This is a genomic window from Methylophaga sp. UBA2513, from assembly GCF_002341285.1.
In the GTDB taxonomy this organism is placed as follows: Bacteria; Pseudomonadota; Gammaproteobacteria; order Nitrosococcales; family Methylophagaceae; genus Methylophaga; species Methylophaga marina.
This window is the reverse complement of the sequence record NZ_DDNT01000006.1, coordinates 160,262-217,932: the sequence shown is the minus strand read 5'-3', so window position 1 is coordinate 217,932 and position 57,671 is coordinate 160,262. Positions and strand designations below refer to the sequence as shown.

The 57,671-nt window shown below is 43.3% G+C and carries 57 protein-coding genes (2 of these 57 running past the window's edge); 36 read left to right on the top strand and 21 right to left on the bottom strand.

Annotated features, from left to right (window positions below):
- Window positions 1-1,077 carry the 3' portion of a methyl-accepting chemotaxis protein gene (locus tag B3V56_RS02870; RefSeq protein WP_289282610.1) on the top strand. It extends 240 nt beyond the left edge of the window, so only the last 1,077 of its 1,317 coding nucleotides appear in the window; its start codon lies off the left edge, out of view; its stop codon occupies window positions 1,075-1,077.
- A gap of 69 nt (window positions 1,078-1,146) precedes the next feature.
- Here B3V56_RS02870 and B3V56_RS02865 read toward each other — a convergent pair whose 3' ends face one another.
- Entirely contained in the window at window positions 1,147-1,701 is a 555-nt protein-coding gene (locus tag B3V56_RS02865; protein WP_289244418.1) for a TMEM165/GDT1 family protein, read from the bottom strand.
- Window positions 1,702-2,018: 317 nt separating this feature from the next.
- Here B3V56_RS02865 and alkB point away from each other — a divergent pair, with 317 nt between their 5' ends.
- The 3 genes from alkB (at window position 2,019) to B3V56_RS02850 (ending at window position 6,500) form a co-directional block, all read left to right on the top strand.
- Window positions 2,019-2,639, top strand: coding sequence for a DNA oxidative demethylase AlkB (gene alkB / locus B3V56_RS02860; protein WP_289244419.1), 621 nt, complete (start codon window positions 2,019-2,021; stop codon window positions 2,637-2,639).
- A gap of 251 nt (window positions 2,640-2,890) precedes the next feature.
- Window positions 2,891-3,940, top strand: coding sequence for an HD domain-containing phosphohydrolase (locus tag B3V56_RS02855; protein ID WP_286303765.1), 1,050 nt, complete (start codon window positions 2,891-2,893; stop codon window positions 3,938-3,940).
- Window positions 3,924-6,500 (top strand): ATP-binding protein, encoded by a 2,577-nt coding sequence (locus tag B3V56_RS02850; protein ID WP_289282611.1) that lies wholly within the window; start codon window positions 3,924-3,926, stop codon window positions 6,498-6,500. The genes B3V56_RS02855 and B3V56_RS02850 overlap by 17 nt, the downstream gene beginning before the upstream one ends.
- Here B3V56_RS02850 and B3V56_RS02845 read toward each other — a convergent pair.
- From B3V56_RS02845 to B3V56_RS02835, 3 genes are all read right to left on the bottom strand, one after another.
- Complete coding sequence (locus B3V56_RS02845; protein ID WP_289282612.1) at window positions 6,490-7,380, bottom strand: crotonase/enoyl-CoA hydratase family protein; 891 nt, start codon at window positions 7,378-7,380, stop codon at window positions 6,490-6,492. The two genes, B3V56_RS02850 and B3V56_RS02845, sit on opposite strands and share 11 nt — an antisense overlap.
- 213 nt (window positions 7,381-7,593) lie before the next feature.
- Window positions 7,594-9,990, bottom strand: a complete 2,397-nt coding sequence (locus B3V56_RS02840) for an EAL domain-containing protein (RefSeq protein ID WP_289283947.1) — start codon at window positions 9,988-9,990, stop codon at window positions 7,594-7,596.
- Window positions 9,991-10,128: 138 nt separating this feature from the next.
- Window positions 10,129-11,073, bottom strand: a complete 945-nt coding sequence (locus B3V56_RS02835; protein ID WP_289244424.1) for a YbgA family protein — start codon at window positions 11,071-11,073, stop codon at window positions 10,129-10,131.
- 92 nt (window positions 11,074-11,165) lie between these two features.
- Here B3V56_RS02835 and B3V56_RS02830 point away from each other — a divergent pair, with 92 nt between their 5' ends.
- Together B3V56_RS02830 and hemH are read left to right on the top strand one after the other, a co-directional pair.
- Window positions 11,166-12,065: a TIGR01777 family oxidoreductase gene (locus tag B3V56_RS02830; protein WP_289283946.1), complete on the top strand. Its 900-nt coding sequence runs from the start codon at window positions 11,166-11,168 to the stop codon at window positions 12,063-12,065.
- A 5-nt stretch (window positions 12,066-12,070) separates the two neighbouring features.
- Window positions 12,071-13,081, top strand: coding sequence for a ferrochelatase (gene hemH, locus B3V56_RS02825; RefSeq protein ID WP_289282617.1), 1,011 nt, complete (start codon window positions 12,071-12,073; stop codon window positions 13,079-13,081).
- On the opposite strand, the gene B3V56_RS02820 is transcribed toward hemH, so the two are convergent.
- The 3 genes from B3V56_RS02820 to flgA form a co-directional block, all read right to left on the bottom strand.
- Complete coding sequence (locus B3V56_RS02820; RefSeq protein ID WP_286303758.1) at window positions 13,078-13,566, bottom strand: flagella synthesis protein FlgN; 489 nt, start codon at window positions 13,564-13,566, stop codon at window positions 13,078-13,080. The two genes, hemH and B3V56_RS02820, sit on opposite strands and share 4 nt — an antisense overlap.
- Before the next feature lie 14 nt (window positions 13,567-13,580).
- The gene (gene flgM / locus B3V56_RS02815) at window positions 13,581-13,883 is read right to left on the bottom strand and encodes a flagellar biosynthesis anti-sigma factor FlgM (protein WP_286303757.1); all 303 of its coding nucleotides are present in this window, start codon (window positions 13,881-13,883) and stop codon (window positions 13,581-13,583) included.
- A 65-nt stretch (window positions 13,884-13,948) separates the two neighbouring features.
- Window positions 13,949-14,647, bottom strand: coding sequence for a flagellar basal body P-ring formation chaperone FlgA (gene flgA, locus B3V56_RS02810; protein WP_289282619.1), 699 nt, complete (start codon window positions 14,645-14,647; stop codon window positions 13,949-13,951).
- 134 nt (window positions 14,648-14,781) lie between these two features.
- Here flgA and B3V56_RS02805 point away from each other — a divergent pair, with 134 nt between their 5' ends.
- Window positions 14,782-15,702 (top strand): chemotaxis protein CheV, encoded by a 921-nt coding sequence (locus B3V56_RS02805; protein WP_286303755.1) that lies wholly within the window; start codon window positions 14,782-14,784, stop codon window positions 15,700-15,702.
- 29 nt (window positions 15,703-15,731) lie between these two features.
- On the opposite strand, the gene B3V56_RS02800 is transcribed toward B3V56_RS02805, so the two are convergent.
- The 4 genes from B3V56_RS02800 to B3V56_RS02785 are packed head-to-tail and all read right to left on the bottom strand — an operon-like array spanning window position 15,732 to window position 20,520.
- Window positions 15,732-16,865: a DUF4340 domain-containing protein gene (locus B3V56_RS02800; RefSeq protein WP_289282620.1), complete on the bottom strand. Its 1,134-nt coding sequence runs from the start codon at window positions 16,863-16,865 to the stop codon at window positions 15,732-15,734.
- 38 nt (window positions 16,866-16,903) lie between these two features.
- On the bottom strand, window positions 16,904-18,817 hold the full coding sequence (locus B3V56_RS02795) for a Gldg family protein (RefSeq protein ID WP_289283945.1): 1,914 nt from the start codon (window positions 18,815-18,817) through the stop codon (window positions 16,904-16,906).
- Window positions 18,818-18,832: 15 nt separating this feature from the next.
- Entirely contained in the window at window positions 18,833-19,573 is a 741-nt protein-coding gene (locus B3V56_RS02790) for an ABC transporter permease subunit (RefSeq protein WP_286303752.1), read from the bottom strand.
- Entirely contained in the window at window positions 19,573-20,520 is a 948-nt protein-coding gene (locus B3V56_RS02785) for an ABC transporter ATP-binding protein (RefSeq protein WP_289282622.1), read from the bottom strand. Before B3V56_RS02785 ends, B3V56_RS02790 begins: the two co-directional genes overlap by 1 nt.
- A gap of 168 nt (window positions 20,521-20,688) precedes the next feature.
- On the opposite strand from B3V56_RS02785, the gene B3V56_RS02780 reads away from it, so the two are divergent.
- Both B3V56_RS02780 and B3V56_RS02775 read left to right on the top strand, forming a co-directional pair.
- On the top strand, window positions 20,689-21,744 hold the full coding sequence (locus tag B3V56_RS02780; protein ID WP_289282623.1) for a DUF2333 family protein: 1,056 nt from the start codon (window positions 20,689-20,691) through the stop codon (window positions 21,742-21,744).
- A 134-nt stretch (window positions 21,745-21,878) separates the two neighbouring features.
- The gene (locus tag B3V56_RS02775) at window positions 21,879-22,286 is read left to right on the top strand and encodes a c-type cytochrome (protein ID WP_286303749.1); all 408 of its coding nucleotides are present in this window, start codon (window positions 21,879-21,881) and stop codon (window positions 22,284-22,286) included.
- A 71-nt stretch (window positions 22,287-22,357) separates the two neighbouring features.
- Here B3V56_RS02775 and B3V56_RS02770 read toward each other — a convergent pair whose 3' ends face one another.
- On the bottom strand, window positions 22,358-23,698 hold the full coding sequence (locus B3V56_RS02770; protein WP_289282624.1) for an OprO/OprP family phosphate-selective porin: 1,341 nt from the start codon (window positions 23,696-23,698) through the stop codon (window positions 22,358-22,360).
- 120 nt (window positions 23,699-23,818) lie between these two features.
- Here B3V56_RS02770 and B3V56_RS02765 point away from each other — a divergent pair, with 120 nt between their 5' ends.
- Window positions 23,819-24,889, top strand: coding sequence for a substrate-binding domain-containing protein (locus tag B3V56_RS02765; protein WP_289283944.1), 1,071 nt, complete (start codon window positions 23,819-23,821; stop codon window positions 24,887-24,889).
- Here B3V56_RS02765 and moaC read toward each other — a convergent pair.
- A complete protein-coding gene (gene moaC, locus B3V56_RS02760; protein ID WP_286303745.1) occupies window positions 24,886-25,362 on the bottom strand; it encodes a cyclic pyranopterin monophosphate synthase MoaC in 477 nt (158 codons plus the stop codon). The two genes, B3V56_RS02765 and moaC, sit on opposite strands and share 4 nt — an antisense overlap.
- Before the next feature lie 48 nt (window positions 25,363-25,410).
- Here moaC and moaD point away from each other — a divergent pair, with 48 nt between their 5' ends.
- From moaD to B3V56_RS02745, 3 genes are read left to right on the top strand one after another with little or no spacing between them, the layout of a single operon-like run.
- The gene (gene moaD / locus B3V56_RS02755) at window positions 25,411-25,638 is read left to right on the top strand and encodes a molybdopterin converting factor subunit 1 (RefSeq protein ID WP_286303744.1); all 228 of its coding nucleotides are present in this window, start codon (window positions 25,411-25,413) and stop codon (window positions 25,636-25,638) included.
- 1 nt (window position 25,639) lies between these two features.
- Window positions 25,640-26,077, top strand: a complete 438-nt coding sequence (locus B3V56_RS02750; RefSeq protein ID WP_289283943.1) for a molybdenum cofactor biosynthesis protein MoaE — start codon at window positions 25,640-25,642, stop codon at window positions 26,075-26,077.
- Window positions 26,078-26,092: 15 nt separating this feature from the next.
- Window positions 26,093-26,488, top strand: a complete 396-nt coding sequence (locus tag B3V56_RS02745) for an MAPEG family protein (RefSeq protein WP_286303742.1) — start codon at window positions 26,093-26,095, stop codon at window positions 26,486-26,488.
- Here the strand turns inward: B3V56_RS02745 and ubiD are convergent.
- Entirely contained in the window at window positions 26,481-27,962 is a 1,482-nt protein-coding gene (gene ubiD / locus B3V56_RS02740) for a 4-hydroxy-3-polyprenylbenzoate decarboxylase (RefSeq protein ID WP_289283942.1), read from the bottom strand. The genes B3V56_RS02745 and ubiD overlap by 8 nt on opposite strands.
- 190 nt (window positions 27,963-28,152) lie before the next feature.
- Here ubiD and B3V56_RS02735 point away from each other — a divergent pair, with 190 nt between their 5' ends.
- The 4 genes from B3V56_RS02735 (at window position 28,153) to B3V56_RS02720 (ending at window position 30,895) form a co-directional block, all read left to right on the top strand.
- Window positions 28,153-29,316, top strand: a complete 1,164-nt coding sequence (locus B3V56_RS02735; RefSeq protein WP_289283941.1) for a sterol desaturase family protein — start codon at window positions 28,153-28,155, stop codon at window positions 29,314-29,316.
- A 74-nt stretch (window positions 29,317-29,390) separates the two neighbouring features.
- Window positions 29,391-29,657 (top strand): DksA/TraR family C4-type zinc finger protein, encoded by a 267-nt coding sequence (locus tag B3V56_RS02730; protein ID WP_286303739.1) that lies wholly within the window; start codon window positions 29,391-29,393, stop codon window positions 29,655-29,657.
- A gap of 176 nt (window positions 29,658-29,833) precedes the next feature.
- Entirely contained in the window at window positions 29,834-30,271 is a 438-nt protein-coding gene (locus tag B3V56_RS02725; protein ID WP_289282547.1) for a helix-turn-helix domain-containing protein, read from the top strand.
- Window positions 30,272-30,478: 207 nt separating this feature from the next.
- Window positions 30,479-30,895, top strand: coding sequence for a hypothetical protein (locus tag B3V56_RS02720; RefSeq protein WP_289282546.1), 417 nt, complete (start codon window positions 30,479-30,481; stop codon window positions 30,893-30,895).
- 47 nt (window positions 30,896-30,942) lie between these two features.
- Here B3V56_RS02720 and prlC read toward each other — a convergent pair whose 3' ends face one another.
- A complete protein-coding gene (gene prlC / locus B3V56_RS02715) occupies window positions 30,943-32,982 on the bottom strand; it encodes an oligopeptidase A (protein WP_289282545.1) in 2,040 nt (679 codons plus the stop codon).
- A 141-nt stretch (window positions 32,983-33,123) separates the two neighbouring features.
- Between prlC and B3V56_RS02710 the strand changes: the two genes are divergently transcribed.
- The 10 genes from B3V56_RS02710 (at window position 33,124) to B3V56_RS02665 (ending at window position 43,301) form a co-directional block, all read left to right on the top strand.
- On the top strand, window positions 33,124-33,918 hold the full coding sequence (locus B3V56_RS02710; RefSeq protein WP_286303736.1) for a UDP-2,3-diacylglucosamine diphosphatase: 795 nt from the start codon (window positions 33,124-33,126) through the stop codon (window positions 33,916-33,918).
- Window positions 33,918-34,970 carry a glycosyltransferase family 4 protein gene (locus tag B3V56_RS02705; protein WP_289283940.1) on the top strand — a complete coding sequence of 351 codons (1,053 nt, stop codon included), beginning with the start codon at window positions 33,918-33,920 and terminating at the stop codon, window positions 34,968-34,970. Before B3V56_RS02710 ends, B3V56_RS02705 begins: the two co-directional genes overlap by 1 nt.
- Before the next feature lie 137 nt (window positions 34,971-35,107).
- Entirely contained in the window at window positions 35,108-35,830 is a 723-nt protein-coding gene (locus tag B3V56_RS02700; protein WP_289244441.1) for an MlaA family lipoprotein, read from the top strand.
- A 91-nt stretch (window positions 35,831-35,921) separates the two neighbouring features.
- Complete coding sequence (locus tag B3V56_RS02695; protein WP_289244442.1) at window positions 35,922-36,908, top strand: calcium/sodium antiporter; 987 nt, start codon at window positions 35,922-35,924, stop codon at window positions 36,906-36,908.
- 2 nt (window positions 36,909-36,910) lie between these two features.
- Complete coding sequence (locus tag B3V56_RS02690) at window positions 36,911-37,885, top strand: KpsF/GutQ family sugar-phosphate isomerase (protein WP_414673350.1); 975 nt, start codon at window positions 36,911-36,913, stop codon at window positions 37,883-37,885.
- Window positions 37,886-37,894: 9 nt separating this feature from the next.
- Entirely contained in the window at window positions 37,895-38,416 is a 522-nt protein-coding gene (kdsC, locus tag B3V56_RS02685) for a 3-deoxy-manno-octulosonate-8-phosphatase KdsC (protein WP_286303732.1), read from the top strand.
- 61 nt (window positions 38,417-38,477) lie between these two features.
- On the top strand, window positions 38,478-38,972 hold the full coding sequence (lptC, locus tag B3V56_RS02680; RefSeq protein WP_320165600.1) for an LPS export ABC transporter periplasmic protein LptC: 495 nt from the start codon (window positions 38,478-38,480) through the stop codon (window positions 38,970-38,972).
- The gene (gene lptA, locus B3V56_RS02675; protein WP_286303730.1) at window positions 38,956-39,822 is read left to right on the top strand and encodes a lipopolysaccharide transport periplasmic protein LptA; all 867 of its coding nucleotides are present in this window, start codon (window positions 38,956-38,958) and stop codon (window positions 39,820-39,822) included. Before lptC ends, lptA begins: the two co-directional genes overlap by 17 nt.
- Window positions 39,822-40,547 carry an LPS export ABC transporter ATP-binding protein gene (gene lptB / locus B3V56_RS02670; protein ID WP_286303729.1) on the top strand — a complete coding sequence of 242 codons (726 nt, stop codon included), beginning with the start codon at window positions 39,822-39,824 and terminating at the stop codon, window positions 40,545-40,547. Before lptA ends, lptB begins: the two co-directional genes overlap by 1 nt.
- Window positions 40,548-40,604: 57 nt before the next feature.
- Window positions 40,605-43,301: an ABC transporter substrate-binding protein gene (locus B3V56_RS02665; RefSeq protein ID WP_289283939.1), complete on the top strand. Its 2,697-nt coding sequence runs from the start codon at window positions 40,605-40,607 to the stop codon at window positions 43,299-43,301.
- A gap of 1 nt (window position 43,302) precedes the next feature.
- Here B3V56_RS02665 and B3V56_RS02660 read toward each other — a convergent pair whose 3' ends face one another.
- Window positions 43,303-44,136 carry a peptidoglycan DD-metalloendopeptidase family protein gene (locus B3V56_RS02660; RefSeq protein WP_289244540.1) on the bottom strand — a complete coding sequence of 278 codons (834 nt, stop codon included), beginning with the start codon at window positions 44,134-44,136 and terminating at the stop codon, window positions 43,303-43,305.
- The gene (gene xseA / locus B3V56_RS02655; RefSeq protein ID WP_289282003.1) at window positions 44,126-45,634 is read right to left on the bottom strand and encodes an exodeoxyribonuclease VII large subunit; all 1,509 of its coding nucleotides are present in this window, start codon (window positions 45,632-45,634) and stop codon (window positions 44,126-44,128) included. Before xseA ends, B3V56_RS02660 begins: the two co-directional genes overlap by 11 nt.
- A 63-nt stretch (window positions 45,635-45,697) precedes the next feature.
- Here xseA and guaB point away from each other — a divergent pair, with 63 nt between their 5' ends.
- The 9 genes from guaB (at window position 45,698) to B3V56_RS02610 (ending at window position 53,830) form a co-directional block, all read left to right on the top strand.
- The gene (gene guaB / locus B3V56_RS02650) at window positions 45,698-47,161 is read left to right on the top strand and encodes an IMP dehydrogenase (RefSeq protein ID WP_286303724.1); all 1,464 of its coding nucleotides are present in this window, start codon (window positions 45,698-45,700) and stop codon (window positions 47,159-47,161) included.
- A 60-nt stretch (window positions 47,162-47,221) separates the two neighbouring features.
- Window positions 47,222-48,799 (top strand): glutamine-hydrolyzing GMP synthase, encoded by a 1,578-nt coding sequence (gene guaA / locus B3V56_RS02645; protein ID WP_286303723.1) that lies wholly within the window; start codon window positions 47,222-47,224, stop codon window positions 48,797-48,799.
- Window positions 48,790-49,065 (top strand): acylphosphatase, encoded by a 276-nt coding sequence (locus tag B3V56_RS02640; RefSeq protein ID WP_289283938.1) that lies wholly within the window; start codon window positions 48,790-48,792, stop codon window positions 49,063-49,065. Before guaA ends, B3V56_RS02640 begins: the two co-directional genes overlap by 10 nt.
- Window positions 49,066-49,169: 104 nt before the next feature.
- Window positions 49,170-49,601, top strand: a complete 432-nt coding sequence (locus B3V56_RS02635) for a DUF6524 family protein (RefSeq protein ID WP_286303721.1) — start codon at window positions 49,170-49,172, stop codon at window positions 49,599-49,601.
- 32 nt (window positions 49,602-49,633) lie between these two features.
- Window positions 49,634-50,950, top strand: a complete 1,317-nt coding sequence (locus tag B3V56_RS02630; protein WP_289283937.1) for an MFS transporter — start codon at window positions 49,634-49,636, stop codon at window positions 50,948-50,950.
- 121 nt (window positions 50,951-51,071) lie between these two features.
- Window positions 51,072-51,389 (top strand): DUF3144 domain-containing protein, encoded by a 318-nt coding sequence (locus tag B3V56_RS02625; RefSeq protein WP_289282006.1) that lies wholly within the window; start codon window positions 51,072-51,074, stop codon window positions 51,387-51,389.
- Window positions 51,390-51,894: 505 nt separating this feature from the next.
- Complete coding sequence (locus B3V56_RS02620; protein WP_289282007.1) at window positions 51,895-52,119, top strand: hypothetical protein; 225 nt, start codon at window positions 51,895-51,897, stop codon at window positions 52,117-52,119.
- Between the two features lie 256 nt (window positions 52,120-52,375).
- The gene (locus tag B3V56_RS02615; protein WP_289282008.1) at window positions 52,376-52,771 is read left to right on the top strand and encodes a phosphate-starvation-inducible protein PsiE; all 396 of its coding nucleotides are present in this window, start codon (window positions 52,376-52,378) and stop codon (window positions 52,769-52,771) included.
- Between the two features lie 171 nt (window positions 52,772-52,942).
- Window positions 52,943-53,830 (top strand): SdiA-regulated domain-containing protein, encoded by an 888-nt coding sequence (locus tag B3V56_RS02610; protein WP_289282009.1) that lies wholly within the window; start codon window positions 52,943-52,945, stop codon window positions 53,828-53,830.
- A gap of 46 nt (window positions 53,831-53,876) precedes the next feature.
- Here B3V56_RS02610 and gnd read toward each other — a convergent pair whose 3' ends face one another.
- The 4 genes from gnd to B3V56_RS02590 all read right to left on the bottom strand — a co-directional run.
- Window positions 53,877-55,343 carry a decarboxylating NADP(+)-dependent phosphogluconate dehydrogenase gene (gene gnd, locus B3V56_RS02605; protein ID WP_286303715.1) on the bottom strand — a complete coding sequence of 489 codons (1,467 nt, stop codon included), beginning with the start codon at window positions 55,341-55,343 and terminating at the stop codon, window positions 53,877-53,879.
- The gene (locus tag B3V56_RS02600; RefSeq protein WP_289283936.1) at window positions 55,340-56,299 is read right to left on the bottom strand and encodes a nucleotidyltransferase domain-containing protein; all 960 of its coding nucleotides are present in this window, start codon (window positions 56,297-56,299) and stop codon (window positions 55,340-55,342) included. The genes gnd and B3V56_RS02600 overlap by 4 nt, the downstream gene beginning before the upstream one ends.
- Before the next feature lie 41 nt (window positions 56,300-56,340).
- The gene (locus B3V56_RS02595; protein ID WP_289282010.1) at window positions 56,341-57,060 is read right to left on the bottom strand and encodes a PepSY domain-containing protein; all 720 of its coding nucleotides are present in this window, start codon (window positions 57,058-57,060) and stop codon (window positions 56,341-56,343) included.
- Between the two features lie 125 nt (window positions 57,061-57,185).
- Window positions 57,186-57,671 carry the end of a TonB-dependent receptor family protein gene (locus B3V56_RS02590; protein WP_289283935.1) on the bottom strand. The gene runs 1,674 nt beyond the window's last position, so only the last 486 of its 2,160 coding nucleotides appear in the window; its start codon lies beyond the right edge, outside the window — the gene reads right to left on this strand; it ends in the stop codon at window positions 57,186-57,188.

Here is a 57,671-nt window from a genome sequence, read left to right as displayed (position 1 = left end):
TATAGAGACTTTTGGAAACATCTCAACAATGGTGAATCTTTTTCTGGAGAAGTATTACGCAAGCATAAAAATGGTCATGATATTTGGCTGGAAGCGAATTATTTCCCAATAAAAGACAGTGAGGATCGCGTCGTTAAAATTTTTAAGATAGCGAATGATGTCACCGCGCGTGTAGAGCATGCTCGTAGTAATGATAGTTTGCTGTCCGCAATCGATCGGTCAATGGCTATCATTGAGTTTGACATGAAAGGTCGCATCACCCATGCGAATCAGAATTTTCTTAATCTTATGGGATATACACTTGATGAAGTGAAAGGACAACACCATAAGATTTTTTGCGAATCAGACTATGTCAAAAGCGCCGAATACACGAAATTCTGGGAAAGCTTAAATGAGGGTCGTTTTGTTGCTGATAACTTTAAACGGATAACCAAATACCAATCAGAGGTGTGGCTTGAAGCGACCTACAACTCCATCTTTGACAGTAATGGCAAGCCGTACCGTGTCATAAAGTTTGCAACTGACATTACGGAAAAAGTTCGGCGTTCTGAGCAAGAAAAAGCTGCAGCTAACACGGCTTATACGGTTTCGCAGGAAACAGAGAAACTGTCATCCACAGGTGAAGAAATTATTTTCAAAACCATAGATAAGCTTGAGCAACTGAAACAACAGTTCAGTCACTCCTCAACAGAATTGGAGCAATTAGGTGTTGAAACAGCTCAAATATCATTTATCGTCAAAACGATCAGTGATATCACTGAACAAACAAATTTACTTGCTCTGAATGCCGCCATTGAAGCAGCCAGAGCTGGTGACAGTGGACGTGGATTTGCTGTTGTTGCAGATGAAGTTCGTTCACTGGCTACAAGAACATCTCAGTCGACAGCTGAAATCGCAACAATGATTAATAAAATTCAATCCAAGAGTGATTCAGTGATTAAAAGCATGTCAGGTAATATGTCCGGCGTAGAGTCTGGTGTAGAGCTAGCTAACAATGCTGGGAATACGATAAGTCAGATTAGAAGTGGCGCTCAGAGAGTGGTTGAAGTGGTAGAAAACTTCTCAAATCTTCGCTAATTACAGCTCCATGCTCAGAGCCACATTCATTAATGTGGCTCTCTATTTCGCTGATACGATTTCAGGCTTTTACCACGGCATGATACTTAAGCCGATAATCATAAACACCAAACTGGCTACCCACCTTGCCACTTTGAGAGGGATAATCTTCAACATCGCTTCGCCAGCATAAACGACGGGTATATTTGCCAGTAGCATCCCGATGGTGGTTCCCAGCGTTACCATGACAATATCTTGATAATTTGCCGCTAAAGCAATGGTTGCCACCTGTGTTTTGTCACCAATCTCAGCAATAAAAAATAAACCAGTCGTAACAAGAAAAGCGCCATATTTCTGATATTTGATGGCATCATCATCTTCTTTGTCTGGAATCAGTAACCAACCAGCCATCACAATAAAACTTAAGCCTAGTATCCACTGCCCTGTAGGACCAAGAATATACTGTCCCAGCCATGTGCCAAGCCAGGCTGATGCAGCATGGTTCAATAATGTAGCTACTAGAATACCAGCAACGATCGCTGATTTATGACTAAATCGTGCTGCTAACATTAAGGATAAAAGCTGGGTTTTATCGCCTATTTCAGCAAGTGAAACAGTCAAAGTAGAGGTAAGAAAAGCATCCATGATATAACTCCGGCGGGATAACAATACCAAGACAAACAACGACCTCCCGCCTGAGCGATCATTATTTGTCTTAGGTCTTGTCAATACCAGCAAGCTGGTACGAAACTGCCATGAACCTTGAGGGTTCAATTATGTTGACAGCTTCAAACACCGGTAGGTGAGTAGACTACTCCCCCAAGACGATTGCCATATTCTATCTTTTATAGAATGATTTAACTAGGTTTCTTACCGATTCATTAAGTAAAATAAACGCATCCGTTTGATTATTGGTGTGAAATTCCCGCGGCTGACAGCTCGACACAATCCTTTACCTCTCTATGATTAAAATTTCTGATCAAAGCTACCTTGTGAAAGGAGCAATCAAAACACAAGCCGACGAGCTATTAACAGAAATCGATCGCATCATCAGCTCATCTCCGTTAAGACAAATGCAGACAAAACGAGGTCACTATGTCGGCGCCAAAATGACCAACTGTGGTGAATGGGGCTGGGTAAGTGATAAGAAAGGTTATCGATACAGCCGTCTTGATCCATTAACCAATCAAGCTTGGCCAGCAATGCCGACGATGTTTAAAGCTCTGGCAATGGAGCTGGCTTCATCCGTTGGGTTTGATCATTTTCAACCAGATGTGTGTCTGATTAACCAATACATACCCAAAGTCGGAATGGGCTTACATCAAGACAAGGATGAACACGACTTGTCACAACCTATCGTTTCATTATCACTGGGCGTGCCTGCAATTTTCCAGTTTGGTGGTTTTAAACGCAGTGACCAAGTGAACTATCATCTACTCGAACATGGCGATGTGGTTATCTGGGGTGGCGTTGACCGCTTACGATTTCATGGTATACAACCCCTGAAACTTGGTCATCATCCACAAACTGGACAAACGCGATATAACCTGACGTTTCGTGATACAGGTAACATTATCGACTAGACTAACAATAGGCTTATACGCATAATGGGCTAGGCTATGTATCAAACTGACGTTTTCAATGAGCCATAGCTATCCAACTGTCAGCTTACAGGTTCCGTGAGCTATTTTTTTAGTGGCTTTACTGCAGGATGCACTATAAAAAAGCAAAGACAATCAGGTCCGTTACCTTGATTCAGCAAGATAAATCCATCATTCAAAGTTCATATGCAAACGCAAGGAGGCAAAGCATTCTGAAAAAATCAAAGCAGATATTGATCATTGATGATCAATCAACCGGTCGTACCATTCTAGAGCGCGTTATTCAGCAGGTGGCAGAAAATATCGATATCACGTCATTGAGTAGCCCAGAAGAGGGGCTGCGCTGGCTTAACGAGCATGAACCAGATCTGATTATTACTGATTACCGCATGCCAAACATGAATGGTGTGGAGTTTATCAAAAAGGTTCGTGCTTTAGCTCACTGCCAGACCGTTCCCATTGTCATGATTACAGTCGTGAGTGAGAAGTCGGTGCGTTATGAGGCGCTTGAAGCCGGTACAACCGCATTTCTCACCAGACCCATTGACCAAATCGAGTGTCGAACAACCTGCCGTAACCTGTTACAAATGCAAGAACAGCATCTGATCATTCAGGATCGTGCTGATTGGTTGGCCAGACAGGTAGAAATCGCTACGAAGAAAGTCGTCGACCGTGAAAAAGAAACATTATTAAGATTAGCCCGTGCCGGTGAATACCGCGATGAAGGAACAGGCAACCATGTCATTCGTATGGCAAAGTACGCACGTGAAATTGCGGCAGCATTGAATGTGTTTACACAACAAGAGTGTGAGGAATTAGAATACACGGCTCCGATGCATGATATTGGCAAAATTGGGATTCCAGACGGTATCTTACTCAAAGCAGGGCCACTGAATGAGTTTGAATGGGAGATCATGCAAACTCACACAACTATTGGTCATGCCATCCTTTCTGACAGTCAATCCCGGTATATGCAAACAGGTGCCGTTATCGCCTTGAATCACCATGAACGTTTTGATGGAAAAGGCTACCCAAATGGTCTGAAAGGACAGGATATCCCCCTCATTGCACGCGTGGTAGCCGTAGCTGATGTATTCGATGCATTAGTTTCTGCCCGGCCGTATAAGGCTCCATGGAGTACTGAAGAGGCTATTGATTACATACAAAACCAAGCTGGCAGTCATTTTGACCCCGACTGCGTTGATGCATTTATCAAAAGCCTTGATAAGATAAAAACGATTCAGGCTGAATATGCAGATGACCCCTATGAACGAATCACCTAAGGCAACACTGCAAAATAAAACGTTCTTTTCAGCCACCCTAGAACGCTTGCGCATACTATTGAGCAAAACAGGTGATAGTGAGCCTGAACAAGCTATTAAAGTTCGCTTAACAATCGGCTTGGGTATCCTTTTTTATTTTGCCTTGCCATGGAGTGATGGTGAGCGCCTTCAAGACACCTTACTGTCTCATCCAACACTGGTAACGCTTGCCTATTATGCTGGTGCCATGGCCATTGCCATAGCACTCATACGTAACCCACGCCCCTCTCCTATCAGACGCTTTGCCGGCATCTTGTTGGATTTAGGCTCATTGTCGATACTCATGTTCTATTCAGGGGATGAGAGTGTATTTCTTTTTATTCTCTATTTGTGGGTGATTCTCGGAAATGGGTTTCGCTACGGCACACAATATCTTTATCTCTCGTTATCCGTCGGTCTGATTGGTTTTAGCGTTGCCGTTGTTTATGGCCCTTATTGGCAACTACCTCAACATCAACTTATCGGTTACAGCTTATTACTCTTACTGATCGTTATCCCCTTATACTCTGCATTTTTAATCAACAAACTGCACGTTGCTATCAAAACAGCAAAGTTGGCGAATGAGGCAAAAAGCCGTTTTTTGGCAAATATGTCTCATGAACTCCGTACACCACTAAATGGTGTTATCGGCATTGCTGATCTACTTGGAGAAACCAAACTCAGTCCACAGCAATATGAGTTCGTCAACATCATGAGAAACTCAGCACAAACTTTGTCTGGTCTGATTGAAAATGTGCTGGATATTTCAAAAATTGAAGCGGGTAAGATTCATATCGCCAGAGAGAGCTTTGATTTACATTCGCTGATAAACAATGTCATTGAACTGCAGGCTATTATGGGGGAGTCAAAAGCGCTTCGAGTGAGTTATCACATAGATTCACGTATCGACTATCACCTAATTGGCGATCCTCAGCATTTGCAACAAGTCCTGATTAATCTGTTGGGTAATGCCATTAAATTTACTGATTCCGGTTCTGTAAAATTACTGTTAGAACAAAAAACCACTGATACAATAAGCAAAAAAACAAGAATTCGTTTTGAAGTTCGTGACACAGGCATAGGCATCGCAGAAGAGTATCTCGATAAGATCTTTGAAAACTTCACTCAGGCCAATATGTCGAACACCTCGAAGTATCAGGGCACAGGGCTTGGAACAACCATATCAAAACAACTCGTAGAACTCATGGGAGGAGAGATAGGTGTAAGAAGTGAATTAGGCAGAGGAACAACATTCTGGTTTGAATTGCCTTTTGACACCCACTCTGAATATGACTTGGAATTAAACCAACATAAAGTACTCATTCTGGCCACGGAGGCCACGACATCATCGTTACGTCAAAGCCTTGACACATGGAAACTTGATTATCACTTCGTCCAATCATCTGCACAAGCAATGTCAGTCTTGATGAACGCAGCCGAGCAAGAAACCCCTTATTCAACATTAATCATTGATAATGAATGCCTGGCCGGAATCAGTCCTGTCCAATATGCAAAATTGTTAGGCCAGGAGGAACGCCTTCAACACCTGTCTCTTGTGCTCATCAATCATCAAGCCAATGTATTACAAGATGATGACTTGAATCAGTTTTATCGCTCTGCGGTCAGTGATATCAATGATAAACGCACCTTATTTAACGCTATCCACTCTGCTGAGTCAGTCGTTTATAACGCTGATAAAGTCGTCAAGCTTAATGATTTTTATCAGGCTGAAGCCAGTGGCCAGACAAAACTGACCATTTTGATAGCGGAAGATAATAATGTTAATCAGCGTGTATTAGCCGGTCTGCTTGGACAGTTAGGACATAAACTCATTATTGCCAACACAGGCGAAGAGGCGATGAGTATGATTAGTGCTCGCTTTGATGACATAGACTTAATGGTGTTGGATATGAACATGCCTGGCTACTCTGGCATTGAAATCATTAAAGCAGCGCAATTTATCGATACATCAAGAAAAATACCGTCAATGATTCTCACTGCAGATGCCACTCCAGAAACTCGACAAAACTGTATTGATGCTGGGGCCGATGTTTTTCTGACTAAACCCATCGATTCAAAAATGCTGCTGTCCGAGGTAGCTAAAATTGAGAAATACTCTTCAGATAGTGCATCAACCAATTTACAACAATCAGTTTCTCAGGCCGAGACTAACGAGGACCCAATACTTGATCGCCACCTCATCCATGAACTAGAACAGTTAGGGGGCGGAGAAGACTTCATCAAAAGTCTGGTCAGTGGCTTTGAATATGATGGTCGTAAACATGTTGACATCATCAACAATGCCGTTTTTGATGACTATTATCAATTTCGTGAAAGCCTCCACGCATTAAAAGGTTCTTCAACAGAAATCGGTGCTATCAAATTAGCTGAATTAGCTCGTCAGGCAGAACAACTCAAACCAGAGCACGTCAACAGTCCTGAAATCAAGCAAGTCGCGCGCGATATCAAACAGGCATTTGATGAGGCATTAACGGCACTCAAACAAACCCTATCAGATCATCATTATGAGACTAAGCATTAACTGAGGCGCCAAGATCCACTTTACTTGTTTGACGCTGCACCAGACGCTGCATCATTCGTAAATCGCGAGGCTCTAATTTCAACGCGGCGTCTACCCAGATTTTAGTGATCGTCAATAATTCGTCATAGCTCACCGCATTACAGGCATCCTTAACTTGCCTCATGGCTCGGCGACTATTGACATTTTTGTTGGCTTTATCAATATAGCGATAGACCTCCAACTCACCTTGACCTTTTTCAGCAAGAATATCGACAACGCCTATCTCATAAAGCTCTTCAGCAGAATAGAGTTTTCCTTCCAGAATCATCTTTTCTGCTTTTGACGCGCCAATTTTTCTGGATAACAATGAAAAAGCGCCCATACCTGGAAACAAATTAAACAACACTTCTGGAAGGCCAAGTTTCGCGCCCTTTTCAGCAATTAACACGTTGCTTGATAAAGCAGATTCAAACCCGCCACCTAATGCATCACCTTTCACTAAAGCAATGGTCGTCAAATCACTATCAAGATGTGACATATTGGCATGCAGAACATTGATGCAACTGACAGCATATTCCAATAAACCATCAGCATCTTGTCGCTCGATAAGCTGTGAAAATAGACCTAGGTCTCCACCTAAATTGAAGATACCCTCCACATCAGATGCTAAGACAAGGTAGTCATATTTTTGTCCTTGAGTCAGTCGCATGTCTTGTTTCACACTTGAAAAATAACTCGCAATCTCACTTAACAATGTTGGAGTGAAACAGGGTCTCGGTTCACCATGCATACGAAACCAGCCTGTACGGTATTTTCTGTCGTAGTGGGTTGATAGTTGTGAAAATTGCTTTTGCTCGTGTTGTAAACGAGCGGCATCATCCATTTTTGCCAGGGCATTCATAAATCATCTCCTATACAGACTTAATCATCAAAAAAGTAAACTAACCTTGATATCTAAGTCTTTGCAGGAAATATGCCCAAATACGGAAAAACAAGAAAAACTTTTATTTGTTTTAAATCAACAGGATGAGTGAATTCAGTCTCTATCAGCAATCAAAATATGATGTCAATTATCTGACTCTGTTGACTCGATTAAACCACTGAAAATCGCTTTTTACTCTGCGTTGGCTGCTCTATTCTCTGAATACTGCAGGATTTGATCTATAGGCGCCGGTTTACCTAGGTGATATCCCTGTCCATAGTTCACACCTATCGCTTTGAGTTTTTGCCATATCTCTTCACTCTCGACAAACTCAGCGATGGTCTCCAACCCCATGACATGCCCAATATCGTTAATCGATTTAACCATTTCATAATCAAGTGGATCGACGTGCATATCTTTCACGAACATGCCATCAATTTTGATACTTTGAACAGGCAAGTTTTTGAGATAGGCAAATGAAGACAGACCACTACCAAAATCATCCAGAGAAAACTGACAACCCAGAGCTAACACACTATTGATGAAATGATGTGCTTGCTTCAGATTAGCAATCGCTGCTGTTTCGGTGATTTCAAACTTGATCACTTCCTGATTAAAGGAAGCTGCAGATAATTTTGTTCTGATATAAGCCAGCATGCCTTCATCCCCTATACTTGCTCCAGAGAGGTTGATAGCTAAATAGTTTAAATGAGGTAAAGAATGATAGTGCTGCTCCAGCCATTCAAAGACATGGCTGACAACCCATTTATCAATCCTGTCTGATAAATTGTAGCGCTCTGCAGAGGATAAAAATGCGCCTGGTGGAAATAACTGCCCTGCTTTGCTTCTAAGTCTGACTAAAACTTCATACATTGCCAGATGTTCAGTCTCTGTACTGACAATAGGCTGTGCGTATAGCTCAAAGCGGTCTTCAATCAGCGCCTCTTTAATTTCATTAACCCATTTAAATTCACCTTTCTGAGCTGTCAATTGCTGATCTTGTTCCTGGTAGACATAAACTCGATTTCGACCAGAATTTTTGGCGGCATAACAAGCGCTGTCGGCTTGTTTAAGTGCCTCAGTTCGATTTCTGGTGGCAGAAGTAATGGTTGTCACCCCAATACTGACACCCACTGTAAAGACCTGCGTCTCCCAGATAAATTGGAACTGGGAAACTAACTCTTTTATCTCGTTAGCAATAAACTCCGCTTTTTCCAGCTCACAGTCTTCGACTAATATGGCAAACTCATCTCCTCCTAGTCGGGCCAGTGTGTCGCTCTTGCGTGTCGAACCTCCAAGCAAACTACCTAACTGTCTAAGCAACTCATCACCAGCAATATGGCCGCAGGTATCGTTGATTACCTTAAACTGATCTAAATCGAGGAAGCATAAGGCATGCTCAGTCCCTATTCGCTGTGCATCATTCACCAACATAGATAAGCGTCGCTCGAACTCAGTACGGTTAATTAATCCCGTCAAATCATCATGCGTTGCCTGAAATGAGAGTTTCTTAGCGAGTTTTCTCGACTCGGTAATATCTTCATAGATAGCCACATAGTGATTAATATTTTTTTGATCATCATATACCGCAGCAAGATAAAGCTTGACCCAATAGTGACTGCCATCCTTACGGCAATTCTCAATTTCACCAGACCATTGTCCTTCAGAAGCTGTCTGATGCCATATTTCATCAAAAAATGCCGATGGCATCTTATTAGATTTGTAGGTTTCCAGCCTTTGGCCGTGCATTTCCACAGCGGTGTAGCCAGAGAGTTTTTCACAACGTTTATTGACGTACTCAATTGTTCCATTTGCATCCGTTATCAGAATAGGATTGGGACTGGACTCCACTGCACGTGATAATTTGAGCATGTGTTCCTGACTGGCTTTTAGCTTGTCGTTACTCAAGCTTAGCTCTTTTGTTCGCTCTTTTATCAGCTCTTCACGCTGCAACATTTCATTATTCAGCTTTGTCAGCAGATATTGATTACTCTCTTGTAACTTCAAACTCTTAATCAGGTTTTGGTTCGCTCGTCTGGCCATTGAGAACATTAATAAATAATAAGCAATAAAGCCCACGGTGAGTATGTAAGCTAATTTATCCACATTTACCGTCTGAATTTGATACAAAGACATACTTGTTAATAACACTAACTGTGGAATGGTATAAGCCAGAAACGTCGGAAACCATGCACTTAATACAGGTACCGCCGCAGCAACAACGGTACTGATCAATATATAGAAAAGCGTGTTGATTTGAATATCATCAATCACGATGTAGAAAATGCTCGCAAGCCCCCAAACAGTGCCTACACAACCAGTCAAAAAGGTATAAAGCGTCATCCAGCCCTTAGCGCTCAGACCAAAAAGAGCATTGTGTTTTTTATAAAGGAATAAAACGGCTAAACGAGAGATTGATAATAAACAGATGGCTGAACTCCATCCGACCAACAGAAGCGATTGTGATTGCAGGTAATCAAATAGAACTGTCACGATTAATATCGAAACACCGATGACCGTCAGGTTTGAAAACAAGGCCTCCTCAAATAAGCGATCCGCTTGTTTTCTTAATATCTCTTGATCATCCATGTTCATCTTAATCTGTCTATAAGTTCACAATTGGATGAGAATATCACCTATGTATGTCAGTTTTCCAATAATAAGCAACAACCTACACACTCAATCAGAAGAGCTGTTTGTTAATCCCCAGCATGGGTGGTATGTCATTCAAATGGCATTTCTAAGACTCAAGTCATCAGGGTAAGGCTGCAAATAAGCCTGCTTATTGATATAGGGGTCTGGATGGTTATTAAAATGGTGTCGCAGCAAAGTGATAGGCACAATAAGTGGGATTTGTGCTGTTCTGTATTGATCAATAATGCCGGCTAACTCTTGTTTCTCTTGGCTGGAAATTTTTTTCTTCAAATATCCCTGTAGATGCATTAATACATTCGTGTGCGTTTTTCTGGATGCTAATGATTTCAGTGTAGTCATTAACTCCGTGAAATAACGCTCAGCCAGCGCATCAACATCATGATTACCCGCATCGGCTAGCATTCGCCCAAGTTCAGCATATTTTGATGGAGAATGTGCCATCAAGGTATATTTATAGCGGACATGAAAGTCTAAAATAGCTTTCGTATTCAGCCCTTGTTTTAGCATATCTTGCCAATTGGCATAGGCAAAAACTCGAGTAACAAAATTTTCCCTCAAGAGTGGTTCACACAAGCGTCCTGATTCTTCGACAGGTAGCAAAGGATGTGCATCTGTTAATGCTTTGGCATACAAGCCTCGCCCCGGGGTATGGGATGGATAACCATTTTCCTGATAAACCTTTACCCGAAATAATCCACAACTTGGCGAATTTTTCATAAAAATATAACCAGATAAGTCGTGAAACTGTTTTGCCTTGTTTTCACCATACTCTGTTAGTGCTTTGCTGTAGTTGATACTTTCATCGTGCACAGCAACGGCCTCGGGTTTTTCAGGATCACCGATTAAGCGGATAGGTTTTCTTGGAATACTCATTCCGATGCCCACTTCAGGACACTCAGCTACAAAGTCAAAATAGCGAGATAAGCTCTCCGTTGCCAGTCGTAAATGTTTATGCGTGCCATCGTAACGTACTTCGTGCCCTAATAAACAACTACTTATACCCACTTTTATTTTCATATCTTCACATCCGCCTCATGCTGTAATTATTATCTTAACAATTGACTGACTAAAAAATGTGAAGGTCGGTGAAGTTTATTGAGGATATCAATATGCATTACTTAATTACTGGTGGTACTGGGCTTATTGGCCGCTCCTTGTGTCAAACGCTGCTGACAGCAGGACACGACATTACCGTACTCAGTCGAAATAAGACAAAGGTCTATAAGCAATGCGGCCGAAATGTTAAAGCCATACAATCATTGGATGAGATCAGTGGCGATCAAAAAATCGATATTGTTATCAATCTTGCCGGAGAACCTATCGCTGATAAGAAATGGAGCAAGCAACAAAAAAACATATTGGAACAAAGTCGAATTGGTCTAACTGCAGCACTAGTTAACTGGATAAAAACGCGGCAAGCCAAACCTCATGCACTCATCAGTGGCTCTGCCGTCGGATGGTATGGCGACCAAAAACAGCAGCCGCTGACGGAATTAAGTGATTATCAGCATGATTACGCCCACGAACTGTGTGAAAAATGGGAAAAAGCGGCTCTTGAAGCAGCCGATGAAGTAAGAGTGTGTATTATCCGCACCGGCCTTGTTCTAAGCACCGAGGGTGGCGTTTTACAACGTATGCTTCTACCTTTCAAACTTGGTGGTGGGTGCACACTTGGAAAAGGGGATCAGTACATGCCTTGGATTCATATATCGGATATCGTCAATCTCATTATTTACCTCAGTCAGACACCTTCAGCAAAAGGCGTCTTTAATGGCACAGCTCCTCACCCTGTGACCAATGCCACATTTACAACAACACTGGCAAAACATCTGCATCGCCCAGCCATTTTCAAAGCACCCGAATGGTTATTAAAATGCGCACTGGGAGAAATGTCTCAGCTTTTATTGGGAGGACAGCGTGCATACCCTGAAAAAGCCACAGCAATTGGATATCAATTCCAATATACTGACCTCGATGATGCTTTTAACAATCTTCTGAATAAATCGTAATTTTTATGACAAAACGTGCCATTTTATTAGCCAACCTGGGCTCTCCCGATGCCCCAACCACACCCGCTGTACGTCGGTACCTTAACCAGTTTTTAATGGATCCCTATGTGATTCAACTACCGTGGTTACTTCGACGCATGATTGTCAGTCTGTTTGTGTTGCCATCAAGGCCGAAAGCTTCTGCCGAGGCATATCAAAGCGTGTGGACAGCGGAAGGCTCACCACTTATCGCTTTATCTGAAAAATTAAAAGATGCGCTTAAGACACAAGTAACGCATCCTGTTGAAATGGCCATGCGGTATGGCAATCCGAGCATAGAACAACAACTATTAAAAATCACGGCTGATAAATCGATTGAAGAAGTTCTCTATATACCTCTATATCCCCACTATGCTGACAGCACAGTCACTACTTCTATCGAAGAAGCCAGACGCGTGATTAGCAAGCATCAATTGGATATCAAGCTCAGGATTGTTCCACCTTTTTATGATCAGCCCGAGTATATAAAAGCATTGGTGACCAGCGCACAACCTTATTTAGAGCAAGAGTATGACCACATCATATTCAGCTATCATGGTTTACCTGAGTCCCACATTACGAAACTGGATCCATCAGGTACTCATTGTCTGAAACAAGACAATTGCTGTCAGGGCAGTCATCCCGCTCACCAAACTTGCTATCGCCATCAGGTAATGAGAACAACACAATGCTTTGCACTGCAAGCAGGCTTGGCTACGGATCGCTATTCTGTTGCCTTCCAGTCAAGGTTGGGTCGTGCAAAATGGCTTGGGCCTAACACAGAAGACACATTACGTGAGTTAGCTGAACAAGGCGCAAAACATGTCATGGTTTTGTGTCCAGCTTTTGTGACTGACTGCTTGGAAACACTGGAAGAAATCGCTATTCGTGGTGAAGAAGTCTTTAAAGAAGCGGGTGGCGAAAAATTGACGTTGATACCATGCATGAATGACCATCCAGCATGGGTGAATGTTTTAGCCGGTTGGTGCGAGCACTAAACTCGGCCAATTAAAGGTTGTCTGACAATTTGGCTTGTATATTCGCCACCAGGACCATAAGCACCTGTTTCGGGATCGCGTCCACGCAGTATAGATAATGCTCTGGTCAAATATTGCCGGTTTACATTAATGATGCCGCCATTAATCTGGTTAAATTCGCGGCAAGTTTTTGCCACCTCACGAAGCCGCACTACTTGAGCAGTCATGCGGCTGGCATCAGTTTCTTCCTGATTCGCAATAAATGCTTCTAAACCTGACTTGCCTGATGGAAAGCCAACAGCGGTCAGCAACTGTTCACGCTGTCTTGCTAATTGCTCAAGTTTTAACAGAAAAGGCTGTTTTTGTTTAGTTATTTCAGACACTTTATCCACGTCTGAAGCCTTCAATGCCTCACGCTCTTGCTTTAGCAGCGTTGCGATTGCTGTACTGCTGCTAATCTCAGATTGGAGAATAGTACTCAGCTGTTGCATGGCATTCATAGACATGGGGTTATCCTTTCTTAAAAGTTACCCTCAAAATCAATCATTTTTCGTGCCAACTGCTGGCTGTCTACCTGATAACTACCATCCTCAATTGCCGCTTTAATAGAATCAACTTTTGCCTGATTCACAGTGGGAACATCAGCTAAGCTTTTTTCTACTTGCGACAGCGTATCACTTAAACTCACTTTATCGCTTTCCGTGTTTGGGCTCGATGTTGTGGTTGACGGCGATGTTTCTGCAGTCTCTTTACGCTCACCAATGTTTCGCAACGAGCTGTATTCAGCCTGCGATGGTGGCTTAATGTTATTAATTTCAGACATATAACGTGTCTCCATTTACTTTATATTGGTTGTATCGGCAGCAAATAATGAAAGTTGAGAATTTTTTACATTGTTACTTGAACAACCCCTGGTGCTTGCACGACACCCTCAACCACTCTGTTCGAAGAACTATTTTTCACTTTAATTTTGTCACCCAAGATTGCATCTTCCATTGCCATACCATTCATCCTGACCTCCATTGAGCCAGCTTGTGCAACAAGAATAACTTGCTCGCCTCGCTGTACAATTTTCTGCTGTTTGAGACTACGTGGAGTTAATGCTGTTCCCATCGCGAGTGAATATCTCAACTGCTGCCCTACAACATTATCCGACGAAAGGATAAAACCTTGTCGCAAATCGCTGATATCCTGCATCACTGTTTTGACATCAGATGCTTTCAGAACTTGGTTGGCGCTGAGCGCTCTTGCTGCCACGACAACAGGACGCAAAACTTTCACTTTGACAGAGACGTAAACAGTCCATTCTGTTAGTGTGCTGCAACGTATTCCAATTGTTCTATTTCCAGTGGTATCAGCACTGGATGATGAAAATGCACTCAGCTTGCCATCACACGCTTGCAGTCGCAAACGTTTATCCATAGCATCAACAGTAATTTGAGGATTGTCATAATAAGCTTGTGCATCATTCATTGCAAAAACATAAGCCGTTTGTTCAATACCGGCTAAAGACTGTAAAGAATCTGCATAGACAGAATGTGTCAATAAAACGGCACTTAAACATGATAAAAGTAATCTACGAATCATGAGAGTTCACCTGAACAGTAAGATCAAAAAACTTTCTGAATAGTTTGTTGCAAGTTATATGCCTAGACATGATTTTAAAAACTCAAGACTTAACAAGCCTTGCCGATAGCCTCATTAAGTAAATAGGAGTCAATATGAGCAGTATTATTGATGGTGTAGACCAACGCACGAACCTTGCTGGGACCAATCGGCTGGAATTATTGTTGTTTCGTTTGGGCACAGCTCAACTTTATGGGATTAATGTCTTTAAAGTACGTGAAGCGATAGCCTGTCCTAATCTAACGAAATTGCCACAGTCTCATCCTAATATAAAAGGTATGGCATCCATTCGTGGTCAGACGGTTAGCATCGTCGATTTATCACAGAGTATAGGGCGACGCTCTCTCGAGGATCTGGCTGACAATTTTGTTATTCTGACCGAATACAATCGCTCTGTTCAGGGCTTTTTAGTCACCTCTGTAGAACGCATCATCAATATCAGCTGGTCAGACGTATTACCACCACCGGCAGCGTCAGGGGCTAGTAACTATCTGACAGCCATTACTAAGTTCGAGGATAAGCTAGTTCAGATTATTGATGTCGAACAGGTATTAGCAGAAGTCATGGGTATTGAGGCCGATGTCTCGTCAGAGTTAGTGAATAACTACTCTGAGCATAACCAAGAAATACGCCAACACATATTGGTTGTAGATGACTCCAGTGTGGCTAGAAACCAGATAAAACGTACACTAGAACAAATCGGTCTAGAAATTACTTTGGCTAAAAATGGTAAAGAAGCGCTAGACATGCTTAAGGCGTGGGAAGCGGCAGGCGAAGATATCTACGAGAAAATTGCATTAATGATCTCGGATATTGAAATGCCAGAAATGGATGGCTATACACTCACATCGGAAGTTCGGCTGGATCCAGCAATGAAAAGTTTGCCTATTTTATTGCACACCTCAATGAGTGGCACATTTAATCAGGCATTGGTATCTAAAGTCGGTGCAGATAAATTTATACCTAAGTTCTCAGCAGATGAGTTGGCAGCAGCGGTTCAATCTATGCTGAAATAAAAAAGGCTCCTCAAGGAGCCTTTTTTAATTTAGTTTAAAGGTCCAAAACCATTTAAATCAGAGGGCATCGGAATCACATTATTTTTTTCCGTAACGATATCAGCCTTGGCTCTCATCAGATTGGTGCCAGTAAAGCCACTGACACGGTAGACCCAGTCAGATAACTTCTCATTTAGTTCTTCAACTTCAGCCTTCACTTGTTCATCAGACTTCAACACCTCTAACGCTTTAATATCATCTGGTGCCTCAGAAATAAGGTCTGACTGATAATCTGCTGATAAGGTGGTGTAATAGAAACCATCAATAAATGACGTTCTTGATGTGACAACTAAACCGTCAAAAGTGATAAAGCGGGCAATAACCACATCAGCATCACCACGATTAAACTCTTTTTTAGGCAAAACATCTTCCATGCGCAATTGATGTAAAGAGCCAGCAATATCATAACCTAGCTGAGGATATTTGAAGACCGTTTTCTCACCTGACTCGGGTGTGCCAAATCTATCTTTTTTGCCTAAATTGACCAAAGTGGCCATATCACCATTAGGTTGGATAATTTCCACACGAGCAATTCGTTCACGTGCAAGATTAATCACCTGACTATCAATCCAGTTAAGCATGACCGGACTGATTAATAAATAACCTTCTGCTAACCAGCTCTGCTCATCACCAACCCGTCTCACGTAAAACTGTTTGGGCCCGGCACTGGCCACGGTCACATCTCGTTGTTTACCCAGCAGTAAACCGGCAATGGCTTCATCGCCCTCTTTTAATATGACTTTGATCGAGTCACCATCTGGCGTTTCAGGTTTAGCGCCATCCACACCTAAAATCGGGTACTGTTCGGGGTTATTGGTTTTCTTCTCCATCAGTTTCGCTTCTGACAGATCGATTAACATCCGCTTCACTTCATCAAAGTTAGCAGGATAGTTATAGTGCTGAGGGATAAACCAATCTTCGCCTTGTCGTTGTAAAGCAAACTGATCTTCACCACTACTAAACTCAATCGTATCAACCTGACTTAATTCACTGAACAAGTCTGGAAACAATAAACCATAGTCATCATCATTATCATCAGTGCGATAAATGGTTACCAGCATCAGCAGTACCATCAACACTGTGACGATGAAAAGAATAGTCAAACTGTTGAATTTTTTTGTCATTTTATAAACCTATTTTCTAGTCGACTAAAACAGTATCGTTATTGTTGGCTACGGGCTTTATTACGTTTACGGATACGCATCCAGCCAGTAAAAACCGCTAATAACCCGACTAATATCGGCACTAATCCAATATTGAAAAACTTCAACTGTGCATCCAGTTTATCGATATCTTTACGTAAATTAGCTTGCACATCTCGTAATTGTTGTTGAGTTTTATTAGCTGTCAGGCGGAACTCAGCAATTTCTTTTTGTTGTTCAGGAGACAAAATCTGCTCCCCTGAACCACTTCGCTGAACCTGCATACGAGCTATGCGTTGTTGCGTTTCTTTTAATTTGTTTTGCAATTCCCGTTCTTTGGTGCGGAAACGCTTCTCTGCATCACGTTGGAGTGCAATGACTTTATGGAACGGTCTGGAGAAGCCAGCACGAGAACGAATGCTGATTAGGCCCTCACTGCCAGTCATATCCTCGATCGCATTAATCAAGAAATCGATATTGTTAGAGGTATTAAATGCCAACTGTTTACCGTAAAAATCCTGCGTTTCCACCCAGAAACGGTCATCAAGCATGTCGACATCTGCGATCGCAATGACATCAATAGCTTGTTTTGCATTATCTAAATGCCCAGGCATTTTTTTGATGTCTCCTGATACAGTTTTTGCTCCATCCGGGAAAGCTGTTTTCACTTCGCCCTGCGCACGTATTGCCATAGGGTAACTAATGGTTCCCGCCTGATATTTGGTCAATAATGCGACAGGGTCATTACGAAACTGAACAACCCTTTTATCAACCAGCATGGCTTCATTGCTTGAAGAGAAAAGCGGCGTGATATTGGTAGTATGCTCATCCAGAATTTCAAAACGTCCTGGCGTGGCGACATTGAGTTGACGCAATGCTGAGGTGATACGTTCATCTTTGTTGAAGTTATCTTTTACTAACTTTTGCCATAGAACATAATCAATAGGCTGATAGTCTGTCTTAGCACCAAAATCTACCTTGGTTGCTGTTTTTCTATCAGCCACGACATCCGTATTTGAACGTTTGAATCCCCATGCTGTAAACAGTTCTTCCATATTTGAGCTACGCGGTGCCAGCATGGCGCTCATCGGATTGTCCGGATCTTTTTTCGGTTTATCGACTTCTGCATAAGGATCAACATAGGTAATTAATTTACCGCCAGCTAAAACATACTGATCAATCGCATACAACGTGCTTTCAGATAATTCTTTCGGGTGAATCACCACTAACGCATCCATGCTGGATGGAATACGACGGATATCTGTCGGCAACATTGATACATTAAACATCTGACGCAATTCTGCCATCACTGCCCAGGGTTTGGCTCCATCAGGAGAAGCGACTTCGCCTTTAAGTGGGTCATACTGCTCACCATCCACCTCAAGCGAACTGATAACACCTACGGCTTTTCTGTTGTTGTTTGAAAGTTTGTAGATCAGTTTTGTCAGGTCGTATTCAAGTGTGTCTTCTTTCTCTGGTTGAAAGAAAGGTATGGTTTCAACACCATCAATTTCATTGGTACCAGCCAGACCGAAGTACAAAGGATCAGACTCACCATCAATAGGCACAGACTGTAAGCCATATTGATCGGCACGCTGTTCATCTGATGAAAAAGGTTCAGGATTCATAATAAACAGGCGAATCTTGCCGTTTGAGGCACGCTGATACTCAAGCAATAACTCTTGTACACGCTGGGCATACGATTTTAAGCTGGGCAACGCCTGAGCTGCTTTTTCAGTGTAGTAGAAACGCAGACTGATCGGCTCATCCATTGACTGCAGGATATTGATGGTGCCATCGGACAAGGTATAAAGATTATCTTCTGTCAAATCCACACGAGCAGATTTGAAATTGCCATTAACGACAACATTGAAAGATACAAACAAAATAATGGCCAAAATCAGGCCGGTTGCAGATAAAAGTTGTTTATTCATCGTCGCAATTCTCTCCTAGTCTGCCTTACGAGCATTGACGATAAGGGCATTCGCAAATAGCCAGATAACGATTAGTGAAATAAAATACATCATGTCTCGCATATCGATGACCCCTTTGCTGATCGCGTCAAAATGGGTCAAGAAACTAAACGAGCTCACTGTTTCTACCAGTGTTTTTGGTGCCCAGCCGCTGAAAAAGTCAATGACGATGCCATAGCCGCTTAGTACAAATACCAAGCTGATAATCAAGCTGATGACAAAGGCAATCACTTGGTTTTTGGTAATCGCGGATATGCATGAACCAATCGCCAAAAAACCACCAGCCATGAGTAAACTTCCCAGGAAGCTTGCCACAATGACACCGTTATCCGGGTTACCGAGATAATTCACCGTAATCCATAAAGGGAAATTCAAGAATAAGGCTAAGCCCGTAAATGCCCATGCGGCGAGGAACTTACCGATAACAGCTTCAAACACAGAAACAGGTAAGGTCATTAATAGTTCAATTGACCCGCTCTTACGTTCTTCAGCCCATAAACGCATGGAAATAGCAGGAATAAGTAAAATATACAGCCACGGATGCATGGAAAAGAATGGGTAAAGATCTGCTTCACCGCGTTGGAAAAAATTACCGACATAAAACGTTGAAAAACCGGTAAGCAGCAAGAATATGATGATGAAAACGTAAGCCACTGGTGTAGCAAAGTAGCCATTAAATTCACGTTTCATAATGAACCAGATATTACGAATATTCATCAGTTTTTGGCTCCCGTATTTGGCATGGTGATACTGCGGAAGACTTCGTCCAAACGCCCTGATTCCGCATGAAGGGCATCAATACTCCACCCATTCTCACGAATCTTTTCTGATAATTCTGCAGTAATTTGTTGACCTTGTTTCGGATACACTCTAAATCCAGCGCTTTCCAAAGGTTCAACACGAGCAACAAAGGCTAATGAATTCAGGAAGCTTTCGAATGCTTTCTGCTCGACATCCGCTACATTGACGACCACCGCATTGTAATAACGTGATCTCGACTCGAGTTCCTGTGGTGTGCCATCAAACTTCACTTTACCGTTGGCAATCACCACATTGCGGGTACACAGTGCATGTACTTCTTCGAGGATGTGGGTAGAGATAATGATGGCTTTATCTTCAGCCATTTCATTAATTAATGTTCTGACTTCGTGTTTCTGGTTAGGGTCCAAACCATCGGTAGGTTCATCGAGTATTAACACAGGCGGGTTATGCAAAATAGACTGCGCTAGTCCTACACGACGTTTATAGCCTTTCGAGAGCGTTTCGATGGGTTGATACATGACATTGGTGATACGTGCCCGTTCTGCTGCACTATCGACAGCTCGCCGTCTGTCTGCCCCTTTGATTCCACGAATTTCTGCAATGAACTTCAGGAAACTATCCGGCGTCATATCAGCATACGCTGGTGCACCCTCAGGAAGATATCCCAAGTGCGCTTTTACCGAAATAGGGTCATTAAGTACATCATAACCACAAACTCTTACCGTGCCTTTAGTCGGTGTTAAAAAGCCGGTAATCATTTTCATCGTCGTTGATTTACCCGCGCCGTTTGGGCCTAAAAACCCGAGCACTTCGCCTTTACTGACAGAAAAAGACACACCATCAACGGCTTTGATCGCACCAAAGTATTTGGCCAGATCATCGATCTCAATTCTCAATGTCATAACAAAAGCGTCCCCCGCTTCCTAATCATTTTTGCAAACCCGTCATTATTCTGAGGTGAAGCAATTTAAGTCAAGCTTGAATTGTCTTTCATTAACCCCATTGTCTTAAAGATTCATAGCGCATAAGCTGTCACAGAACATTCCCACTTAATCAGATATGAGATGTCAATGAAACGCTTAACAGATAAAATCCGTGATTTAGGTTGGTCAGTCAGCGACAGTTTCGCTGATACCACGACCCGTCAACGTATCATTAAGACAGCCGGCATCATTCTTAGTATTGTTGCTATTTTTATGATGACCTTAATGATATGGTGGAACTTCGCCCCAAGTGAGTTTGAACCCACTGAAAATGCCAGAATCATGGCATCGCAACAGCAACAACATCTCGTCACCGGATATACATCATCAGCTACACTAATCACCCTCGCTGAAAACCTTCTGGATAAACCCGGCGGCTACCTCACAAATGATGTCATGCCACCCTCCGTTTGGATGGACAATATGCCTCGTTGGGAGTTCGGAGTGCTGGTACAGATTCGTGATTTTTCTCGCGTATTGCGCAACGACATCAGCCGTTCCCAATCTCAGTCCAGAGAAGATGAGGACCTGGCACTTGCCGAACCTCAGTTTAACTTTAACTCCAACTCATGGCTTTTCCCACCGACAGAACGTGAATATCGTGCCGGCATTAAATCTCTCAAGTCCTATCTGGCTAGACTGAGTAGTAATGAGGATGATGCTCAGTTTTATGCCAGAGCAGACAACCTGGTTTCTTGGTTATCTGTTGCTGAAAAACGCTTAGGCAGTTTGTCACAGCGTCTCACGGCCAGTGTAGGACAGGTGCGTATTAATACTGATCTAGCAGGCGATGCAGAAGCCATACAGTCAACCCCACTGGCGGATGAAGTGGTGACAAAAACACCTTGGAATAAAATTGATGATGTGTTTTACGAAGCACGAGGGACAACCTATGCCCTAATCCATCTGCTGAAAGCAGTGGAATATGACTTTTCAGATGTATTAAGAAAGAAAAATGCGCTGGTGAGTCTACGCCAGATCATTCGAGAGCTGGAAGCCACACAGGAACCGGTATTGAGTCCGGTCATTCTGAATGGAAGTGGTTTTGGCCTATTTGCTAATCACTCATTGGTGATGGCTTCTTATGTGTCACGGGCCAATGCCGCATTAATTGATTTGAGAGATTTATTGAATCGAGGATAAACTCCTCTCAAAGCAGGGCATTTAACCTGCACAATAAGGCAAATCACCCAACCTGACAGCAAAATAACATCCTATAATCGAACTATCCGGCCCCGCTAATTGGGGCTGGCTGTTCAGATTTGATGGAGATATCAATGTTGTTTCAACTTAAATCAATTAAACCAGTTGCACTTTCTGCGGCGCTACTACTTATGTCTGCCACATCCGCTTTTGCTGATGATAAACCTTATACCGTAACCAATGGTAATGAGCTTGATTCCGCTAGTTACGCGGGTTTCAAACTTTATAGAAATTTCTGTGCTCGCTGCCATGGTACATACGGGCAAGGTATGGTCGGACCTAACTTAGCTGAAAGTCTCAATGTGATCTCTAAAGAAGAGTTTTTTAACACCGTTGAACATGGAAAAACTGGAACGATTGGTAGTATGCCAGCTTGGGCATCGAACCCGAAAGTCATGAAAGGTCGGGAAAATATTTACAACTACCTCAAAGCCAGAGCTGATGGCGCAATTGGTGAAGAAAAACCCAAAAAAGCTAAATAAACCAGAAAAATAAGCTTTATACTCAATAAAAAAGTAGAGGGCTGCCAAGCAGCCCTCATTGTTAACTTAGCTTAAAAAGCCCATTGGCTTCGCACTTGAAATACGGATAGCTCATCATTGTCATTCGGTCCACCATCAACGTCCAGTACATCCACATAGTTTGCAGAAAAGCGTAATGTGGGTGTGGGATACCAGTTTACTCCGTAGGTCATGGCATCTGCCTCGCCACCATCGATTCCGGCATCACTCAAGTCGAGTGAGCTATAGCGCAATGCCAGCTCCCATGCGCCAACACCACCGTCACCAACAATGGAACTGGGTTTCACACCACCCATAACACCATTTTTGTACTGGCGAGTCTCACCCGTCAATATATAACCGGCCTGCAAATACCAGCCATCAAAATCTGCATCTTTACCGTTATTACGATTCACCTGGGTGGTGATATATTCACCTTGGACAGAATATGGCCCGTGACCAGCAGCCAGTTCAGCGCCGATATTGTAATAGTCTGCTACGGAACTGATATCGTCTGTATAAATAATACTCACACCGGACACATGTGACTCAGCCTCACTATCGAACCCCACATCGCCGTTATCACCGGTATCACGGTAGTCAAGACCCAGTCCTAAATGAACAAAATGCACACCATCATTAATCGGTGCCCAAGTACCACGAGCCGTTGCCCCCCAGCCTTCATCATTCTGACCACCTTTATTATTGATGGAATCACCAAAGATACCTGTCGCCCATGACCAATGGGTGGTTGCGTTACTGGCCATAATCCCCATCTTTCTTCCTGATGAAAAAGCATTAGGCAGGGCTCGTTCCATAAACAATGTGTTATTAGCACTGGTCAGATAATCTAAGCTGAATGGTGTTTTAAAATTACCCACCGTGATATCCAATGGCTCAAATCCAGTGTAGGCCAGATAGGCATCGGTGATACCTTTGCCGTTCGATCCTGTACTGGCAAAGTCATATTCGAGCTTAAAGTCCCAAACGTTATACATTGTGCCTGCATAAGAAATCCGTGCACGTCTGAACTCAGAACCGTCACCCATTTCTGGCTGACCGCTGTATGTTGCCGCATCCGCTTGTAAACGCCCACCTAACTTACTCTCAAACTTGCCATCACGGGTTTTCACCCCAATCCCACCTTTGACAGTGACTTCAACATCGGAGGGTTTTGTCGCTTCAGCAAGCTTGGCATCAACTTGTTGTTTTTCTTGTTGTGCCTGAGCCTGATTTTGTTTTAACTCTGCCATCAAACGGCCATACTGGTCATCATTGACCATACCGTTTTCATGCAGCATATTAATTAGAGTTTCAATTTCAGATCCCGCATAGGCAGGGCCCGATAATGCAGCCAAAATACCAGCAGCCAGCAGGCTTTTCTTTATCGTCATGTTGTTCTCCTTGTCTGAATTTTTAACACTACGTAGCTGCAAAACAGCTTGTAATATTAGTTAGCGGTTAAAAGGCGCTTATCATGACAGTTTTATTACAACACTTACCCGATGTGAATCATGGAAATTAAAATAGACTTTCACTGGCAACTGACCCAGCATGGAAAACCGCATCATATTGATGACATTCTGTTTCAGATGCTTGAAGCCATTCAGCAAGAAGGTTCTTTAAAACAAGCGACCGAAAAACTTGGTGTCTCATATCGTTTTGCCTGGGGTTTATTAAATAAATGGGAAGCACTACTGGGCCAGCCATTAGTTATTCTTGAGCGAGGCCGGGGGGCTCGGTTAGCGGTTGTCGGGGAGAAACTGATGCATGCGAACCGACACCTCAGTGCCTCTTTTTCTCCTGAACTGGATAACTTCTCTACAGAACTAAAACGAGAATTTGAAGCCATCCTCGATCATAGTCCACGTGATACGTTTAAGATTTTTACCAGTCATGGCTTAGCTGTAGGGGCTCTTAAAGAATTAATTGATCAGCAATCTGATTTTTTATTGGATTTACATTTTCATGGCAGTCAGGAAAGTCTGAAAGCACTCAAAGCCGGTGATTGTCACATTGCCGGCTTTCACCTCCCTATCGGTGAATTGAAACGTCATTTGATGATCGACTACCTCAAACTTTTGGATGAAAAACAGCATCAGTTAATCTATGTTGTCAGACGAAACCAAGGCTTGATGGTGTCTCGTGATAACCCAAAACAGATTGATGATATCCGCTCTCTAACAATGGATGGTGTCACTTTTATTAACCGTCAAATGGGGTCTGCTACTCGAACCTTGTTTGATCAACTGCTTGCCGCTCATCATATCTCCAGTGATGAGATTAAAGGTTACTCGCATGAAGAGTTTACGCACATGGCCGTTGCAGCCATGGTTGCCAGTGGTGCAGCAGATATCGGTTTCGGTATCGCTCCCATTGCCGACAAGTTTAATCTGGAATTCATTCCTTTGGTATGGGAACACTACTGCTTGGTCGTACCGCAGTTATTAGTGGATGACCCTCGGGTTCAAGCCATTATCAGCTTATTAAAAAGTGATGCTTTTCATCGAAAAGTCAGAGACTTCAAAGGCTACGATACCGCACGCTCAGGTGAGCTTGTTAGTTTTGACGAAATATTTACCTAAAGACGTTGCCAATGACCGCTTTTACCACCTGATTTTTCCAGCAAACCAATGTCGGTCATGATCATACCTTTATCCACTGCTTTACACATATCATAAATCGTCAACAAGGCGATCTGAACTGCAGTAAGAGCTTCCATTTCGACGCCAGTCTGACCACTGGTCCCGACCGTTGCCCGGCAGTGAATGGATGCATTTTTATTATCTAGCTCAAATTCTACTGAAACCTTTGTTAAAGCCAGAGGATGACACAACGGTACGAGATCAGCTGTTTTTTTCGCCGCCATAATCCCGGCAATGCGAGCAATCCCCAAAACATCGCCTTTTTTATGTCCGCCTTGCTCCACTAATTTAAATGTGTCAGGCAGCATCAAAATCTTCCCCTCTGCGATGGCAAGCCGCTCTGTGGTTGCTTTTCCACCAACATCAACCATATGAGCTTCACCAGCTTGATTAAAATGGGTCAAATCTGACATCGCAAATGTTATCCTCTAGCTTTAAATTTAGCTGAAACGATCAACCAGATGAGTATTCAAGTCAAATTTTTTGCCAGCCTTCGTGAAAAGCTAGGTCAATCTGATATAGAACTTGCTGCCGCCAGCACAGCTCTGGATGCCTGGAATCAAGCGACTCAAAATAAACCCGTACCAGATAATCTGCTTGTCGCCATCAACTTGGATTATGCCAAGCTGGACACACCCGTCCAAGACGGTGATGAAGTGGCGTTTTTCCCACCGGTGACCGGAGGTTAATATGTCTAGCTGGGTGAGTGAACAGTGCATTGAGCCTTGGGAAATCATAGCCAAGCAACAACGTGATCAGGACATAGCAGGTCAATTTGGCGCCACGGCCAGTTTTGTCGGTACGATGCGTGACTTTAGTGATCGTCCGGATATTACCAAGATGCTGCTCGAACACTATCCGGCGATGACTGCACGTTACCTGCAAAAACTGGAAGACAAAGCAAAAGATCAATGGCCATTATTGGACTGCCTGATCGTACACCGTGTGGGCGAAGTGCTGCCCGGCGATGCCATTGTCGTTATTGCCTGCTGGTCAGCCCATCGCCGTGCCGCACTCGATGCCTGTGACTGGTTAATTGAAGAATTAAAGTACAAGGCACCATTTTGGAAAAAAGAATTCACCGAACAAGGTCAACACTGGGTAAGCGGTAATACCGACGGACATTAAACGAGGATAGTCATTATGATTACAGCTCTGTATGCCAGCCTCTGCGCCTTATTTATCGTCAAGTTATCACTGGGTGTTATTGCTGTGCGCCGACAACATAAAATCGGATTGGGTGATGGTGGCAATGAAGAATTACAGTTAGCCATCCGAGCACAAGGTAATGCCACTGAATACATTCCTATCACCTTGATTCTGATGTTTCTTCTTGAAAACATCATTGTATACAACTGGATGATTCATCTCGCTGGTATCACCCTGCTCACGGGTAGGCTCATCCATGCCATAGGTATCAAAAACCATGATCTGAAAAAGCGTGTTCTCGGCATGAAAATCACGCTTTATCTGATTATAGCTTTGTCGATATTAAATATCGTTTATTTTGCGTTAGCATATTTAATGCCTGTCAGTTAGGTTCCTTGCTCTCCAATCCCAGTTCATCCCAAATAGCATCAATACGCTTAACCACATCCGCATCTCGCACGATGGGTCTTCCCCACTCCCGGTCAGTTTCACCTGGCAGTTTGTTGGTTGCATCCAATCCCATCTTGGAACCGAGACCAGACACAGGTGAGGCAAAATCTAAATAATCAATCGGCGTATTTTCCACCAGAGTAGTATCCCGCGCGGGATCCATTCGAGTGGTAATGGCCCAGATCACATCTTTCCAGTCCCTGACATTGACATCATCATCCACCACAATCACAAACTTGGTATACATAAACTGACGCAGGAATGACCAGACCCCCATCATCACCCGCTTGGCATGACCTGGGTACTGTTTTTTCATACTGACCACAGCCATCCGATAAGAACACCCTTCGGGGGGCAAATAGAAGTCGATAATTTCTGGAAATTGCTTTTGTAATATCGGTACAAATACTTCATTCAGGGCAACACCGAGTATGGCAGGTTCATCTGGCGGACGCCCGGTATAGGTGCTGTGGTAAATCGGATTCTGTCGCTGTGTAATTCGTTCGATTGTGAATACTGGAAAGCTATCCACTTCATTATAGTAACCGGTATGATCGCCATATGGCCCTTCCGGGGCCATATCATCAGGATAGATAAAACCTTCGAGTACAATTTCTGCGTTCGCTGGCACTTGTAGATCATTGCCAATACATTTCACCAATTCTGTTTTACTACCGCGAAGCAAGCCTGCAAACGCATATTCCGACAGCGTATCCGGTACGGGCGTGACGGCGCCCAGTATTGTGGCAGGATCACAGCCTAAAACCACACTGATAGGAAAGGGCTTACCCGGATAAGTTTGTTGCCACTCTTTAAAATCGAGTGCGCCACCTCGATGCGATAACCACCGCATGATGACCCGATTCTTACCAATGACTTGTTGACGATAAATGCCCAAGTTTTGCCGCTCTTTATGAGGGCCTTTTGTGACAACCAGTCCCCAGGTGATTAAAGGGGCGGCATCTTCAGGCCAACACAGCTGAATTGGATACTTGCTCAAATCAATGTCATCGCCTGCCAGCACCACTTCTTGGCAGGCTGCTTTTTTAACTAATTTGGGTGACATCGTCAGGACTTTTTTAAACACGGGGAGCTTCTCCCACGCATCCTTCATGCCCTTGGGTGGCTCAGGCTCTTTCAAAAAAGCCAGTAATTTACCGACTTCACGCAAGGCTTCGACAGAGTCTTCGCCCATCCCCATTGCTACACGTTTTGGCGTTCCAAACAAATTCAATAAAGCGGGTACGTCAGACCCTTTAGGATTTTCAAACAATAATGCCGGACCACCAGCACGTAACACGCGATCAGCAATTTCCGTCATTTCCAGAGCCGGATCGATCTCAGTTTTAATCCGTTTTAATTCACCCTGTTTTTCCAAGCCTTCGATAAAGTCACGTAAATCGGTGTATTTCATTCAACCACTCAGTTATGTCATCACTTAGGTTTGAATATTACTGGATAAGCAAGGCAGGCTAAAGCCATAATCCATAAGGCTGATGGTAAGAATATTGAGCTCATCCGTCTTATCGAGTCGATATTATTATTGAAGAACCCCTTTAACACAGACATTATGTCGACCAAGTTTCACTATATCGATACCAATCATGACCGAACCTTATCAATATCAGCCTCGACATGTTGAAAAGAATCCAGCAAAAGAATTTCGTTTTGGTGAGGGCAGAATAAGTTGTTATTTGTCTCTTACACTCAGCGTATTGAGCCTGCTAGCGGTGCTAGCTTACCTTTATCCATCCTATTTAACGACGGCTGAGCTGCGCCAAATTTATGATGCTGAGCAATTACAATTGCTATTGAAATATGCCATGTATTTTTCATTATTCTTCGCTGCATTGACGTTTGGTTTGAATAAAGGCAAGTACAAACTTTATGGCCTTGTCGCTATTTCATTGACCTTGATTGGGTTTGCTCTGGGTGGTTACAACATTCCGATTGGCCAGGTAGAGCCCAGAGAATTATCGTTGGGGGTCGATTGGTTAATTCTTGCCTTTCTAGGATCAGTCGTCATCTTCATGACACTGGAAAAGCTATTTCCCAAATATCGGGATCAAGTCATCACTCGTCCAGAGTGGGCGGTGGATATGTTCTACTTTTGTTTTAACCACCTCGCGATTTCGGCCATTCTTATTTTTGCAAATTATCATGCCAGCCATTTTGATTGGGCTGTTAGTGCCTCTATGCAATCCACCGTTCAAGCCATGCCAGTTTGGTTACAAGTCATACTGATTATTCTGGCAGCGGATTTTGTGTTGTACTGGGAGCATCGTGCCTATCATGAAGTAAAAACACTATGGCCTATTCATGCCGTTCATCATTCTGTTGAACATTTGGACTGGTTAGCTGGCTCCCGAGGCCATTTTGTACAGGTATTTTCTGAACGCGCTATGGTGATGATCCCACTTTATTTATTAGGTGCGGATGAGTCTGCATTGAATATATACGTTACCTTTGCCGCGCTTCAGGCTATTCTGATTCACTGTAATGTCGATATCCCATTTGGCCCGCTCAAAACTATTTTTGTCACGCCACAGTTTCATCACTGGCATCACAGTTCAGAAAAGCCGGCTATTGATACTAACTACTCGGCGCACACCGTTTTGTTTGATCGACTCTTCGGTACTTATCATCTGCCCGGAAATTACTGGCCTGCCGAATACGGCACAACCGTTCGTCTACCACGACAGATTTGGGGACAGACCTGGTACCCCATTGTTCGCTGGAAACAACGGTTAGGTAAAAAACTACCTTAAATCATGACTATTGGGTCCAAGCTGACTTTAAGCCTATAATGAAATAGTATTAAAACAGTCAGTTGGAGGTTGTTATGGCTGGAGGATGGTCCCGTGACGGGGCGGTACAAGATCAAATAGACGCCAGTGTGGATGACGCGATACAGCAAGCACGCTCACGTTTACCTCAAGGTGAAAGCCTGACGCATTGTGAAGAGTGTGATGCTGAAATTCCCGAAGGCCGACGTAAAGCCATTCCTGGTGTTTACCTGTGTGTGAAATGTCAGGAAGAGATAGATAATGAAAACAAAGCAGCTGGTATGTTTAATCGACGGGGCAGCAAAGATAGTCAGCTTCGCTAAATCCAGGCTTAAACTATTAAACAAAAAAGGGCGAACCGCCCTTTTTTTATGTGTGTGTACAATTCCGTTTTTATTCTGACGCCAGTGTCACAAAACCGTCATACTCCTCATACATAATCAAAAGGTTTAATGTAATTATTATTACATTCTTTCTATACCCGTTGATGGAGTTGACAATGACAAGCAAAGAACAGGTAAACAGCCCTCGCAAGAAATTACTCACTCCAGCTCAAGTTAAACTCTGCAAAGCCATCGCCGCTTCTGACAATGAGTTTAGTACCCGCGCCAGTGCTTTGCTTGCTCTTCATGATGGTGTGACTCAAAAAGAAACAGCGACACAAACTGGATTAAGTATCGGACAAGTACGATACTGGGCGGCACGTTTTCGTCAATTGGGCATGAAGGCTTTTCCTCAAACAGCAAGTGAAGTCAGCTCACAAAAATCAACACTAGAAAAAGCGGTTGTGGAAGACACGCCCAAAAAAGTCAAAAAGAAAGACCGTAAAAAAACCAAAGCTGACAAGGGCAACAAGAAAGACAAAAAGTCCAAGAAAGAAAAGTCCGCTAAAAAAGACAAAAAGAAAGCTAAAAACAAAAAGAAAACAAAGAAATAAGGTTTTTCGATTACCCCAAAACATAAGAATGTAAAGCTAAAGGATGTAAATCACAGCGGCTTTTAAGTACTAAGACTGACAGCGACAAATGTCATTATTAACTCTGGATTACTTATCTTTACACAGATAAAGTTGACTGATAGTCATCTATTGTTCAGCCTGATAGAGCTATTAACAAAAAATTAAGTTATCTAAGAGAGACATATAATGAGAAAAACGTTTTTATTACTACCTTTAGCGCTCTTTGCACAACTCGCTTTTGCTATCGACGCTAATGACGTAGAGGCTTACAAAAAAAATTACAGTGAACAACTTCGTCCAATGGTGATGAAAAAACTGGGCATGGATAGACCCGATCTGACTGCCGGTGCCATTAAAAGAGAAGCGGATGCTTATGTTGCAAAAATGGCGGGCTGCCAACTCGAAGGCTTAGCGATTTTTCCAGAACAGTATCGTGAAAAAGCCATTTTACCTGTGGCACAAGGCGGTGACGTTGCTCAAGCGACACAAGCTTTGAATGAAGAACTCAAAAAAGATATTGATAACGGCAAAATTTCAAAAGATGAAGTCATGACCATTATTCAATCAGCACAGCAAGCTGTGCAGATCTGTGCGAATTCTTGATTCACCTACACCACACAAATAAAAAAGGGCCTTTCGGCCCTTTTTTGTTATGCGGCTATTCCTGAATGTCTTAACAGAGCATCAATTTCAGGCTCTCGTCCACGGAAGGCTATGAATAATTCCATCGGTTCTTTTGAACCACCCTGCTCCAGAATATTATTCAAAAACGCCAGCCCGGTTTCACGATCAAAGATACCTTTTTCTTCAAATTTAGAAAACGCATCGGCTGATAACACTTCTGCCCACTTATAACTATAGTAACCAGCCGCATAACCGCCAGCGAAGATGTGACCAAAGCTATGAGCGAAACGATTAAATTTTGGCGGTTTAACGACAGCTACCTGATCACGCACTTCGGCCAGAATTTTATCCACTTGATTGCCGCCTTCTGGATCAAACTCCAAATGCAAACGGAAATCGAAAATAGAAAACTCCAACTGACGCACCATCATCATCGCTGACTGGAAGTTACGTGCCGCGATCATTTTTTCATAAAGGTCATCAGGTAGTTTTTCACCGGTTTCATAATGACCTGAAATCAGATCTAGTGCTTCCCTTTCCCAGCACCAGTTTTCCATAAACTGACTGGGTAATTCGACCGCATCCCAAGCAACACCGTTAATTCCTGACACACCGGCATAATCAATTTTTGTCAGCATATGATGCAGACCATGACCAAACTCATGGAACAAGGTCGTGACTTCATCATGAGTGAATAAGGCCGGCTTATCACCGACAGGCTCAGAGAAATTACAAGTCAGGAAAGCCACCGGTGTTTGCAGACCTTTGGCTGTTTTTCGGCGCACCAGACATTCATCCATCCATGCGCCGCCACGTTTGTGTTGGCGAGCATATAAGTCCAGATAAAACTGGCCACGTAAGTTACCGTTTGATTCGCGGATTTCAAAAAAGCGTACGTCTTTATGCCAGGTATCGATATCCGTCCGTTCACTAATAACTAATCCGTATAAGCGGTTTACCACAGCAAACAAGCCATTAACGACTTTATCTTCTGGGAAATATGGTTTGAGCTCTTCCTGAGAGATACTATAGCGTTGCTGGCGTAGTTTCTCGGCAAAATAAGTGACATCCCATGCTTGTAATTCATCCATGCCTGCTGTTTCTTTTGCGAAGGCTTTTAATTCTTCAAATTCTTTAATAGCAATCGGTTTACTACGCTCAGCCAGATCATTGAGGAAATCCATCACCTGTTCTGGGCTTTGTGCCATTTTTGTTGCTAAAGAACGTTCAGCATGGTTAGCAAAGCCGAGTAAATTCGCTAGACGATGACGAAGCTTGAGAATATCAGCCATGACCTGAGTGTTATCCCACTGGCCGGCATTCGGTCCCTGATCAGAAGCTTTGGTCGCAAAGGCGGTGTACATTTCTTCGCGAAATTCACGATTATCCGCATAAGACATGACCGGCATATATGAGGGGAAATCCAGCGTAAATACCCAGCCCTCAACATTGTCACGTTTGGCAAACTGCTCTGCCATGGCAATGGTCGACTCAGGTAATCCAGATAACATGTCTTTATCCGTAATATGCTTTTTCCAGCCGTGGGTCGCATCCATCAGGTTTTCTTCAAACTTAGCACTCAGTTCGGTCAGTTTTTGCGTGATGTTTTTATACTCATCACGATCAGCCTGATTAAGTTCTACCCCGGATAAACGGAAGTCTCTGACGGCATTATCAATGACTTTTTTCTGGGCAGTATCCAGCGACGGGTACACCTCACTCTCAGCCAACTGTTTATAAGCACGGTACAAGTCTTCATTTTGTCCCAGTTCTGTACCGAACTCACTCAACATCGGCAAACAAGCGTTATAGGCTTTTCTTAATTCATCCGAATTCACTACAGAGTTCATATGACTGACTGGAGACCAAACACGATCGATTGACACATCAATGTCTTCCATTGGTTCAACCAAGGTTTCCCAAGTGGGATGGCTCACCTGTGTCAGTAATTTATCTACGGCTTGTCTAGCCTGACTTATCGCTTGTGTTACAGCAGGCTCTACATGCTCAGGTTTGATTTCAGAGAAAGGCGGTAATGGGTAATTTTCTAATAATGGATTGCTCATTGGGCGTCTCATTTTGGCTATTGTTTAATGATACGACAATTAATTCAATAAGTTATCGTCATCATTCTGCAACAAAATATTCATGATGCTGCAATATAAGTTCGTTAGTGTGCCCTCAAAATACTAAGGAAACGACACATTATGCAAACACAAGTGAGTCACAAAGAGAAGTTAAAAGTTCGCAGCGTCTGGATTTCTGATATCCACCTGGGGTTTCGAGGCTGCAGTGCTGACTTTTTACTCGATTTTTTGCATAAGGTTGAATGCGATTATTTATATCTTGTCGGTGACATTGTTGACGTGTGGGAAATGAAAAAACGCATGTTTTGGCCTCAGGCACATAATAATGTAATCCGAACCCTACTTGGTAAAGCTAAACACGATACCAAGGTTATTTATGTACCAGGCAATCATGATGAGTTACTCCGTGACTTCGACGGAGCCGTTTTTGGCAATATCGAAATTCAGAACGAGATAGTCCATACCACCGCTGAAGGTAAAAAGTTATTAATCTTACATGGGGATCAATTTGATAGTGTCGTCAAAATTTCCCCACTACTTGCCAAAATTGGTGGGCGGCTCTATGACTACTTACTCAGAGCAAACCGACTTGTTAATTATGTTCGCCGTAAGATGGGTTTTTCATACTGGTCTCTGGCGGCATTCTTAAAACACAAAGTAAAAAATGCGGTGCAATACATCAGTAATTTTGAAGAGGCCGTAGCACATGAAGCGGCGAAACAAGGGGTCGATGGTGTCGTCTGTGGTCATATTCACCGCGCTGAAATCACCCGCATCAACAATGTCGATTACTTCAACTGCGGTGACTGGGTAGAAAGCTGCACCGCACTTGTTGAACACCCTAACGGTAAAATGGAAATTTTATACTGGGCCGATATTATCGAGCAGCCTCACGCTATTGCTCAGGCAGCCTAATGAAGATTGTCATCATCACCGATGCCTGGGAACCTCAGGTCAACGGGGTTGTACGTACCCTGAAACAGACTCGTCGATATTTAATCGAGTTGGGGCATGATGTCCATCTGATTACGCCACAACAATTCAAGACTATCCCCTGCCCCACGTATCCGAGTATTCCTCTCTCTTTATTACCTGGCAGGAAAGTCAAAAAATTACTCGATAGCTATCAAGCCAACGCCATCCATATCGCCACTGAGGGCCCGCTGGGTATGGCAGCAAGACGATGGTGTCTTAGAAACGGTATTCAGTTCACAACGTCTTACCATACCCAGTTCCCTGAATATATCAGACTCAGGCTGCCTATTCCTTTGAGCTGGAGTTATGCCTGGCTTAAACGCTTCCATGGTAAAGCCGTACACACTTTGGTCCCTACAGCCTCACAAAAACAGCGCTTGCTTTCACATGGTTTCCAGAACATTGAGGTTTGGGGGCGTGGTGTAGAGACAGAAATTTTCACTCCTGAAAACCCTCAACAGCTGGGATTAACTGGCCCCGTATTTATGAATATGGGGCGGGTCGCCGTTGAGAAAAATATTGAAGCTTTCCTTCAATTAGATATCAAGGGTAATAAAGTCGTTGTCGGTGATGGGCCCGATCTTGAACATCTTCGCCAAAAGTATCCTGATGTCATTTTTACCGGAGCCAAATTCGGCAAGGAGCTTGCCTCTTATCTCGCCGCAGCGGATGTGTTTGTGTTTCCAAGTAAAACAGATACCTTTGGTCTAGTTTTATTGGAAGCGATGGCCTGCGGCGTTCCTATTGCTGCCTATCCTGTTACTGGCCCTGCTGATATCGTTCAAGAAGGTATTACAGGCTATCTTGATGAAGACCTGACAATAGCAGCAGGAAAAGCACTTAACTTATCTGGAGACAAGTGTATTGAATACGCAAAAAATCATAGTTGGTTAGCCTGCACCAAAGTCTTCTCGGACTTTATGTTTAACAACCGACATAATAAAAAGTTAAAAGATACAGACATTACCAATCAATCTTTTTGGTGTTTGTGAATAATCACCATGTTGTTTTTTTGCCACTTAGTTCACATTACCATGTCATAAACGCAACAGATGACTTGCATTGCCATAACTCGGCGTGCGATTATTTCTCGGGTCGATAAGAATAAAATTAAAAGGATCATGATTCGATGTCTACCCTGCGCTCAGTTTTCAAACTCGGTTTTTTGGCGGCAGTATTGCTGCTAACTGGCTGTGCTACCAGCAATAATCCTAAGGATCCGCTTGAAGGATACAACCGTGCAATGTACAAATTTAACGACACGGTCGATAAAGCTATCCTCAAACCCGTTGCAAAGGGCTATGACACAGTGATGCCAGCCCCTCTCAGTCAAGGTGTAAGTAATTTCTTCAGCAACTTGAACGACATCACCGTCATTATCAATGATCTCCTTCAGTTCAAATTTAAACAAGCAGCCAACGATACAGGTCGTTTTGTTCTCAATACTACCGTGGGTGTTGCCGGTATTTTTGATGTTGCCAGTCTGAGTGGGAACCACAAAAATAACGAAGACTTTGGTCAGACACTTGGAGCCTGGGGCGTAGAGCCTGGTGCCTATATTGTTCTACCTTTCTTTGGTCCCAGAACAGTGCGTGACTCATTTGGTTTAGTGGGTGACTATTACACCGACCCCGTTACTTATGTTGAGGGACCCGGTGCTCGTAATGCTTTCCGTGGAGTCAGATTAGTGGATACTCGTGCTAACTTATTACGTGCTGAAAAAGTGTTAAACGAGGCTGCTACAGACGAATACAGTTATGTACGTGATGCATACCTTCAGCATCGTGAATATCTCGTTCATGACGGCAATCCGCCAAGTAACGATGATGAATTCGATTTGTTTGAAGAATGATCTAACGACAACTCACAAACGAATCCTTATAATGAAGAGCCGGGTATATCCCGGCTTTTTCATATCTCACATTTAATCAACGTGGAAGCTAATGACAACTATTCTGTTTATATCAGCCATTATCGCGGGTTTCGGAATTTTAATCTGGGGAGCAGATCGATTTGTTGATGGCGCAGCGAATATTGCCACCAATTTTGGTGTATCCCCCCTTATCGTTGGTTTAACGATTGTGGGTTTTGGCACCTCGGCTCCTGAAATGCTGGTGTCAGCATTAGCAGCAATCGATGGTGCGCCAGCACTGGGGATTGGTAATGCTATTGGGTCAAACATCACTAATATCGGTCTAGTGCTGGCTATTACCCTGCTCATTGCCCCACTCACCGTCCACTCAGATACGTTAAAACGTGAATTTCCGGTATTACTGTTTGTCATGGTGTTGTCGCTATTGTTATTACTAGACAATGATCTCAGCCGGGGCGATGGCATTATTCTGTTTAGTGGCTTTATGCTGACCTTAGCTGGGATGGCTTGGTTAGCAATCAAAGGTAGCAATAAGCAAGACCCCATGGAAGCGGAATTTGAAGCAGAATACGGCAGCGCCAAAATGACCGCCAAACAGGCAACGTTCTATTTTGTCATTGGCCTTTTCTCTTTACTGATTGGCTCGAAATCACTCGTTTGGGGTGCAACGGGCATTGCTCACCTGCTTGGTGTGAGTGACTTGATTATAGGACTGACGATTGTAGCTATAGGTACCAGCCTCCCTGAACTTGCTGCTTCTGTGATATCTGCATTAAAAAATGAACACGATATTGCGGTCGGTAATATTCTTGGATCGAATATTTTTAATATTCTTGCCGTGTTAGCCATGCCTGGACTGATTGCACCTTCGCACATTGATCCGATGTTACTGTACAGGGATCTTCCATTCATGATTGGTTTGTCTGTAGGCTTATACTTATTTGCTCGCTACAGTGCGAATGGACGCATAGGCCGCGTTGCTGGTTTATTGATGCTATTTGTCTACGTTTCCTACAACGGATTACTTGTTTATCAAAATACGCCTGGACTCAGTTAATTGTGATTGATAAAGCCAAACTCAGCGCGCTCGCCCACGCTGTCATTGACACAGAAATCGAAGCCGTTAAAGCGCTTCACGAGCGTATTAATGATGACTTTATGCAGGGCTGTGAGTTTATGCTGCATTGTCAGGGACGCGTTGTAGTCATTGGTATGGGAAAATCAGGTCATATTGGCAGTAAACTCGCTGCCACATTAGCAAGTACAGGAACACCGGCTTTTTTTGTTCATCCCGGAGAAGCCAGCCATGGTGACCTGGGCATGATCACTGATAAAGATGTAGTGCTAGCCTTATCCAACTCAGGTGAGACCAGTGAGATACTGACTATCTTACCTTTGATAAAACGCCTCGGCATTCCATTCATTGCCATGACGGGCCGACCGGAATCGACATTAGCGACGTGTGCAACTGCACATATCGATGTCAGTGTCGCTAATGAAGCCTGTCCACTTGGTCTCGCTCCCACCTCAAGTACTACAGCAGCATTAGTCATGGGTGACGCGCTGGCCGTCGCCTTACTCGAAACACGGGGTTTTACTGCAGAAGACTTTGCTCGCTCACATCCAGGGGGGCTGTTAGGTCGCCGTCTGTTACTTCGAGTCTCTGACATTATGCATACAGGCGATGCCATTCCGACCATTGATGAAGAAGCCTTGATTAGTCAGGCATTGATAGAAATGTCTAACAAAGGCTTGGGCATGACCGCAGTGGTCGATGATCAGTATCATATTTTAGGCGTATTTACTGATGGTGACTTACGCAGAGTGTTATCACAGGAAATTAACATTCATACTGAAAAACTGTCAGCCTTTATGACACGTGAATGTAAAACGGGGCGTGCTGACATGCTGGCGGCTGAAGCATTAGAATTAATGCAACGCTACAAAATAAATGCCTTACTGATAGAAAATGAACATCAACAGCTATGTGGTGCCATCAATATGCACGATCTACTTCGTGCCGGAGTGGTCTAAGAGAGAGTCATGCAGGATATTTTAGAAAAAGCAAAGAAAATTAAACTTGTCGTATTTGATGTTGACGGCGTTTTAACTAATGGTCAAATTATCATTGGTGATGATGGTGAAGAGTACAAGGCTTTTCACTCACGCGATGGTCACGGTATGAAGTTATTGCAATTTACCGGAGTTGAAATTGCCATTATCACTGGCCGGACCTCGCGCACGGTCGAACATCGCATGCAGAGTTTAGGTATCAAATATGTCTATCAGGGTCAGCGAGTCAAGCTACCCGTCTTTCAACAATTAATAAAAGAACTCAAATTATCACCAGAAGAATGCGCCTATGTCGGTGATGACTGGGTAGACTTATCCATCATGAGCCGTGTTGGATTAGCCATAGCCGTGCAAGACGCGGATCCTATTGTCAAAAAGCATGCTCACTTCATCACCACGTCAAATGGCGGTCATGGCGCTGCACGTGAAGTGTGTGAGCTAATTATGGAAGGACAGGGAAACCTGCAAGACCAAATTGAACGCCATTTTTAATCTCCCTCGATATCTACGTATATTACTGCCTCTGATAGCTATCTTAAGCATCTGGCTGCTCTTGTCTGATGATAGCAAACCAGTTGAACCTGAAAATAATCAGATTCATCGTAGCAGTGATTACGCAATGACAGACTTCACAATGACAATCATGGATATCAATGGCACACCAGCAAGGGTCATCAAAGGTAAAGAAATGGCCCACTACCCAGCTGATGACAGTACAGAAATCATTGATCCTATTGCAGAATTCCTCAAGCCAGGTAGAGATTCCTGGGTCATCACTTCAGATCACGGTCACACTCAAGGCGATAACACAACTATCCTGCTGACAGGAAATGTTATTATCACTAATGAAAATAACCCGGCATTTAAAATGCTGACTGATGAGCTCACGCTTGATACACAATATAACACTGCATATACCGACCATGCTGTCACGATTAAAACTCCGAACGGAGATACTGACTCAGTTGGCCTTCATGCAGATATGAATGATGAAACCATTAACCTGCATTCCAGGGTGAAAGGACAATACGATGCACCTGCTAACTAAATTATTAACGGTATGTTTGATGTTGCCAGCAATCAGTTGGGCCTTGCCGAGTGACCGTGAAAAACCGATTAATATTGAAGCTGACCATGCACAGATGGACGATCAGGAAGGCGTCACCCAATACAAGGGGGATGCGATTCTCACGCAGGGCACGTTAAAAATCACAGGTGATATCATCACTTTCCACTACGATGAAAATAAACAGCTCACCAAAGCTGTTTCTGTCGGTAAATTAGCTACATACGAACAAGTGCACAAACCCGGTGAGCCACCCGTTAAAGCGAAAGCTATTCGCATGGAATATTATGCCGACAAGCAAAAGATCTATCTGATAGGTGAAGGCCATGTCTGGCAAAATGGCGATGAGTTTATTGGTAATCGTATTGAATATGACATAGCCAGAAATGTAGTCAGTGCCAATTCTGCACCAGTCAATGTGGGCGGTGAAACGCATGACTCGGGCCGTATTCATATGATTATTCAGCCCATGACGCAGCAGAAAAAAGACAAACCAAGTCAAGCCAAACCTAAGAAAGCTGACGCGCCAAAAGCGGCAGTTAATGAGCCCAAACCCGCCGCTCAAACTGAAACAGCGACACCAACCACACCAAAACCTGCTGCAGAAGCACCATTACCTGCAAAAGAGTATCCAGAAGTCATCACCACAAGTCGTTTAAATGTACGAACTGGACCAGGAACTGGTTATCAGCGTCTAGGCACGCTTGATCAAAATCTTCGTGTGCTTGTGCTTACTCGCCAACAAGGCTGGGCACAAATCCGAGGAATGCTTAACGGCGAGACAGTTATTGGCTGGGTTAACGACTATTATTTACAAGCGATCGACGAGTAATGAGTATTCTTTCAGCGCATCAGCTTGCTAAGCAATATGGTGATAGGCAAGTCGTTAAAGATATTTCACTGGACGTAAACAGTGGAGAAATCGTTGGTCTATTAGGGCCAAATGGTGCAGGCAAAACCACCAGTTTTTACATGATTGTGGGTTTGGTACCGGTTGATCATGGTTATATTTATCTTGACCAGCAGGAACTGACTCATTACCCAATCCATGATCGTGCCAAACTGGGGATTGGATATTTGCCACAAGAAGCCTCAGTATTTCGCAAACTCAGTGTAGAAGATAATCTTTACGGCATTATCGAAACACGGACAGAACTGAACGATCTTTCCAAACAACAATTACTGGAACAACTGCTAAAAGATTTCCACATTGAACACATCCGTCATTCGAAAGGAATGGCATTATCAGGTGGAGAAAGAAGGCGCGTGGAGATTGCACGCGCTCTGGCAATGGATCCTCAGTTTATTCTGTTAGATGAACCTTTTGCAGGTGTTGATCCCATCTCTGTTCTCGACATTCAGGGCATTATTCAAGAGCTGGCCCAACGTGGTATTGGTGTATTGATCACGGATCATAATGTCAGAGAAACCCTGAAGGTATGCCAACGTGCTTATATCTTTAACGAAGGCGAAGTGATTGCGCGTGGAACCCCTGAAGATATTCTGAAAGATAAAAATGTATTAAGCGTCTATCTGGGCCGTGACTTCAGGATGTGACATTACTGGCGGCAGAGTCATCTGTTCAGTTAACATAGACACTGTTCTGATTTGGCTATGTCTATGAATGTAAGATGGTTTTTCATATTTTTTGTATTTTTCTTCAGCAGCACAGCGCATGCCGAAGAAAATTCAAAAAATACCGATCTTAAGCATGTCACCATAAAACTACACTGGCAACATCAGTTTCAGTTTGCGGGCATCTATGCCGCCAAAGAAAAAGGGTTTTATCGCCAGGCAGGATTAGATGTTGAGATTCTGACCGGTTTCAACCATCCCTATGATGAAGTTGAGAATGGAAATGTAGATTTTGGCATATCCGGCACCGGGATAGTCATGGAATATATGAAAGGTCGTCCCTTTGTAGCATTAGGCGCTACCTTTCAAAGCAGTCCATATGTGTGGTTGGTCAAAGCTGACTCCGGCATTTATTCTGCAGCAGATTTTGTAGGTAGGACAATCAACCGGCAATCTGAGGCTGATGATTTAACGGCCATTTTTCTACAACAGCATGTTGATACGTCAAAGATTAATTTTGTTCCCCCCAGCAAAAATAATCTCAATGATTTGATCAGTGGTCGCATTGATGGCGTCACAGCCTATATTTCGAATGAACCCTTCTACATGCAAGAGCAAAATGAGCCGTATAGAGTAATCTCCCCCAGAGACTACGGCATCAATTTTTATAGTGACATTCTCTTTACAACGCAAAGCTATATTCAAAATAATCCAGAGTTGGTGGATGCTTTTCGAAAAGCAACCTATCAAGGATGGACATACACGGCAGAACATACCGACGAAATTATTGATCTCGTATTAGAAAAATATAATACGCAACGTAAAACACCTGCACACGTCAATTATGAAGCGGAACAATTATTAAAACTCAGTCTCTACCCTACCGTAGAATTTGGTCATGTCACCCTCAGTCGTTGGAAACAAATTGCTGAGACTTATAGTAAGTTAGGTATCAATGATCAGTCCCGAGATCTGGATGAGTTCATTTATACGGCACCTGATAGTGAGATCGTCCTGTTCAAGTGGTTAGTACTTATATTAAGCGGATTGAGTCTGACTATTATCTTTTTTTACCTGGTAAAACGTCACCATAACCGAATATTGACCAAGGAAATCCAGGAAAAAACAGAGTCGATAAAAAAAGAGTTAGCCAACCGCTCAGCGCTGGAAGCCAAGGCCAAACAAGAAAGCCTCAGACTAAAGACATTACTAGACACCACGATCGATAGCGTCATCACGATTGATGCCTATGGCGTTATAGTCAGCTTTAATAAAGCTTCAGCACAACTCTATGGTTATGCCCCAGAAGAGATAATAGGCCAAAACATTACTGAATTAATACCAGCCAGTTATCGTGATATGCATAAACTAGGTATGGCTCGCTTCCTATCAACAGAAGATAGTCACATTATCGGCAAACCTGTTCAACTAGAAGCTTTACATAAAAGTGGGAATCTGTTTCCAATCGAGCTGACCATCAGTCATTTTAAATGGGATGAAAAACACTTTTTTACTGGTATTGCACGCGATATTTCTAAACAAAAGGCAGAACAAAAGGCCTTGATTCAAGCCAAGCTCGAAGCGGAACGAGCTAATAAAGCGAAGTCTGAGTTTCTATCTGCCATGAGCCACGAACTTCGTACACCTTTAAACAGCATCCTGGGCTTTTCGCAACTCTTGCTTTCGGATAATGATCCCAGTCCTTCAGAACAACAACGACATCAAATCAAACAAATCATTGAAAGTGGCGAGCACTTACTTAACCTAATTAATGATGTGCTGGAATTATCTAAAATTGAATCGGGGAGCATCCAGTTATCAACTGAACATATTTCTATCAAAAGTATATTTGATGCGTGCCTGCCAATGCTGGAAACCATGGCAAAAAAATATGATGTGAAGATTACTGTCCCTGAACAAAATGATACGGTCGTGATTGCTGATGTAACCAAACTAAAACAGGTATTTATTAATCTGGTCAGTAATGCCATCAAATACAACAAGGCAGGTGGTCAGGTTATCGTCACAACACGCCTGCTGCCGCAAAACGGTTGTCTAAAAATGACCATAACCGATACAGGACATGGTATTTCCGCTGATAAACAAGCCCATGTATTTACTGCTTTTGAGCGACTGGGACAAGAGTATGCCAATATCGAAGGCAGTGGCGTAGGGTTGAATATTAGTAAACGACTGATTGAAGCAATGGGCGGTAAAATCGATTTCGCCAGCACTGAGGGGCAAGGCAGCAGCTTCTGGATTGAGCTGCCACTATCCACACAACAAACGGCATGGCATTCAGCTCAGCGTCCGTCTTCAGAAATGAGTGATAAGTCAACCCCAACCCGTCGAACAGACACGCAGATTGAAACCTCATCACGTCATGTACTTTATATTGAAGATAATCCGGCAAATATTCGTTTAATTGAAGTGTTTTTTTCACGCTATTCGAATGTTAGCTTTCATAGTTGTGCCACCGCAGAAGAGGGGCTGGCATTTATTGAGGAACGACGTCCAGATTTAATACTTATGGATATCAACCTTCCCGGCATGTCAGGAATAGAAGCGACCAAAACGATCAAAGCCTCAGATGAGATGAAGACCATACCGGTGATAGCTTTAACCGCAGCGGCAATGCAGGAAAATAAGGACGCCGCGGCAGGCATATTTACTGCTTATGTAACTAAACCGATTGATTTCGGCCAGTTAACACAATTACTGAAACCTTACCTCTGAGTTATTTTAACTCTGACTCAGGTGGGAAAAATAAGCGTGGCTCTACTCGTTCGTCATTAAGACTCACACCCAAATGTAAGTGTGGCCCAGTCACCCGGCCTGTGGCCCCCACAGTACCAATAATATCCCCCTGATTGACTGTCTGACCATCCTTTACGTCTATACGGTTTAAATGACAAAACATAGTGATCAGACCTTGACCATGATCAATAAAGACCGTATTGCCATTAAAAAAGTAATTGCCTGTCCCTCTGACAATACCTGACGCTGGTGCCTGAATAGGCGTGCCAGTTTTAGCAGCGATATCCATGCCGCTATGCGGCTTTCTTGGCTCACCATTAAAAACACGGCGGCGACCAAATAAACCACTTACACGTCCTTTCACAGGCCAGATAAAATTCACTGTTTCACTATCAGTGTCAGTCCATGCGGTTAATGCTTGTTGAATACGGCTTGATTCCTGATTAATTCGTTTCATATCCAACGAGTTGGGATTCACTTTCCGCTTATCTTTTACCGTAATGTACTGTGTCGGGTACTGTTTATCTTTAATCGAAAATAACTGCGTACTTTTTTCTTCACCACGTTTTACAACGATACGCAACGTTCCCGCTTTTGCTGATAATGGAACTCCAACAACTGCCTGCCAAAGACCATCTGCTTTCACCACCATGACAGGTTTGTCTTCAAAACGTACATCAGGTTTCGTTTCTTCGATACTACCAACAGGCAAAATGACGACCCCACCGGGAACAGCTGATTGCTCTGGAAGCTTTGCCAAGACATCTGAACAAATTAACAAGAGAAAAGACAATATCCAGCCATTAAATTTCATCAACGTTTTTCACCTCACAACTTAGCTGCCCTTGATGCAACCGTACTAAGACCTTATCACCTGGAGCAACGGCTGATGCCGAGGTGATTACTTCACCTGAATTCGCCCTACTGGTAATGCTGTAGCCCCTATCCAGTGTATTCAAGGGACTTACCGCTGCAAGCGTCCGCACCTGTTGTGCCAGAAATTGTCTTGCTTTATCGAGATGCTGACGCATTAAACGGTGGTGCTGTTTATTCAATGTATGTACCAGGTTTTGTTGTTCATGTAATCGAGACAGTGGCACCTGTCTCTGTAACCTGAACTGTAATGACAAAAATTGCTGATGCATGCTTTTTTGCTGAGTTCTGAACGCAGTTTGCAAACGATGAGACAAGCCCTCTAACATCGCGCGTTGCTTTTCGATCTGTGCTTTCGGATGTTTTAACCTGACCGATAAATAATCAAGTTTTTGCTGGCAATTCAGTATTTGTCGATGCCAGGCTGAATCCAATAGTCTTTTTTGTTGAGTAAGCCATTGTGTTTGTTGTCGTAAAAGCAATTCAGGCCGAGGAAGGGCGCGATGTAAATGTTGCAAATGTCGCTGTTCAGAAGTCAGACGCTGACGAATAATGTGTGTCATTTGCTGCTGATAGCGTTGAAAATTGAGCAAATACTGCTGGGCATCCGGCACTGCTAACTCAGCAGCGGCAGATGGTGTCGGAGCTCTGACATCAGCGACAAAATCACAAATCGTGAAATCAATCTCATGCCCGACGGCTGAGATAATGGGAAGTTCGCAGGCAAACAGAGTGCGTGCTAATTGCTCATCATTGAAGCTCCACAAATCCTCCAAAGAGCCTCCACCACGACCAATGATGATGACATCGCAGTCGCGTCTTTGATCAGCCAGTTTCACTGCAGCAATTAATTGCCCTGCTGAACTTTCACCTTGCACGGCTACGGGATATAAAATCACATCCACTGTAGGAAAACGACGTTTCAACACACTCACAATGTCATGCACAGCTGCGCCATCTGGCGATGAGATAATGCCTACAGCTTTAGGTAATATCGGTAGTGTTTTTTTGTGCGCCTGGTCAAATAAACCTTCTTGACCAAGCCGGTGTTTTAAGGCTTCGTATGCACGCTGTAATGCACCACTTCCCGCCTCTTCCATATGCTCAACAATAAGCTGAAACTCACCACGCCCCTCATACAAACTGACACGAACACGCAATAAAACCTGCATGCCATTTTCAGGCGTGAAACGTAATTGATTATTGCGATTACGAAACATCGCACAGCGAACTTGCGCGGCTTCGTCTTTTAACGTGAAATAAATATGCCCTGAGGCAGGCATGGCCAAGTTAGAAATCTCGCCTTCCACCCAGAGTAATGGAAATGAGCCTTCCAGCAACACACGGGCTTCTCTGACTAAACGAGAAACTGGATACACATCTTTCACCGCGCGATTTGCTACTGCGCTTCTCTGATTAGATGTAGATTGTACTGCCATAACGCTAGATATTCCTGATATAATTGCAGGATCATATTACAGGTAATTTCAGGAACGTGCCCGATGAGAATTGCTCAAGAAGCCCTGACGTTTGATGACGTATTACTCCTACCTGCGTACTCAAACGTTCTCCCTCGTGATGTCGATTTAACCACCAAGTTAACACGTGACATCACCATCAATATCCCACTGCTTTCGTCAGCGATGGATACCGTCACCGAAAGTCGCCTCGCCATTGCGATGGCTCAGGAAGGTGGCTTAGGTATTCTGCATAAAAACATGACTATCGAACAACAAGCCAATGAAGTTCGTAAGGTCAAGAAATTTGAAAGCGGTGTTGTACGTGACCCCATCACTGTTTCACCGAATACCACCATTGGTGAAGTGGTCGAGCTGACCCGTTCACACAACATCTCTGGTGTACCTGTGGTAGATGGGGACGATCTGGTCGGTATCGTCACAAGTCGTGATCTGCGTTTTGAAACACATTACAGCAATCCTGTTTCAGAAATTATGACGAAAAAAGACAAACTGGTTACCGTCAAAGAAGACGCATCACGTGACGAAGTCCTGGCACTTTTACACAGTAACCGCATTGAAAAAGTGCTCGTCATCGACGACAACTTTCATCTTACGGGCATGATTACCGTAAAGGATATTCAAAAACAAACAGATAACCCACTGGCTTCTAAAGACGATCAAGAACGCTTACGTGTGGGTGCTGCAGTGGGTATCGGTGCTGAAAGTAATGCCCGTATTGAAGCCTTAGCTGCTGCAGGTGTGGATGTCATTGTTGTGGATACAGCACATGGCCATTCTCAGGGTGTTTTAGATCAAGTTAAGTGGGTCAAACAAAATTTCCCACAAGTACAAGTCATCGGCGGAAACATCGCTACAGCTGAAGCCGCTCTAGCCTTAGTAGAAGCGGGAGCAGATGCAGTTAAAGTCGGTATTGGTCCTGGTTCAATTTGTACCACGCGTATTGTTGCCGGTGTCGGTGTTCCTCAAATCAGCGCCATCAGTAACGTCGCAAAAGCCTTAGAAGGTACGGGTATTCCCGTTATTGCTGACGGTGGTATTCGCTTCTCTGGTGATATTGCTAAAGCTTTAGTTGCTGGTGCACACACCATCATGATTGGCGGCATGTTTGCCGGTACGGAAGAAGCGCCGGGTGAAGTCGAACTTTATCAAGGCCGTTCGTACAAATCATACCGTGGTATGGGTTCAATGGGTGCCATGCAGCAAAAACAAGGTTCAAGTGACCGTTACTTCCAAGAGTCCAGCGAAGCTGACAAACTTGTTCCAGAAGGTATTGAAGGCCGTGTACCGTTCAAAGGCAGCTTGAGCGCCGTGATTCATCAGCTTATTGGTGGTATCCGTGCAAGTATGGGTTACACCGGCTCAGCGACTATTGAAGATATGCGCACCAAACCGCAATTCGTAAAAGTCACTTCTGCCGGGATGAGTGAGAGTCATGTACATGATGTCACCATCATCAAAGAAGCGCCGAACTACCGCGTTAACTAATCCTTTCACAACTGCCCCTCTCTGGGGCAGTTGTTATTTAACAGAGTTGAAGATACCTCAATGAGCAGCAACATCCACGACCACCGCATCCTTATTCTTGATTTTGGCTCTCAGTACACACAGCTTATCGCACGACGTATTCGTGAAGCCGGCGTGTATTGCGAACTGCGCAATCCGGAAATAACTGAAGCCGAAATCCGTGAGTTTAATCCCAAAGGTATTATTTTATCGGGTGGACCAGACTCAACGATTGGAGAAGCGGCACCTAGCGCACCACAAGCGGTATTTGAGATGGGTTTACCCGTCTTAGGCATTTGTTATGGCATGCAAACCATGGCTGCCCAACTTGGTGGGGCGGTAGAATCATCCAATCATCGTGAATTCGGTTATGCTCAGATTCGTGCTCGAGGTCATTCTGAATTACTTCGCGATATTGAAGATCACACTACCGCTGAAGGCTGGGGCATGCTCGATGTATGGATGAGCCATGGTGATCGCGTCGCTGAATTGCCTGAAGGTTTTAAAATTATCGCCAGCACCGACAGCGCCCCTATTGCTGGCATGGCCGATGAAGAGCGCCACTTTTATGGTGTTCAATTCCATCCCGAAGTCACGCATACCACACAAGGCCAGCGCATGATTGAGCGTTTTCTTGTAGATATCTGTGGCTGCGAGTGTTTGTGGACTTCAGCCAATATCATCGAAGACAGCATCAAAGCTATCCGTGAACAGGTCGGTGATGACGAAGTATTGCTTGGATTATCAGGTGGCGTCGACTCATCCGTTGTGGCTGCTCTTCTGCATAAAGCCATTGGTGACCAGTTAACCTGTGTCTTCGTTGATAATGGTCTGCTTCGTGAAAACGAAGGTGATCAGGTTATGGCGATGTTTGCTAAACACATGGGTATTCGAGTGATTCGTGTCGATGCCGAAGATCGTTTCCTGAATGAGTTAGCGGGTGAAGCCGATCCTGAGAAAAAACGTAAAATCATCGGCCGTGTCTTTGTTGAAGTCTTTGATGAAGAATCCGCCAAATTAAAAAATGTGAAATGGCTGGCTCAAGGCACTATCTATCCAGATGTCATTGAGTCTGCAGCAGCCAAAACCGGTAAAGCTCACGTTATTAAGACTCACCATAATGTCGGTGGCTTGCCAGAGCATATGAAACTGCAACTGGTTGAGCCGCTACGTGAATTATTCAAGGATGAAGTGCGCAAGTTAGGTGTAGAACTCGGCCTGCCATCTGATATGGTTTATCGTCATCCATTCCCAGGCCCTGGCTTAGGTGTGCGTATTCTTGGCGAAGTGAAAAAAGAATTTGCTGACTTATTGCGTAAAGCCGATAACATCTTTATCGAAGAATTACGTAAACACGACCTGTACGATAAGACCAGCCAGGCATTTGCTGTATTCCTTCCTGTGAAATCAGTCGGTGTGATGGGTGATGGTCGCCGTTACGACTATGTCGTATCACTACGCGCTGTAGAAACGATTGATTTCATGACAGCCCGCTGGGCCAATCTGCCTTATGATTTTCTGGATCTTGTTTCACGTCGTATCATTAATGAAACAGCCGGTATTTCTCGGGTTGTTTACGATATCTCAGGCAAACCACCCGCCACGATTGAATGGGAATAAAACAAAAACATTGTCTAATCAGTGGTCGAGTTCAAGGCGTCAGTTACCGCTACTCGGCCCAGCAACAAGCTCATCAACTCGGCGTAACAGGATGGATCAGAAATCTGACTGATGGTCGAGTTGAACTACTCATTCAAGGTGAAACCGAGCAACTGGAAAGCATGCTCAAGTGGGCTGGTCAAGGCCCACGGTTTGCTGAAGTCACTTCACTTGACATCAGTGAGCAATCACCAGACCAAACATTCACTGATTTTGAGATTCGTTAATTAATGCTTCACTTGTCTACTATCTAGTGGAGAGCATTGCTAAACATAAAACAAACGCTATGATGTATTCCCAGTCTGCATACGATAAATAAGAAGGACACCACATGGCCCAGCGCTTCAACTCCCAGAGTTTTTTTGTACGTTTTTTGTTTGCTTTACTTCTGGTCTTTGTCAGTTACAACCCGAGTGGTTATAGCTATTATCACTGGGCTCAGGATGCGTTTTTTGGCCAGGGAACGTTTAAAACACCACCATTTGCGATGACAACGGTGTTATTAATGATCGGCTGGACGATTTATCTGAGAGCGACGTTTCGTTCGCTAGGTGGATTTGGCTTATTACTCGCACTGGCGTTCTTTGCAATTATTATCTGGTGGCTGGTTGATCTTGGCTTACTGGGCATTGATGACTTCTCTATTCTCAGCTACATCGCCCTATTCCTTATCTCAGCGGTGTTAGCCGTCGGTATGTCATGGTCGCACATCCGTCGCCGTATCTCTGGGCAAATTGATACAGACGATGTGGATGAAGATTAGGATATAGCTGAACATTAAGGGTATTTTGCATTGTGCCAAAGCAACAAAATGATTTTACTGAAAGCGCGGCTGAACTAGCGTGGAATACCCTAACTGCAGAAGATGATGGCAGAGCGTGTAAAGACATACCGGAACAAGCCTGTGACGAACAACCACGAAACTTTTCAACCCATGTTCTCTCTTTATCACTAACAAAGTCGGCTGATGCCTTTGTAAATCCTAAACTCATCTTAAGCTGGATTCTTACTACACTAGGGACACCGGCTTATTTCATCGGTTTACTCGTGCCCATTCGAGAAGCCGGATCGCTTCTACCACAATTATTTATTGCTGATACCGTACGTTCTCTGGCTCTACGTAAATATGTTTGGGTATTGGGGAGTTTGATTCAAGGTCTGAGCGCGGCAGGCATGGGCATAGCAGTGATGACGCTAGACGGTACGATGCTAGGTTTTGTTATAGTTTCACTATTAGGCGTGCTGGCACTTTCAAGAAGCTTGTGTTCTGTATCCTATAAAGATGTTCTGGGCAAAACAGTCAGTAAGGCCAAGCGAGGCACAGCGACTGGCGCAGCATCCTCTTTATCAGCCGGATTAGTGATTGCCTATGCGCTGCTTATTTCTCTTGAAGTCGTTGATAAATTAACGCTGGTAACCATAGGGCTGTTCTTTGCTGCAGGCTTCTGGATTCTCGCCTGTGCATTATTTTCAACATTAGAAGAACGAAAAGGCGCGACAGAAGGGGGTAAGAATCTTTTTATCGTTGCCAGAAAGAACCTTTCATATTTATACACTGATCGTGAGTTGGGACTATTTATCCTGACTCGTGCATTACTGATAGCCACGGCACTTGCACCACCGTTCATGCTGGCATTGAATGCAGAGCAAATGGATAACTCTATCGGTGGTTTAGGCAGCTTATTGTTTGCCTCATCATTAGCCTGTTTGATCAGCGGTTATGTCTGGGGTCGTCTCGCCGATATTTCCAGCCGGAAAGTCTTGTTCTTTTCAGGCTTTAGTGCGGGTACTGCTCTTGTTTTCACGGTGATTGCGGCCAACTATCATCTACTAGAGACAAACTGGATATTGCCCTTTTTATTATTCGCGCTGATGATCGCTTATGAAGGTGTTCGAATGGGACGCTCAATTCACTTAGTCGATATCGCGGATCAGGATAAACGGGCTATATACACGGCTCTCTCAAATACCATCATTGGACTGTTTTTATTGCTAGGGGGATTATTTAGCTTCATTTCGCATTGGTATGGTGAACAAACCGTTCTATTGATTTTTGCTTTGATGAGTTTTCTAGCCATGTTACCGGCCTATCTGATGAAAGAAGCACAATAAAAAGCTTCTTTCATATCAATATACAGGGATGATTCCTTAGCCAAGTTTTCACTCATTGCTTATGCTTAGTTTTCTAGTCTTGGTGATACCGCCAAACCATAAAAAATAAAAGCGAAACCTTATGAGTGAGAGAGATAATGCCTTTTTTAACCGTGCGGATGCATTTATCGCACTGGCTAATGAACAGATGGAAAAAGGAGTAGCAGCCGGCGAAGTTAGTGTTTCATTTATGTATTCTCTGGCCCGATACACCGCCTGGTTCAGCGCATCAGGCTGGACTAAAAGTCAGGATATGGCTGATGCAAGAGATGAAACCATCGAATTTTTTGTAAAAGAATATCGACAAATGTTAGAAATGAATATGGATGATTATATTCAGAATTTTGACCAATATATTCAAGTATCAACAGAACTAAAACAAAAAGATTTGTTGAGTTAGAACGCCTTTTTCTCAACTTTATGCTTTGATTATTAAAAATAATCAGTCAATTCAATTAAATTGATATAGCATCTAATCATCAATGATTGATTGGATTGACTGATATGTTTGTTCGTTTTTCAAAAACACTCAACTGCATCATTTTTACTGGTGTATTTTTTTCCCTGACTGGCTGCGCAACCCGATACTTAATAGAATCCGATCGATATCATCAGTCACCTGAAACAGCTTCACATCAATATATCGATGCCGTGAGCCATTGATCCGCCATCAAGTCCCTTTTCACAAGCCTTTGATGAGCAGTAATGATAGTATGCGCATATGTTTACTATGGAGAAACCTATGTTTATTCATGTATTAAAGTTGCTAAGCTTGTGCGCACTCCTATTACTGAGTGCCTGCCATCACTACCACCCACATAAAACAATGCCACCAGGCCATGATCCCAATGGGCCGGGCAATAGTGAAAATGCGCCAGGCCATAACAAATAAACAGGAATAAATAATGCTGCTTAAATTACTCGGTATTTTATTTATTGCTGCAGGTACAGCGGGCTTAGTGATCGATGACATTCCATTTACCAAGAAAACCCATGAAGCGGATCTCGGTATCATTGAGCTGCAAGTTGATGAAAAAGAAATTTACCATGTACCTGAATGGCTCGGTGCCATCAGTATTGGTTTGGGCACACTGTTACTCTTAGTTCCAAATGGCCGTCGTCGCCGTTAAACCACTATCATCACGCATCATAACGACTTTATGATGCGTGAATCTTACCTTCTTTCTATCTCAAAATGTCTTGAGAACTTGTCTCGTAGTCCTGCTTATTGCCATTTTTTGGACACAAAAACAAAACATTTTTTTTCATGGCTGTTAATATGACCATCCACACAAATTTGGATCTCTGCTTCTTAAACAACTTACAAAAGCATGTTTAAAAAACAGTCATTCTTGTGTGGTGTGTTTTTTTAATGGAGAAAAAACGATGCAACACCGAATAAAGAATTCTGTAAGTCGATCACTGCTGTTTGCACAAGATGTTGGTTTGATTCTTGTTGCGATTGCCACCATGGTAGCCATTGGTATCGAAGTCAACATCATGATTACCAACAGCTATGTATCACTCACTGATCTGCTACTTATGTTCATATACCTAGAGGTTCTGACGATGGTAGCGGTTTATTACGAGTCGGGTGAACTTCCTATCAAGATACCGTTGTATATAGCGATTGTTGCTTTAGCCCGTTATCTGATTCTTGATATGAAAAATATTGATACATGGCGGATTCTGGGAATCGCTTCTTCTATTCTATTAATAGGAGCATCGATCATCATCATTCATTACTGTAAACAATTAATGCAGGATAAAGTTGAAAGCTGATCATAAATAACGCGATGAACAGCTTGTTTGGCGGAACTGGCAACAGTTCCGCTTTTTTTTGACTACCCTGCTCTACCCATTCATGTTTTACATATAAGCCGACCTATTTTCAGCTTTGATTAAGATTGCATGACTAAGCTCAACTTAATGTCATCAATAAATGAGGTAATCATGCAACAGCTGAAACGCATTTCCGGTCACTGGTTAACGTTAACATTAGCCTGTTTCAGTCTCATATTATTGCTGAGTTACACAAACACCGAAGCCCAAATCAAAGAGACTAATCCTTGGGATCTCAACGCCCATTATTCAGTTGGTAAACCGATCACTATTGATGGCATTGAAGATAATCTGTCTGGTTTAAGCTACCAACCAGAAACAGATCATTTATTTGCTGTTCTCAATAACCCTGAACAACTCATCGAACTCACAAAACAAGGCGATATTGTCCGTCGAATTGATCTGGATGGGTTTATCGATACAGAGAGTGTCGCCTACCTTGGTCAGAACCAGTTTGTAGTCACCGAGGAGAGAAGACAAAAGCTGGTTTTCTTCACTATTGATGAAAAAACAGAAAGAGTAAATTACTCAGACAGTAAACACTTACATATGAATTGGGCAAGATTAGATAACCATGCTATGGAGGGATTAGCCTGGTCCCCCCATTATGGATTTTTTATCTTACAGGAAGAGCCCCCTATGATTCTGAATCATATGACAGATGAATCAGACAGAGACATTACCCAAGTGGATGTAGAGAAGTTAAATCAAACTTTACCTGAGCTGGTAAAGGACTTCGCTGGTATCAGTTTATTTTATATCGAACAATCACCATACCTGTTAGTACTCAGTGAAGCTTCGCATGAGTTGAATCTAATTAACTTAAGTGGCAATACACTCTCAAAACATAGTCTAAAAAAAGGGATCTTTAATCTATGGCCCATTATGAAACAACCTGAAGGAGTGACCGTTGATAATGATGGCAATATATTTATTGTGGGTGAGCCTAATCAATTATTGACCTTAACAAGACATAGCAAACTCAATCAGGGCCTATAAAAAAAGCGGTCATTTGACCGCTTTTTTTATTTATGGCTGTCGTTGCTTATACATCATAGTTAGATGCTGAAACATCGCCACCATGTCCTGTCCAGTTAGTATGGAAAAATTCGCCACGCGGCTTATCCACTCGTTCATATGTATGAGCACCGAAATAATCTCGCTGTGCCTGTAGTAAATTGGCAGGTAAGCGTTCACTACGATACCCATCATAAAATGACAGGGCGCTGCTAAATGTAGGGACAGGAACACCTATGCTGACCGCTGTAGCCACAGCTTTACGCCATCCAGGCAGAGCATGGGTGATAGCGTCAATAAAGAAATCATCCAGTAATAAATTCTGTAGATCAGGATTGATATCAAACGCATCACGAATTTTGCCAAGAAACTGGCTACGAATAATACAACCACCTCGCCACATTAGCGCTATGCCGCCATAATTGAGCTGCCAACCATACGTTTTAGCCGCTTCACGCATCAGCATATACCCTTGAGCATAAGAGATTATTTTTGATGCATATAAAGCATCACGGATAGCGTTAACCATCTCCGCCTTGTCACCGTCGAAACGTGCTGTGATGGCAGGTAAAACTTTTGACGCCGTCACACGCTCGTCTTTTAGAGAGGACAAACAACGCGCAAACACAGCTTCACCGATTAATGTCAGAGGAATCCCCAGATCCAGTGCATTCATCCCTGTCCATTTTCCCGTGCCTTTTTGTCCGGCCGTGTCGAGAATATGATCGAGAAGTAACTCACCATTCTCATCACGCTTAGCCAAAATATCACGTGTAATCTCGATCAAATAAGAGTCCAGAACGCCCTCATTCCATTCGGCAAAGACGCGATGAATTTCCTCTCCACTCATACCGAGACCTTCACGCATCATCTGGTAAGCTTCACAGATGAGTTGCATATCGCCGTACTCAATTCCGTTATGTACCATTTTCACATAGTGACCAGCCCCATCATTTCCTACCCAATCACAGCAGGGTTCACCATCCACCTGTGCTGATATTTTCTGGAAAATAGGCTTAACGGCGGGCCATGCCGCATTATTTCCTCCCGGCATCAAAGAAGGTCCATGCCTTGCTCCTTCCTCTCCTCCTGATACCCCACTGCCTATAAATAGAATCCCTTTCTGACGTAACTCCTGCGTTCTTCTATCACTGTCATTAAAGAGCGAGTTACCACCATCAATGATGATGTCTCCCTTTTCAAGGTATGGCACCAATTGTTCAATAAAAGCATCAATAACGGGGCCAGCTTTCACCATAAGCATCACCCGACGCGGTGGCTTCAAGCTACTGACAAAGCTTTTCAAATCATGACAGCCAAGAACATTAGTACCTTTGGCTGGCCCGTTGAGAAACTCGTCCACTTTGCTGGTGGTACGATTGAATACGGCGACTTTGAATCCTTTATCATTCATGTTCAGGACAAGGTTCTGACCCATTACGGCCAGTCCAACGACACCGATATCTGCTATTGCGGGATTATCTACTTCACTCATAATTCTTTGCACACCTTTATATATTCACCAACTGCTTCACGGGTTGAACCGACAACTAAACGTCGTTGTCCTGATGCCGAATCACACTCTACAGCTCCTGCAACCTCAATCGTTTCACCTTTTTGTGCTTGACCAACATACGTGTGAGTAAACGAAATAACCTCTGGTGTCATTTCATTATCTATAAGGTAACGGGCTGGAAAATCAAATGCTTGCTTATCATCAATCACCACCGCTTTGAGGGTAGAAATACCCTGTTTCATATAGTGATGGTGATCGACCACTACTTCTTCAGGCAAACTGACCATACCAATATCAAACTTGGTTCCATCAATGGCTGCCTTGTTATATTTACGTGCCTCATGCCAAGCAAACTCATCGAAATTAAGCGATCCCCCCCGGCGCTGAAAATTATCTTTCATCAATGAAATATCTAGTGAGGACAATTGCTGCTCTGCAATGGCTTGCTTTACTGCGAGACGAGTTTTATAAAAAGCGTCACGTCCATAGACGACCAAATCAATATCTGAGCCTTTCTTTTGCTGGCCAATCAACATAGATCCAGTCAGTCCTAAGGCGCTAGTATCAACTCCATACCCCGACAATATCTCGATCAGGCGGTGACATTTTTCTTCTATTTCATCGTGAGCTGGACGTTCAAGAAGCGTTTTTAAACAGCGTTCTGGTTGATGATGAACCGTGACATCAGCGGGTTTGACGGCATGAAACTCTGCATCAAACTGCTTGGATTTGAATAAGTACTGTGGGTAATGACGATCCAAAAGACGGTTAGCTTGTTCAGTATCAATCTTTTGCCATTGACCTCCATTCTGAACATACCGCAGAAAGCAGCCAATCTTTTGTTGATGAGGGTGATAGCTGACCACAGCAAAAATAAGACCTTCAGCAGTCTCAATAAAGTCTTTTGGCAAATAGGGAAAATCTGCCTGTCTCATCGTATGTTGGGCTCCTTTGTTAAAGGCATCATGACAAGAAACTACCCCTGTCGTCTACCCCACATCCATAAACCTGTCAGAGATAAGAAAACAATCATGAGTCCCAGTAAATCTATTAACCAAATACCCAGATCGCCAAGGATACGACCGTTATGTATATCAATTAGAAGTTGCTGAACACTGATGCCTTTACCATAGAAAAATTGTTTGAGTGCATCATGCACGGATTGTGGTAAAGGATGCGGCATACTCCATGAGACGCCTTGTAATGAAATCGGTTCCCACTTATCCAGCATAAAGTTACTACGCCACATTGCTTGGCGTGTTTGTAAAACAGGCTCACCATGATAAAGACCGATATTTTGAATGGGGGCAGGAATGCCTGCTTCAGCGCCCATTTTTTCGATGAACTCCCCTTCACGAGTCAGAAGAATCAATGCGTCATCAGTGGTCAAAACAATGATATCTTCCATGCTGATGCCACCTAATAGAGGACGTTGTAAATGCGTTAATGGTTTGGCATCAATAAAAAGTTGATGACCAAACTGAGAAAACATCTTGTTATCAATGAGAAATGAGACATCAGGTTGTATTTTCCCCATACCGTAATGAGACATTAGCCAGTCTTCATTAATGTATATTTCGTCGAGCTTGAGTTGTGCAGCATGATTGATAAGTGAGCCACTCATTACTTTCAGCAAAATTATGATAGCCAAAATAGTCATTACGATGACACTGACAATATTTCTTTTACCGTGCATGAGAGAAGTCTTTAATTGAGAATATTTTTTAGTTTGCCAGCATTGAACTTAAATTTGTAGTTTCGCTGATAGCAGATATGAAAAAGGCAGTCGAAACTGCCTTTTTATTTGGTTTAAGTGAAAGACTAGAAGTCTACTATTAATCCTGCCCAAACCGTTCTTTCGATATTCGGACGAGCACCAAACGGGCTACGTGAAATGATTTCCTGTCTATCAAACAAGTTTTCCACTTTTACAAACACTTCAGGTCCCCTGGAAAACTGATAACGGCTAATCAGATCCACTGTAGTCAATGCATCATTTTTATCTAGTCGGCTGTCAGATTTATTACAACCAATCGATACACAGGTCTCATCGATATACTTCAGGACGGCATAGTTATTCCAGCCATTATTGTGCTCTAAACCGACCCGAATACTGAAAATATTCTCAGGAATATTTTGTAATTGCTGACCACTGGCAAATTCATCACCGGAGGTGGTTTCGGCGTCGGTATAGGTATAAGCCAGATCAACAGGAATCAAGAAGTCACCCGCAGTGAATAAAGTCCCGGCTTGAAATTCAAGACCTTTAACTTTGGCACCACCAACGCTGTATGAACCCGACTCAGC

What these genes read in the sequence shown, in the direction of transcription:
- xseA (WP_289282003.1), bottom strand. Translation starts at nt 45,634, where the DNA reads ATGGCAGTACAATCTACATCTAATCAGAGAAGCGCAGTAGCAAATCGC.
- flgA (WP_289282619.1), bottom strand. Translation starts at nt 14,647, where the DNA reads ATGATTCGTAGATTACTTTTATCATGTTTAAGTGCCGTTTTATTGACA.
- B3V56_RS02615 (WP_289282008.1), top strand. Translation starts at nt 52,376, where the DNA reads ATGCAACACCGAATAAAGAATTCTGTAAGTCGATCACTGCTGTTTGCA.
- B3V56_RS02700 (WP_289244441.1), top strand. Translation starts at nt 35,108, where the DNA reads ATGTCTACCCTGCGCTCAGTTTTCAAACTCGGTTTTTTGGCGGCAGTA.
- B3V56_RS02640 (WP_289283938.1), top strand. Translation starts at nt 48,790, where the DNA reads ATGGGAATAAAACAAAAACATTGTCTAATCAGTGGTCGAGTTCAAGGC.
- B3V56_RS02725 (WP_289282547.1), top strand. Translation starts at nt 29,834, where the DNA reads ATGACAAGCAAAGAACAGGTAAACAGCCCTCGCAAGAAATTACTCACT.
- B3V56_RS02795 (WP_289283945.1), bottom strand. Translation starts at nt 18,817, where the DNA reads ATGAATAAACAACTTTTATCTGCAACCGGCCTGATTTTGGCCATTATT.
- B3V56_RS02595 (WP_289282010.1), bottom strand. Translation starts at nt 57,060, where the DNA reads ATGCACGGTAAAAGAAATATTGTCAGTGTCATCGTAATGACTATTTTG.
- B3V56_RS02720 (WP_289282546.1), top strand. Translation starts at nt 30,479, where the DNA reads ATGAGAAAAACGTTTTTATTACTACCTTTAGCGCTCTTTGCACAACTC.
- prlC (WP_289282545.1), bottom strand. Translation starts at nt 32,982, where the DNA reads ATGAGCAATCCATTATTAGAAAATTACCCATTACCGCCTTTCTCTGAA.
- B3V56_RS02660 (WP_289244540.1), bottom strand. Translation starts at nt 44,136, where the DNA reads ATGAAATTTAATGGCTGGATATTGTCTTTTCTCTTGTTAATTTGTTCA.
- ubiD (WP_289283942.1), bottom strand. Translation starts at nt 27,962, where the DNA reads ATGAAATACACCGATTTACGTGACTTTATCGAAGGCTTGGAAAAACAG.
- B3V56_RS02635 (WP_286303721.1), top strand. Translation starts at nt 49,170, where the DNA reads ATGGCCCAGCGCTTCAACTCCCAGAGTTTTTTTGTACGTTTTTTGTTT.
- B3V56_RS02845 (WP_289282612.1), bottom strand. Translation starts at nt 7,380, where the DNA reads ATGAATGCCCTGGCAAAAATGGATGATGCCGCTCGTTTACAACACGAG.
- B3V56_RS02800 (WP_289282620.1), bottom strand. Translation starts at nt 16,865, where the DNA reads ATGACAAAAAAATTCAACAGTTTGACTATTCTTTTCATCGTCACAGTG.
- guaB (WP_286303724.1), top strand. Translation starts at nt 45,698, where the DNA reads ATGAGAATTGCTCAAGAAGCCCTGACGTTTGATGACGTATTACTCCTA.
- B3V56_RS02840 (WP_289283947.1), bottom strand. Translation starts at nt 9,990, where the DNA reads ATGGATGATCAAGAGATATTAAGAAAACAAGCGGATCGCTTATTTGAG.
- B3V56_RS02790 (WP_286303752.1), bottom strand. Translation starts at nt 19,573, where the DNA reads ATGAATATTCGTAATATCTGGTTCATTATGAAACGTGAATTTAATGGC.
- B3V56_RS02625 (WP_289282006.1), top strand. Translation starts at nt 51,072, where the DNA reads ATGAGTGAGAGAGATAATGCCTTTTTTAACCGTGCGGATGCATTTATC.
- B3V56_RS02775 (WP_286303749.1), top strand. Translation starts at nt 21,879, where the DNA reads ATGTTGTTTCAACTTAAATCAATTAAACCAGTTGCACTTTCTGCGGCG.
- B3V56_RS02850 (WP_289282611.1), top strand. Translation starts at nt 3,924, where the DNA reads ATGAACGAATCACCTAAGGCAACACTGCAAAATAAAACGTTCTTTTCA.
- B3V56_RS02600 (WP_289283936.1), bottom strand. Translation starts at nt 56,299, where the DNA reads ATGAGACAGGCAGATTTTCCCTATTTGCCAAAAGACTTTATTGAGACT.
- alkB (WP_289244419.1), top strand. Translation starts at nt 2,019, where the DNA reads ATGATTAAAATTTCTGATCAAAGCTACCTTGTGAAAGGAGCAATCAAA.
- hemH (WP_289282617.1), top strand. Translation starts at nt 12,071, where the DNA reads ATGACAAAACGTGCCATTTTATTAGCCAACCTGGGCTCTCCCGATGCC.
- lptA (WP_286303730.1), top strand. Translation starts at nt 38,956, where the DNA reads ATGCACCTGCTAACTAAATTATTAACGGTATGTTTGATGTTGCCAGCA.
- guaA (WP_286303723.1), top strand. Translation starts at nt 47,222, where the DNA reads ATGAGCAGCAACATCCACGACCACCGCATCCTTATTCTTGATTTTGGC.
- B3V56_RS02770 (WP_289282624.1), bottom strand. Translation starts at nt 23,698, where the DNA reads ATGACGATAAAGAAAAGCCTGCTGGCTGCTGGTATTTTGGCTGCATTA.
- B3V56_RS02820 (WP_286303758.1), bottom strand. Translation starts at nt 13,566, where the DNA reads ATGTCTATGAATGCCATGCAACAGCTGAGTACTATTCTCCAATCTGAG.
- B3V56_RS02835 (WP_289244424.1), bottom strand. Translation starts at nt 11,073, where the DNA reads ATGAAAATAAAAGTGGGTATAAGTAGTTGTTTATTAGGGCACGAAGTA.
- B3V56_RS02750 (WP_289283943.1), top strand. Translation starts at nt 25,640, where the DNA reads ATGTCTAGCTGGGTGAGTGAACAGTGCATTGAGCCTTGGGAAATCATA.
- moaC (WP_286303745.1), bottom strand. Translation starts at nt 25,362, where the DNA reads ATGTCAGATTTGACCCATTTTAATCAAGCTGGTGAAGCTCATATGGTT.
- B3V56_RS02765 (WP_289283944.1), top strand. Translation starts at nt 23,819, where the DNA reads ATGGAAATTAAAATAGACTTTCACTGGCAACTGACCCAGCATGGAAAA.
- B3V56_RS02620 (WP_289282007.1), top strand. Translation starts at nt 51,895, where the DNA reads ATGCTGCTTAAATTACTCGGTATTTTATTTATTGCTGCAGGTACAGCG.
- B3V56_RS02780 (WP_289282623.1), top strand. Translation starts at nt 20,689, where the DNA reads ATGAAACGCTTAACAGATAAAATCCGTGATTTAGGTTGGTCAGTCAGC.
- flgM (WP_286303757.1), bottom strand. Translation starts at nt 13,883, where the DNA reads ATGTCTGAAATTAATAACATTAAGCCACCATCGCAGGCTGAATACAGC.
- lptB (WP_286303729.1), top strand. Translation starts at nt 39,822, where the DNA reads ATGAGTATTCTTTCAGCGCATCAGCTTGCTAAGCAATATGGTGATAGG.
- B3V56_RS02705 (WP_289283940.1), top strand. Translation starts at nt 33,918, where the DNA reads ATGAAGATTGTCATCATCACCGATGCCTGGGAACCTCAGGTCAACGGG.
- B3V56_RS02695 (WP_289244442.1), top strand. Translation starts at nt 35,922, where the DNA reads ATGACAACTATTCTGTTTATATCAGCCATTATCGCGGGTTTCGGAATT.
- gnd (WP_286303715.1), bottom strand. Translation starts at nt 55,343, where the DNA reads ATGAGTGAAGTAGATAATCCCGCAATAGCAGATATCGGTGTCGTTGGA.
- B3V56_RS02865 (WP_289244418.1), bottom strand. Translation starts at nt 1,701, where the DNA reads ATGGATGCTTTTCTTACCTCTACTTTGACTGTTTCACTTGCTGAAATA.
- B3V56_RS02665 (WP_289283939.1), top strand. Translation starts at nt 40,605, where the DNA reads ATGTCTATGAATGTAAGATGGTTTTTCATATTTTTTGTATTTTTCTTC.
- B3V56_RS02830 (WP_289283946.1), top strand. Translation starts at nt 11,166, where the DNA reads ATGCATTACTTAATTACTGGTGGTACTGGGCTTATTGGCCGCTCCTTG.
- moaD (WP_286303744.1), top strand. Translation starts at nt 25,411, where the DNA reads ATGAGTATTCAAGTCAAATTTTTTGCCAGCCTTCGTGAAAAGCTAGGT.
- B3V56_RS02785 (WP_289282622.1), bottom strand. Translation starts at nt 20,520, where the DNA reads ATGACATTGAGAATTGAGATCGATGATCTGGCCAAATACTTTGGTGCG.
- B3V56_RS02735 (WP_289283941.1), top strand. Translation starts at nt 28,153, where the DNA reads ATGACCGAACCTTATCAATATCAGCCTCGACATGTTGAAAAGAATCCA.
- B3V56_RS02710 (WP_286303736.1), top strand. Translation starts at nt 33,124, where the DNA reads ATGCAAACACAAGTGAGTCACAAAGAGAAGTTAAAAGTTCGCAGCGTC.
- B3V56_RS02745 (WP_286303742.1), top strand. Translation starts at nt 26,093, where the DNA reads ATGATTACAGCTCTGTATGCCAGCCTCTGCGCCTTATTTATCGTCAAG.
- B3V56_RS02805 (WP_286303755.1), top strand. Translation starts at nt 14,782, where the DNA reads ATGAGCAGTATTATTGATGGTGTAGACCAACGCACGAACCTTGCTGGG.
- kdsC (WP_286303732.1), top strand. Translation starts at nt 37,895, where the DNA reads ATGCAGGATATTTTAGAAAAAGCAAAGAAAATTAAACTTGTCGTATTT.
- B3V56_RS02610 (WP_289282009.1), top strand. Translation starts at nt 52,943, where the DNA reads ATGCAACAGCTGAAACGCATTTCCGGTCACTGGTTAACGTTAACATTA.
- B3V56_RS02730 (WP_286303739.1), top strand. Translation starts at nt 29,391, where the DNA reads ATGGCTGGAGGATGGTCCCGTGACGGGGCGGTACAAGATCAAATAGAC.